The organism is Mesorhizobium sp. M0058 (assembly GCF_040323095.1).
Classification (GTDB): Bacteria; Pseudomonadota; Alphaproteobacteria; order Rhizobiales; family Rhizobiaceae; genus Mesorhizobium.
Genome location: NZ_JAMYUQ010000019.1, coordinates 1 through 54,561 on the forward strand (window position 1 = coordinate 1; position 54,561 = coordinate 54,561).

Here is a 54,561-nt window from a genome sequence, read left to right on the forward strand (position 1 = left end):
CTGCCATCTTCTGCTGGAACAGACGGTGCTGCCCGATGGTCCCGGCCAGTGGCTGGCGGTGCTTGGTTTGGGGTTGATGCCGGTGGGCGCGGCCTTCTACGCCTGGGATATCGGCGTAAAGCGCGGCAACATCCAGGTGCTCGGCGCGGCAAGCTATGCGGCGCCACTGCTGTCGACATTGGTGCTGATCGCGGCGGGCGTTGCCGAGCCGTCGCTGCGTATCCTGGCGGCCTGCGTGCTGATCACCGGCGGCGCGGCACTGGCCGCGAAATCGTTGTTCCTGCGCAAGGCGGCAACGGGTGGGGCAAGCGCATGACGATGCCGTTTGCCGGCGGCATCGACGCCAACGCCAATGCAACATTGATTTTTTCGCTGGTGGCGGCAGTGATCTACGCCTTCACCCTGGATATGCGGCCGACGCTGGCCCGCTCGGCGGCAAAGACGCTGGCCGTGGCCATGCTTGCGGCACTCGCCTTCATGCAAGGTGGGCCGCTGTTGCTCGTCGTCGCACTGCTGCTCAGCGGCGTCGGCGATGCCTTCCTGTCGCGTGACGGCGAAAAGGCCTTCCTCGGCGGGCTGGCCAGCTTCCTTGCGGCGCATGTCCTCTATGTGCCGCTCTTCCTGCGCGGCGGCGGCGGGCTGGATGTGCTCAGCACCGAGACATGGCGCGGCGCCATCGCGCTGGCCATGGCGGCCTTCGCAGTCGTCATGCTGGCAGCACTCTGGCGCCGTGTCAGTCCCGGCCTGCGGGTGCCGATCGCCGTCTATATCGCGGCCATTCTGGCGATGGGCATCTCGGCGTTGACGCTCGACAATCCGTGGGTCATCGGCGGCGCTGTTATGTTCATGGCATCGGACGGGCTGCTTGCCGCGGAGAAATTCCTGGTTCCGGCAATAGCACCCTATCGCGCCGGCATCCGTTATGCGGTCTGGGTGCTGTACTACGCCGCCCAGCTCTGCATAACTCTTGGTTTTCTTCTGGCCTAAGGCTGCCAGCCCGGCTCGGCCATTTCAAACGCGGCGAAGTCGAAGCCCGGCGCCACGGTGCAGCCGACCAACGTCCATTCGCCGAGGCTGCGCGCCGATTGCCACCAGCCGGCCGGCACGACGATCTGCGGCCGCTCGCCCGCCGCAAGTTCAATGCCGAGCACCTGCTCGATCACCTGGTTAACCTTTGGACTGCCTTCCTCCCAGATTGACAGCGCCAGCGGTGCTCCGGCATGGAAGTGCCAGACCTCGGCCGCGTCCTTGACCCGGTGCCATTCCGAAATCTGGTCCTGTTCGAGGAGGAAATAGATCGCCGTCGAATGGCCGCGCGCGCCACCCGCGTCGTCGCGAAAGGTCTCGGCATACCAGCCGCCTTCCGGATGCGGCTTTAGGCCGAGCATGGCGATGATTTCAGCGGCGCTGGTCATGGCTGATCCCGGAACGATGCTCAGAAATTGTCCTTGCGCTTGCGGATTTCCGCGAACACTTCGGCGTCGGAGGCCTCCTCCATACGGAGATGCTTGCGGATCGCCGGGTCGTGCCAGCGCAGGAACGGATTGGTCGACAATTCCTCGCCGATCGTGGTCGGCAGCGTCGCCTTGTTGTCGGCGCGCAGGGTCTCGATCTTGGCGGCGCGTTCTTTCAGCGCCGAATTGGTCGGGTCGACGGTCAACGCAAAGCGGGCGTTCGAAAGCGTATACTCATGGCCGCAATAGATGACCGTGTCCGCCGGGAGTGCGGCGAGCTTCTTCAGCGACTCATACATCACCGGCGGCTTGCATTCGAACAGCCGGCCGCAGCCGAGCGCGAACAAAGTGTCGGCGGTGAACGCCACTTTCGAGGCCGGAAAATGATAGGAGACATGGCCCGCAGTGTGGCCGGGCGTGGCGATGACATCGATCCGCTCGCCGCCGAGATGGACGACCGAGCCTTGCCCGACGGTCTCGTCGATGCCGGGGATCTTTTCCTTTTCAGCCTCCGGTCCGACGATGCGCAGCTTGAAGCGCTCCTTCAGCGCCAGATTGGCCTCGACATGGTCGACATGGTGGTGGGTGGTCAGGATCATCGTCGGCTTCCAGCCGGTACGCTCGATCGCGGCAATGATCGGCGCTTCTTCGGGCGCGTCGATAATGGCGGTCTCGCCGCTTTTCGGGTCATGCACCAGCACGCCGAAATTGTCGCTGCGGCACATGAACTGTTCGATTTCGACGGGCATTGGCATCTCTCCATCTGTTGGCGCAGACATAGGGCGCTTGGCCGCCGATGTCACTCTAGCTTTGCAGAACGTGCCGGCTTTGTTGAACTTGGGCGGCATCGCAGCTACCGTCCCGCGCATGCATTCCGATATCGTCGATCTCCGCTCCTTCTATTCGACCACGCTCGGCCGCCTGGCTGAACGCTCGATCACCATGGCGCTGTCCTCAATATGGGCAACAGTGCCCAATGAGCGGCTGGTCGGGCTCGGCTATACCTTGCCGTGGCTGGAGCGGTTCGGCACCGATGCCGAGCGGGTGTTTGCCTTCATGCCTGCTACGCAAGGCGCCGTCGTCTGGCCGGCGAACGGGCCGACGGCTACGGCGCTGGTCTTCGACGAGGAATTGCCGCTGGTCGATTCCTGCATCGACCGCATGCTGCTCGTGCATTCGCTCGAACATGTCGAAAACCCGCGCGAGACGCTGAACGAGATCTGGCGGGTGCTGTCGCCGGCAGGGCGCGTCGTCATCGTCGTGCCCAACCGGCGCGGTGTCTGGGCGCGGTTCGAGCACACGCCGTTCGGCAATGGCCGGCCGTTCTCGCGCGGCCAGCTGACAGAATTGCTGCGCGAGGCGAATTTCACACCGGCTTCCTGGTCCGACGCGCTGTTCTTCCCGCCATCGCCGCGGCGCTTCATGATGCGGTTCCACAATGTGCTGGAGCGCGCCGGCCGGCGGTTCTGGCCGATCTTTTCCGGCGTCATCGTGGTCGAGGCGCAGAAGCGGCTCTATCAGGGCGTGCCGGTCGCGCAGCGCGCCTCGCGCCGTGTCTTCGTGCCGGTACTGTCACCGCACGGTGCGACGCGGCTTGGCCGCCGGGCGGAAGGGGTGACATCGACGACGCGTCAGGTGACACCTTCGTGATCATCATGAAAACTGGTGTTGCGTGGGTTTTTCCCACCTATCTGTCGCAGATGCATTCGCGGTCCGTTTGAGCGGCGGATGCCTTCAAGTCTCTCCATCTGGTTTCAGCAACGCTTCTGAACGCAAGGACCTCGTGCATGGCTGATCAACCGGACAAGTCCGCCACCGCTCAGCCGGTAACCGTCGAAGCCAGCAGCCTGCGCGATCAGGTGGCGACGATAAAACGGGCGCTGATAGGCTCACCGGTGCGCAAGTGGCTGGTCTGGACGTCGGTCGGCATTATGGCGGTCATCGTCGCGACGTCGATCGGCCAGGTTCTGCTCAACCGCTGGAACCAGCCTTTCTACGATGCGCTGGCGCGTCGCGACATGGCGGCCTTCCTGCATCAGCTGATGATCTTTGCCGTGATTGCCGGCACGCTGCTGCTGCTCAACATCGCTCAGACCTGGCTCAACCAGATGATCCGGCTGAAGCTGCGCGAGGCGCTGACGCTCGACCTGATCGACCAATGGATGCGGCCGGCGCGGGCCTTCCGGCTCGCCAATGCCGGCGCCATCGGCGTCAATCCCGACCAGCGCATGCAGCAGGATGCTGCGCATCTGTCCGATCTGTCGACGGACCTCGGCGTCGGCCTGCTGCAATCCTTCATCCTGCTGGTGTCGTTCGTCGGCGTGCTTTGGCAACTCTCGTCGGGCTTCGTCTTCCACATCAACGGCTGGTCGCTGGCGATACCGGGCTACATGGTCTGGGCCGCGTTCCTCTATGCCGGCATCGCCTCCTGGCTGAGCTGGCTGGTCGGGCGGCCGCTGATCCGCCTCAACAGCGACCGCTACACCCGCGAGGCCGAGCTGCGTTCCGGGATGGTGCGCGTCAACGAGAATGTCGACGCCATCGCGCTCTATCGCGGCGAAGCCGATGCCAAGAGACGGCTCGAAATCGACCTTGGCACGGTGCTGGGCGCGATGCGAAACATCTACAAAGCGCAGATCAACCTGTCCTGGGTGACCGATACCTATGGCTGGATCACCGTGGTGGCGCCGATCCTTGTGGCATCGCCGGTCTATTTTTCAGGCGATATCAGCTTTGGCGGGTTGATGATGGCGGTCGGCGCCTTCAACCAGGTGCACTCGTCGCTGCGCTGGTTCATCAACAATATCGGCGGCATCGCCGACTGGCGCGCCACGCTGATGCGCGTTGCCGACTTCCGCATTGCGCTCGATGAAACCGATGTGTTGCACGACAAGGAAAAGCGCATCGAATTCGGCGATAACGCCAATGGCAGCCTGACCTTCGAGAAGCTCCAAGTGGCCTCGCCGGAGGGCTGCACCAAACTTTCAGACAGCCATGTCGAGATCCATCCCGGTGAGCGCGTCATGATCACCGGCGACCCAGGCGCCGGCAAGACATTGTTCTTCCGCGCCATTGCCGGCCTTTGGCCCTGGGGCAGCGGGCGGATCGGCTTGCCGGCCGGAGAAACGCCGATTTTCGTGCCGCGTGTTCCGTATTTTCCTGCCGGCACGTTACGCGAAGTGCTGCATCCGAATGGCTCGGCGCCGGCTGGCGATGCTGATTTTGGGGCGGTGCTGGCCGAGGTCGGCCTCGAGCGGCTGTCATCCTCGCTCGACCGTTCCGCACGCTGGGAGCGTGAACTCAACGATGACGAACAGCGCTCGCTGGCCTTCGCCAGGCTCGCCTTGCGGCAGCCGAAATGGGTGATCATCGACGAAGCGATGGACGCGTTCGATGGTCCTTCGCTGCGAAGGGTGCTGTCCATGCTGGAGAAACGCCTGCCGGAAACCGCGATCCTCAACATCGGGCGCGGACTGCACAATGATCATTTCTTTCCACGCGCATTGAACATCGTGAAGGATACGGGTGCTGCGCCACTGAAACCCGCCCGAGTCAGGACCGGCGCCATCGACCCGCCGCCGAAAGCGGCCGTGCGGCGAAAGAAGTAGAAGGGGCTTTATTTCGCCGCGATCGCGGCGAAGATCACGGATCGAAATATCGGTGGTGCGGCCATGCTCGACGCGTTCAGTCTGTTAGCTTGCCTTGCCTGCACCACGCCCGTGGCTGCCCCGGCCGTTGCCGTGGATGTCGAACTGGTGCTGGCCGTCGACATCTCACAGTCGATGGACGAGAGGGAGTTCGCGCTGCAGCGCGCTGGCTATGTCGAGGCGCTCAGGCATCCCGATTTCATCAAGGCCGTGCGCTCGGGAACCACCGGGCGCATCGCGCTTGCCTATTTCGAATGGGCGGGCGTCGTGCGCGAGGATGGCGTCATCGCCTGGCAGGTGATCGACAGCGCAGAGAGCGCCAACGCCTTCGCCGACAGAATAGAAGCGCGGCCGTTCCGCAGCTTTCGCGGCACCTCGATTTCCGGTGCGCTTGCCTTCGGCGCCGGGCTGTTCGAGGGCACGGGGTTCGATGCGCCACGCAGCGTCATCGACATTTCCGGCGACGGTCCCAACAACACCGGGCTGCCCGTCGCCACGACACGCGATGCGGCGGTGGCCAAGGGCATCGTCATCAACGGCCTGCCGATCCTGATCAGCCCGTCGCCGACCTTCAGCCATCTCGACCAGTATTATGACGACTGCGTCACCGGTGGGCCCGGCTCCTTCGTGTTGCCGATCTATGCGGCCTCGGAATTCGCCACCGCCATACGCCGCAAGTTGATCCTGGAGGTGAGCGGCATCGCCGATGCGACCGTGGTCCCGATCGATGCCGCCGCACCCATGGACTGCCTGCAGGGCGAACGCGACCGGCGGCTATATTCCGATCCATATCTGCCGGAACTCGACAAATGAGGTTTGAGGCAGTTCGGAGGGGAAAGCCGCTGCGCGGCTTGTCGGCAAACTTCAGGCCGGCCGTGCACCGTATTTGTCGCGAAATTCGGCATAGAGATCGCGGCGCCAGCGCCGGCCGCCGACATAGCCACGCAACAGCTGCGGCAGCGAATAGCCAAGCGCCTTCGACGACCGGTTGGCCATATAGCCGGAGAACGCCTGCGAAACCCTGCCCTTGAGTGCATCGGCGATGAGCTGCCGGGCGATCATGTAAGGCGGAATGTAGGGGTAGCGGTCGGCGATATAGGGGTGCTTGTCGATCAAGCTCGCATAGGCTTCGACATAGCCGTCCCGGCGACCGGAGATCGAATTCTCCGAGTTGTACTTTTTCCAGTCGATCACTTCGGACAGCTGCGCGCCGCTGCGACGGGCAAAGCGCAGCAACAATTCGCGATCCTGCATGCGCGTGACGTCACTGTCGTAGCCGCCGATGGCCAGCAGCGACTCGCGCCGGGCGGTGATTGCCGACCCGGCAATGAAGATGGTCTGCGCGACAAGGGCCCGCTCCAGCGAGTCGCGGCTCAGCAGCGCTTCGCGGTTGACGCAGTTGGTGCGGCGATTGCCCTTCAGCGACACGAAGGAACTGATCAGCACTTCGAGCGAGGGATTGTTGTCGAACTGCTCCAGCGTCCGCGCCAGGCGATCCGGCAAATAGACGTCGTCGGAATCGAGGAATGTCACCACCGGCGCCTGCGCCCGCTCGATGCCGGCATTGCGGGCGGCATTGGCGCCGCGCCATTTCGAGCCAACATAGATCAGCCGTGGATCGCGGATTTCGGCAAGTGCGGCTGCCGTACCGTCGGTCGAGCCGTCATCGACGACAATGTGTTCGAACCGGGGAAAATTCTGCGCCAGCACGCTCTCCACGGCGCGCACCACCTTGCTGCGGCGATTGTGCGTCGGTGTGATCACCGAGATCAGCGGAGCGAGGTCGGTTGCCTTGGACATGTTGCTTCGATTGTGCCCCGAAATGCCTGGAGGCCGGAGGTGTTGATGGTCGCCGTCCAAGCCTTACCCCGGGATGGAATTCGATTCGACGCTACAAAAAACCAGCGGCAATGTCATCACAAACTGTTGAGCCAGGACGCCGGTAAGCCGGCCGATTACTCCAGACGTAATCGACCGATGGCCATCATGTCTGCAGATTGCGCCAACGAAGCCGGTCGTCGGGCTTCGATCTCACAGGGAGTTCAGCCGTGGCCGCCTACGCCGTCGCCCATATGCGTCAAGTCACAATGGGCCCGCAGATTGTCGAGTGTCTGCAGAGGATCGATGCCACATTGGAGCCGTTCGGCGGCCGCTTCCTTGTCCACGGCGGCGACATGGACGTGGCCGAAAACGAATGGCCCGGGCATCTGATCGTCATCGAATTTCCGGACAGGGGGAATGCGTGGGGCTGGTACGATTCATCAGCCTATCGGGAGATTCTGGCCTTGCGAACCGACAACTCCCACGCCGATGTGATCATCGCCGATGGCGTTCAGCACCCGCACAAGGCGACGGACGTGCTGGAATAGGGGCAAACTACCGCTTCAGCAAGAACACCGCTTGCTGGCCGAAGAAATTCCAGAACCACCATGGCATCGACAGGCCGATCTTCTGGCCGTTGCCGTCGAGCGCGGTGGCTTTCTCGACCGAAGCGCCGAGTTCCTCGACCAGATTGACGAAGTCGCGGATGGTGCAGAAATGGATGTTGGGCGTGTCGTACCAGGAATAGGGCAGGTCCGCGGTCACCGGCATCCGGCCCTTGACGAACAGCGACAGCCGCACCCGCCAGTGGCCGAAATTGGGGAAGGAGACGATGGCGCGGTTGCCGATTCGCAGCAGCTCGTCGAGCACCAGCTTCGGGTTGCGGGTCGCCTGCAGCGTCTGTGACAGGACGACGAAGTCAAAACCCTTGTCCGGATAGAATTCGAGGTCGGTGTCGGCATCGCCCTGGATGACCGAGAGGCCGCGCGCCACGCATTCATTGACGCCTCGCTGTGACAGCTCCAGCCCGCGGCCGTCGACCTGCTTGGTCTCCTGCAGGAGTTCGAGCAGCAGGCCGTCGCCGGAGCCGACATCGAGCACCCGCGACTGCGGCGGTATCAGGTTGGCCACGACTTCGAGGTCGACGCGCTGGCTGCCATTGACGCTCATGAGGCGAGCCCCCTTGCGCGGGCCGCCGAGCCGATGAAGCCCTTGATGGCGGCAAACAGTTCGGGTTCATCGAGCAGGAAGGCATCATGGCCGCGGTCGGTGTCGATCTCGACAAAGGAGACGGAGGCGCCGGCGGCGTTGAGCGCATGCACGATCGAGCGGCTCTCCTCGGTCGGGAACAACCAGTCCGAGGTGAAGGACACCAGGCAGAAGCGGGTCTTGGTCCCGGCAAAGGCATCGGCCAACCGGCCGCCATGGTCGGCGGCGAGGTCGAAATAATCCATCGAACGGGTCATGTAGAGGTAGGAGTTGGCGTCGAAGCGGTCGACGAATGTCATGCCCTGGTGGCGCAGATAGCTTTCGATCTGGAAGTCGGCGTCGAAACCGAAGGTCAGCGCTTCGCGGTCCTGCAGATTGCGGCCGAATTTCCGATGCAGGGCGGCTTCCGACAGATAGGTGATGTGGGCGGCCATGCGCGCCACGGCGAGCCCCTTTTCCGGGCGCTTGCCGTGCTCGAAATATTTGCCGCCATGCCAGTCCGGATCGGCCATGACGGCCTGCCGGCCGACCTCGTGGAAGGCGATGTTCTGCGAGGAATGGCGTGCGCCTGTGGCGATCGGCAGGGCCGAGAAGACGCGCTCGGAATAGCACGATGCCCATTCCAGCACCTGCATGCCGCCCATCGAGCCGCCGAGCACGCAAAACAGCTTTTCGATGCCGAAATGGTCGACCAGCATCAATTGCGCCCGCACCATGTCGCGGATGGTGATGATTGGCAGGTCGAGGCCGTAGGGCTTGCCGGTGGCGGGATTGGTCGAGGCCGGACCGGTGGAGCCGAGGCACCCGCCGATGACGTTGGAGCAGATGACGAAGAAGCGGTTGGTGTCGATGATCTTGCCGGGACCGATCAGCACTTCCCACCAGCCGGGCTTGCCGGTCACCGGATTGGTGCTGGCGACATGCTGGTCGCCGGTCAGCGCGTGGCAGACCAGGATGGCGTTGGTGCGGGCATCGTTGAGGGCGCCATATGTCTGGTAGGCGATCTGGAACGGCGACAAAAGCGTGCCGGCGTCGAGCTTCAGCGGCTTGTCAGGGCCAAAACGCAACACAGGGCTCGACGGGTTGTCGGCCTCGTTGTTGGTTTTTGTAGCGCGGAGCGCGGCCATGTGACTCTCCTTGCACGCCGTCAGGCAATAAAAAACCGGCAATGCGATCGCAAAGCCGGTTACGTCACGCAAACGGCCCTTTAGCGAGTTGTTTAACGTGGCTGCAAGCCGACCGGCCAAATCACCACGGAACTGTTGCGTTCTTCTAGAACTCGTGCGGCCCGGCGTCAACGGCCAGCTATTGCCCGCCTCTCGACATTCGCGGCTACGGCTTGTATTTCCGCTGCGGCCTCCGGACGGAGGCGTTCTCAACGGGTTTGCGACATGGACAAGACAGCGGACAAGGCACGGCCGACGCCCCGCGCGGGCATTATGGACATCGACGCCTATGTGCCGGGCAAGAGCACGGCACCTGCCGGCGTCGCCAAGGTCCATAAATTGTCGTCGAACGAGAACCCGCTCGGCCCGTCGCCGAAGGCGATCGAGGCCGCGCGCGAAGTGGCCAGCAAGCTCGATGTCTATCCCGACGGCACCGCCCGCCGGCTGCGCGAGGCGATTGCCGAGGTGCATGGCCTCAACCCGGCAAACATCATCTGCTCCAACGGTTCCGACGAGATTTTGGGCCTGCTGGCGCAGACCTATCTGGCGGCCGGCGATGAGGCCATCATCACCGAACACGCCTTCATGATCTACAAGATCTACATCCAGTCGGCCGGCGGGACACCGGTGACGATCAAGGAAACCGAGGAACGCGCCGACGTCGACGCGATCCTGGCCGCGGTGACACCGCGGACCAAAATCATCTTCCTCGCCAATCCCAACAATCCGACCGGAACCTATCTGCCGTTCCAGGAGGTCCGCCGCCTGCATTCCGCTCTCCCGGGCAACGTGCTTCTGGTGCTCGACGCGGCCTATGCCGAATATGTCAGGCGCAATGACTATGAGGCCGGCATCGAGCTGGCGGGCAGCGCACAGAATGTGGTCATGACCCGCACCTTCTCCAAGCTTGGCCTTGGCGGCGCGCGCATCGGCTGGATGTATGGCCCACTGCACATCGTCGATGCCATCAACCGCATCCGCGGCCCTTTCAACGTTAACGCAACAGCGATCGAGGCCGGCATTGCCGCCATCCGCGACCGCGCCCATGTCGAGCGCAGTTCGTTGCACAACGAGACCTGGCTTACCTGGTTGAATGAAGAACTGACGAAGCTTGGGCTGCGCGTGACGCCCAGCGTCGGCAATTTCGTTCTCATCCACTTTCCCGACGACAAGAAGCATTCGGCTGAGGCGGCGGACGACTACCTCACCCAGCGCGGCTATATATTGCGGCGCGTTACCGGCTATGGCTTTCCCAATGCGCTGCGCATGAGCGTCGGCACCGAAGAAGCCAATCGCGGCGTCATCGATGCCCTCACGACATTCCTGAAAAGCTGAAACAATGACTTCACCGATGTTTGAAAAGATCGCGCTGGTCGGCATCGGCCTGATCGGCTCGTCGCTGGCCCGCATCATCCGCCGCGAGGGCCTGGCCCGCCATGTCGCCATCGCGACGCGCAGCCCGGCCACGCTGGCGCGGGCGAAGGAGCTCGGTCTTGGCGAGAGCTACACCACCGACGCCAGGGAAGCGGTCCTCGACGCCGACCTGATCATCGTCTCGGTGCCAGTGGGGTCGTCGGGCGAGGTGGCGCAAGAGATCGCAGCGGCGCTGAAAAAAGGCGCCATCCTCACCGATGTCGGTTCGACCAAGGCCTCCGTCATTGCGCAAATGCAGCCCTATGTGCCGGACGGCGTGCACTTCATTCCGGGACACCCGCTGGCGGGTACGGAGAAATCGGGCCCGGATGCGGGTTTCGCCGAGCTGTTCGAAAACCGCTGGTGCATCTTCACGCCGCTGCCGGGAACCGATCCGGCCGCGCTGGAAAAGCTGTCGGAATTCTGGCGGCGCTGCGGCTCCAACATCGACACGATGGACCCGCAGCATCATGACATGACGCTGGCCATCGTTTCGCATCTTCCGCACATCATTGCCTACAACATCGTCGGCACGGCCGACGATCTGGAATCGGTGACCAAGTCGGAAGTGATCAAATATTCGGCTTCCGGTTTCCGCGACTTCACCCGTCTGGCCGCCTCCGACCCGACCATGTGGCGCGACGTGTGCCTGCACAACAAGGATGCCATCCTGGAAATGCTGGCGCGCTTTTCGGAGGACCTCGCCTCGCTGCAGCGGGCGATCCGCTGGGGCGACGGCGACAAGCTGTTCGACCTGTTCACCCGCACCCGGGCCGTTCGCCGTTCGATCATCGAGGCCGGCCAGGATATCGACGTGCCGGATTTCGGCCGCCAGGCGGTCGAGCACCCGGTGAAAAGTTAAATCTGTTTCAGACGGGCCAGGTCGCCGCGACCATGGCCATTGTCTCGGCCCGGTCCGGCGCGCCCAGCCGGCCGCCGAAGCGCTGGCATTTGAGCGCGGCCGCCGCGCTGGCAAAGCGCAAGGCCTGCTCGATAGGCATGGCTTCGGCAAGCCCGACGGCAAAGGCACCGTGAAACACGTCGCCGGCGGCAAGCGTGTCGACCGCCTTGATCTTCGGCGCCGCGATGTGGCGCACGCATCCGGCGGACCGGTCATGCCACCAGCTTCCCACGGCGCCGCCGGTAACCGCGACAAAGGCGTCTGTGCGGCTGGCGAGGTCGGCGCAGGCGGTTTCGGGATCCAGCGCGTGGCCGCAGACAATGCGTGCAGCCGTCTCCGAAGCGACGATGTGCGACGCCAGCGGCAACAGATGCTCCAGCACCTCCAGCGGCGCCGTGTCGGCGTCGAGGATTGCCGGGCAACCGGCGTCGCGCGCGGCGGTCAAGGCAAGAGCGGCGGCGCCCGGCCAGCGCACATCGACCAGCACGGCATCGAAGCCGGAAAGATCGGCGACAGGCACCGCCTCGGGGTCGGCCTGCGCCTTTGGGTCGTAGAAGGGCACGATGATGCGCTCGCCATGAGCGTCGACCAGGATCGCGGCCAGCGCCGAGCGGGCGCCTTCGACGCGGCGGACAAAGCCGCAATCGACGCCCTCGGCCTCGATGCCGGCCAGCAATTGGTCGCCGACGGCATCGTCACCTGCACTTGCCCACAGGAACACCTCGGCGCCGAGACGGCGGGCGGCGCAGGCAGCACTTGTCGCCATGCCCGAGGCGATCTGGATGCCGTTCGAGGCGATGAACTTGCCCTGATGCGTGGGCAGGGTTTCGACGCGCAGGATGGTATCCAGCGTCAGCGCGCCAACGCTCAGCAGTTTCACCGGTCGGTTCATGCGTCGGCTTGCTCGAGCATGATCTCTCCCCAAAAGCCGTTGCCGCTCTTTGCGATCATGCTCTATCTCTTTGTTTTAACGGAATTCCGGACGGAAAACCGCTCACACTTTTCTTGGAATTGCTCTAATCGAGCGGCTTGATCTTGCCCAGCGGAATGAAGCCGAGCGAGACCTTGCCCTTCACCACCTTGAGCGGCATCGACGGTTCGTTGCCGAGCAGCGCCAGACCGGCAAAGCCTTGCTCGATCTGGCTCTTCTGCTCGGGGATTGCGGTGGCGAGGATTGCCGCCACGGCTTTGGGATCCTGCAGCTTGATCGTCAGGTCGGCATTGACCAGGCCGTTGGCGTCGACCGACACCGGGCCGGAGACGGTGATGCGCGCGGTTCCCGACGACAGATCGAGCTTGTGGATGTCGGCCGCCTGGCCGCGCAGGCTCCTGGCCTGCGTCTTCATCAGCGCGACGCCGTTCTTCAGCGTCGCGTCGCCGCTGCCGTCGAGCGGCGGCAGCACGCGCCCGCCGATCGCGTCGGCGTCGATCTCAAGATCGGTGAAGCTGCCGACGTAGCCGATGTCCTGGCCGTCGGGCCGCAACTCGCCCGCCGCGGTTCCGGCGCTGAACAGTGAAACCGGATCAGTGTCGTCGGCCGGATCCGTCTGGCCGGACAAGCTCTCCGCCTGCAGCGAAATGCTCCGGGGCAGGGGCCAGAAGAGCTTGGCATTGGCCTGCAGATTGTCCCAGTCGATCCATAGCGGCGCCATCCCCGGCACCGAGGTGCGCAGCGGCCCACGCAACTCGGCGGCAGGCGACAAAGGCCGGATGAGCTCTGCAACGAAGTTGAAGCTGCCTGCCGAGGCGGCAACGTTCCTGGCGTCGTCCTCGTAAGCCAGATTGTCACAGGAGATGGCAAAACGCAGGGGGTAGCCGCTGACGGTGAGGTTGGCGCAGCCGGCCTCGATGCCTTTGTCCTTGAGCGAGGCCACCGCCTTGTCGGCTTCGCTGCTGACGCGACCGGCGACATAGAACCAGACCGCGCTGTAGGCGCCGAACAGCATAACGACCAAGGCAGCGAGCCACATCAGCCGGTGGCGAAACTTCGACGGACGCTCGTCACTTGACGTCATGCTGCGGCTTTCATTAACGCGGGCGTGTTGCGGGTGGACTGTGGCTTACGCAACAAGCAAAAAGAACAGAAGAGCACCGATTCCGATGCGGCGGCGTCACTCTCGTGCAATCAGGCTTGGCGATATGGGCGATTTTTGGGTTTTTGGCTATGGCTCGCTGATCTGGCGACCGGGATTCGCCCATGTCGAGACACGGCGCGCGCGGCTTTACGGCTACCGCCGGTCGCTGTGCGTCTATTCCTTCGTGCATCGCGGCACGCGCCAGCGGCCGGGCCTGGTGCTAGGCCTCGACCGTGGCGGCTCCTGCATCGGGCTGGCCTTTCGCGTGCCCGGCGAGCTGCGCGATGAGGTGCTGACCTATCTGCGCGAGCGCGAATTGGTGACCAGCGTCTACCTCGAGCGTGTGCTCGATGTCAGCCTCGACGGGAATGGGGCGGCCGCGGGAGAGAGAGTGAAAGCGGTCGCCTATATCGTCGACCGCCAGCATGAGCAGTATGCCGGCGGGCTCGACCCCGCGCATGCGGCAGGTGTTATCCGTGGCGCCGTCGGCCAGTCCGGAAACAACGAGGACTATGTGCTCAACACGCTGCAGCATCTCGCGGCGCTGGGTATCAGCGACCACTGGCTGGAAGAGGTGGCGAAGCGGATCGCCTCGTGAGCCAGTAGACCACGGCGAGCCTGCAGGCGAAGCTCTCGCGCCTTTGTGAAGCGCTGGCCCGCTGGAAAAATTGGCTGAGGCCTTTGACCTCGGCGCGGCGAGACCTAGCTTAGCTGCGGCCCGAAGCATTCGGGTCGCCCGCCGCCAGCCCCACGGAGCCCCGTCTTGCAAAAACGCCGTCTCGGTCAAACCGACCTTTCCATCGCGCCGCTGGTCCTGGGCGGCAATGTCTTCGGCTGGACCGCGGACGAGAAGACCTCCTTCGACCTGCTCGACCGGTTCGGCGACGCCGGCCTCAACGCTATCGATACCGCCGATGCCTATTCGCGCTGGGTGCCCGGCCACGCGGGCGGCGAGTCCGAGACCATCATCGGCAAATGGATGAAAAGCCGCGGCAACCGTGACAAGATCATCGTCATCACCAAAGTCGGCTCGGATATGGGACAAGGCAAGAAGGATCTGTCCGCTGCCCATATCGAAAGGGCAGTCGAGGCGTCGCTCAAGCGACTGCAGACCGACGTGATCGACCTTTATCTCTCGCATTGGCCGGACCCGACAACCCCTTATGAGGAGACGCTCGGCGCCTACCAGAAGCTGCTCGCTGCCGGCAAGGTCCGCCATATCGGCGCCTCGAATCTTGACGCCGGCCAGCTGCGCGCCGCGCTCGATGTTGCCAGCCTGCGCGGGCTGCCGCGCTACAGCGTGCTGCAGCCGGAATACAATCTCTACGACCGCTCATCCTTCGACGGGCCGCTGCATGATCTGTGCGTGGCCGAGGATATCGGCGTCATCACCTATTTCAGCCTCGCCAAGGGGTTTTTGAGCGGCAAATACCGTAGCGAGGCCGATCTCGGCAAAAGTGAACGCGGCGGCGGCGTGAAGGCTTATCTCAATGCGCGCGGCATGCGTATTCTGGCAGCACTCGACACCGTGGCGGCGCGCCATTCGGCCAAGCAGGCGGAAGTAGCACTCGCCTGGGTGATGGCGCAGCCCGGCATCACCGCGCCGATCGCCAGCGCCACGACGCTGGACCAGGTCGACAGCCTGGTGCGCGCCGCATCGCTGAAGCTCAGCGCGGAGGATCTCGTGGCGCTGGACAAGGCCAGCGCCTAGCCGCGCAGGTTCGGCACGATCGTTCAAGACGACGGCTGTCCGCCTTGCCACACTGTTCTCCATTATTGTGGAGAAGAGGCAGCATGGCCGCAGACCTTCTTTCGCAGGCGCAGCCCTGGCAGCAATTGCTGGCGCTGGTGCTGGCGGCAACCGTCGTCATGGGCAGTCCTGGCCCGGCGACGATCAGCGTCACGGCGATAGGGGCCGCCTTCGGCCTGCGCAATTCGCTTCACTACACATCGGGGATCATTTTAGGCACGGTCGCGGTGCTGCTGGTCGTGGCCACCGGCATCAAGGCTATCCTCACCTCGATGCCGGGCGTAGCGCCAGTGCTGGCGGTCGCTTCCGCCGCCTATATTCTCTACCTCGCCTACAGAATAGCGACAGCGCCGCCGCTGGCCGCGCGTGACAGCAGCGCGGTTCTGCCGACCTTCCTCGGCGGCTTCCTGCTCGCCGTTGCCAACCCGAAAGCCTATGTGGCGATTGCTGCGGTCCTTGCTGGCTCCGCGACCGCAGCCGGCGCCGATGCTCTCGGCATCCCGGCCAGGCTGGCGGTTCTCACCCTGCTGATCGTAGCCATCCATATGCTATGGCTGCTGGCCGGCGCGGCCTTCGCCCGCACCCTGCGCCAGCCGCTGGCGTCGCGGATCATCAATCTGGCCTTCGCGGCGACGCTGGTGCTGACCACGGCGCTGGCGGCGTGGCCTTGAGCCGGCCCGCAGAAGAGATCAAGCTTTGGTCTTTTTTGTTTTGGCGCGATTCAGGACGGAAAAAACCGCTCACACTTTTCCTGGAATTGCTTTGGCGGCCGCGGCGAGTTCGGCCAGCCGCTTGACCGCCGTCGGCGGCATTTGCGGCGGGTTAGGAGCCTGCGATGCCTCGATTAGCAGCTGGTCGCAGGCGGCTTCCGTATCGCCGATCAGCCGGTCCATGAATTCGTCCTTGCCGAGCCCGGGCGGAATCGGCGGCAGGAAGCGGGCCTTGATGGTACCGGGAAAGCGCAGGAATTTGCGGCGCGGCCAGTAGAGGCCGGCGACATGGGCGACCGGCACCACCGGGACGCCAAGCTGCGTATAGAGCTCGACAATGCCGTATTTGTAAGCCGGCTCGTCGCCTGGCGCTCGGCGCGTGCCTTCGGGGTAGATAATCAGCTGGCGCGGATTGCGCCCCATCTCCTGCTTTGTCGATGCAACGACCTGCTTCAACGCCTTGGAGCGGCTGCCGCGGTGAACCGGGATCATCCGCATCTTCAGGATGTACCAGCCGAAGAAGGGGATCCAGGTCAGCTCGCGCTTCAGGATATAAAGCGGGTCGTGGAGGAACGGAAAGAAAGCGATCGCGTCCCAAAACGACTGGTGTTTCGGCGCCAGGATGAAAGAGCCCTCCGGCAGGTTCTCGACGCCGGTGATGTCGCTCCTGGTGCCGGCGATCTTGTCGTAGAGCCACAGGCTGGTGCGCGACCAGAATTTCGGCACGAACCAGGCGCGATGGCGTGGCGAGAGGAAGTAGTAAGGGGTCCAGAGGACCATCTGGACGATCAGATTGACATAGAAGACGAAGTTGAACGCCAGCGAGCGGATATAGAGCATGCGGGGAGGGGCCCGTTGAGGAGGTGTGCGTTGGTTACACCAAGCGCGGGCAAAAAGGAAACGCCGCAATGGCCTGACATAGGCCGGCTCGCCACTGACTCAAGCCAGTCTCAACTCACCACGTCGCCTGCAATAGCCGTCGCTTCAGTCGCGGAGCGGCGAAATCGAGGAATGCCCTTAGTTTTACCGCCAACAGGCCTTGGCCGGCATGGACGAGGCTCACCGGCCATGGCTGCGGCTCGAAGGGTCGCAAGACCGGGACGAGCACGCCGGAACGTACTGCGTCCGCGATCTGGTAGGAGAGCACCCGCGTCATCCCGGCGCCTGCAATCGCGGCATCGATTGCAGCTTCCGCCGTGTTGACGCGCAGCCGTGAGCGGATCGGCACGATCAGTTCGCCCTTGTCGCCGGCAAAGCTCCAGCTGGCGAGAGCGGAAGGCCCCTCGAAACTGATGCATTCATGCGCGGCCATATCGTCCGGCGTCCGCGGCATGCCATGCGCGGCGATATAGGCGGGGCTGGCGCACACGACGCGACGGATCGCGCCGACGCGGATGGCAATGAGGCTCGAAGGCGCAAGCTCGCCGATGCGGATGGCAAGGTCGAGATGTTCCTCCGCCAGTTGGGTTATCCGGTCAGCCAGCGTCAGGCGAATGTTGACTTGAGGATAAGCCGCCAGGAATTCGGTGACGACAGGCAGCACGTGCAGGCGACCAAAGACGACCGGCGCGGTGATAAACAGGTCGCCGGTCGGCGTGCTGTATTCGCCGGCAGCGGTGCGTTCGGCTTCGCCGACCTCGCCGAGGATGCGGCGGCAGGCGGCGAGATAGGCTTGGCCGGCATCGGTCAGCGTGAGCTGCCGGGTCGAACGGTTCAGCAGGCGCGCCTGAAGGTGCTTTTCGAGGTCGGAAACCTTGCGGCTGACCGTTGCCAGTGGAATGCCGAAATGGCGGCCGGCAGCGGAAAGGCTGCCCGCTTCCACTGCGGCGACGAACAGCGACATGGCTTCGAGACGATCCATAGTGTCTTCCGGAAATTGGAAGGATGGCTTGCAACTATGCCATCTACATCCAAAACATGGAAGGACCTACCTCTTCGCGTACAATGGCCGTGTTTCGACCTCGCGGAGGCTTCCATGAATGCTCATACTTTCACCAGCGATGTCGCCTTCACGCCGACGGTCAAGGCAATCCAGACCCGCAAAGGTTCGCGCAAGGGCTATGCCAGCGCCGAGGAGCGCGGCGGATGGCGCGCCCATATCACGCCCGACCTCGCCGACTTCATCGCGGCGCAGACCAGCGTCTTCCTGTCGACGGCAAATGGCGAGGGTCAGCCCTATATCCAGCATCGCGGCGGGCCAGCCGGCTTCCTCAAGGTGCTGGACGAAAAGACCATCGGCTTTGCCGATTTCTCCGGGAACAGGCAGTTCATCACGCAAGGGAATCTCGCCGACAACAACCAGGCATTCCTGTTCCTGATCGCCTATGCGCATCGCCAGCGCGTCAAGATCTGGGGCACGGCGCGGGTCGTCGAGGACGATGCCGAGCTTCTGGCAAGGCTGATGCCGCAGGACTACAAGGCGCGCCCCGAGCAGGTCATCCTGTTCACCGTCTCGGCCTGGGATGCCAATTGCCCGCAACACATTCCGCAGCGATTCGAGGCCGCCGATGTCGCGGCCGCACTCGCCGAACGCGACAAGCGGATTGAGAGCCTCGAACGGGAGATTGCGCGGCTGCATGGCGCAGCGGTCGGTACGGCCAAGGGGTAATCGACTCAGTCCTTGGCGGTCGAAACCTCGGCCAGTGCGACGCTGTCGGCGGTCTGGCGGACCGGGACGACGCCGCGCGCCAGCGCCAGCAGGTATTTGCTGTATTCGGTCAGAAGCACGCGTAGCGCTTCCGGCTTGGTCAGCCAGTCGCCATTGTCCAGATTGGTGTTGACCACCGGATAGGGTTCAAGCCTGGCGCCATGCAGCAGGCGGCCCATCTCGAGCAGGCTGCGCGGCATGTGGTAATTGTTGGTGACGAGGATGACGCTGCCATAGGCGTGGCTCTCCACCCATTTAGCGCTTTCCTCGGCATTGCCGATCGTGTCGAGCGCGGCGCGGTCGATGTCGACACAGCAGGAAAACAGCGCCTTGTCGCCGCCGGTAGCAGCCTGCAATTGGCGGCGGCTGGCAGAGGGATGCACGCCTGAGATCAGCAGCCGCTCGCCCTTGCCGGAGGCAAGCAGATCGAGTGCTGCGTCGAGGCGGGCCTGACCGCCGGTCAAGACGATGATCGCATCGGCCTTGGCCGGGTTGGTCGGGGTCGTCATGCGGCTGACCTTGCTGGCGAACCAGCCGAAGCCACCGGCAAACAGGGCCACCAGCAGCAGTAGACAGAGGGAGGCGAGACGCAGGGCGGTGCGCAAACGGCCCAGCCCGGTACGCACACGCAAACGCACCACTGGCATCTGTCCAGCCGTTCCGGTCGACTCCCGCGCGTTCATCATCCTATGGTTAATCCTGAAATGCCTTTTTGGTAAGGAAAAAAGCGCACATTGCGTTACGTCGGTTTTCGATCCGTGATCGTCCCTTCCATTCCTGTCCTTGCCCCCGAACTGTTTTCGCTTCTGCCCTCACGGGTCACCCCGCATCCGGCTGGCGGACATCGATGTCGCTGAGATAGGCGACGACGGTGGCGTGCGAGGTCGCCGCCGTCAGTCCGCCGATCACCAGCACCATCAGGCCGACGCCGAGATAGCCTGCCGATCCGATGGCGAAATTGCCGAACAAAGCGGTGGCCTGGTCGGCCTGCGGCGTTGCCATGTTGCGCGACGACCACCAGGAAAAGACGATGAAAACCAGGATCGCGGCTGCGCCGCCGGCGGCTGCGCCCTTCATCCCGGTGACCAGGAAATGCCAGCGGAATTCGCGCGCGATGAAGCGCGCCTCGGCGCCGACGAAATGCAGCACTTCGATGATATGGCCGTTACCCGCCATGGCGCCGCGCGTCGCAAACACTACGGTCAGCACCGTCGCCGACAGCATCAGGACCAGCACGGCGATGCCGATGGTGACCGTGGTGCGGGCCATGGCGACCAGCCGGTCGACCCATGTACGGTGATCGTCGAGCGAAGCACTCGGCAGCTTGGGCGTGAGCGCCGCACGGATGGCGCTGAAGTCGGGCGGGCTGGTCTCGTCGATGGTGACGATGATCAGGCGCGGCACCGGCAATTCGTCGATATTCAGGCCCGAGCCCAGCCATGGCTCCAAAAGGCGCGCGGTGGCGTCGCGATCGATGATCCGGGTTTCCTTTACGCCGGGGAATTCGCCGACGATCTGCGAGGCCTGGGCAAGGGCTGCCTCCATGTCGAGGCCGTCGACCGGCTTGATCTGAATCGTCGCCTCGCGCGAGATCTGGTTTTCCCAGACCGAGGCAGTGTCGCGCACCAGCGTGACGGCGCCGAAAGTCAGGCAGGACAGGAAGGTCATGATGGCGATGACCAGCACCAAGGCGCGGCCGGCAATATTCTGCGCCGGCACGATCGGCGCCATGCGGCGCTGGACGCGCTGCGTCGTCGTTGCGGGCTCGGCGGCGTCTTCATGCAGCTGTTCGGCCGATAGTTCAGTCATAAATATCCAGCCTTCCGCCGGCCAGGATCATGCGGCGCGCGTCGACCTGCTCCATCAGGCCGAGATCGTGAGTGGCGATCACCACCGCGGTGCCGAGCCGGTTGAGCTCAATGAACAGCCTGAGCAACCGGCGCGCCAGCGGCGGGTCGACATTGCCGGTCGGCTCGTCGGCAAGCAGGATTTCGGGCTGTTCGATCAAGGCCCGAGCGATTGCCGCGCGCTGCTTTTCGCCGCCCGAAAGGACCGGCGGCAGCACATGCATGCGCTCGCCCAGGCCGACCCATTTCAAAAGTTCGGTGACGTCGGTGCGGTAGCTCGCTTCCTCGCGGCCGCGCACGCGCAGCGGCAGAGCGACATTCTCATAGGTGGTCATGTGGTCGAGCAGGCGGAAATCCTGGAACACCACGCCGATGCGGCGCCTGAGATGCGGCAGTTCAGCGCGCGAGATGCGCGAGCGGTCCTTGCCGAAGATGGTGATCAGCCCGCGTGTCGGCTTCAGCGACATGAACAGAAGGCGCAGCAGCGTCGTCTTGCCGGCGCCCGAGGGCCCGCTCAGGAACTGGAAGGAGCTCTCCGGAATGTGCAGGGAGATGTCGCGGAGGATTTCCGGACCCATGCCATAGCGAAGGCCGACATTTTCGAAGCGGATCACGTGCGACGACCTGAGGTGTGTGGCGGCGGCGTGCCAACCCTTTCTGTCCAACGACCATCGGCCGCCATGGTTAACCGTCGGTTAATTTTCGCTGTTTTTGAATGCGTCACAAGGGTTCCGGTGGGGAAGCGTTAACCATTTCCATTTACGCAAAAGAAACGAAAAGGCAACAGCGGGGCCATGATGGCTGAGCAACGAACCGCGCGCCCGGTTTCCGGCGAAATCATGACCGGGACAAGTGTCGCACCGGAATCGCGTCCTGTGGCGACCGACATCGTCGATGCGGATTATGAGGTGCTGCCGCAGCTGATCCCACTGATAGAAGCCATGCCGACGCCGGCGCGCGACATCGCGACGCCGTCGATGGAAGGCATGGAGATGCTGCGCAAATCAGATGCGTCAGCCGGGCGGCCGGCATCGCGTGGCGGGCCGATCTTCTGGATTGCCGGCATCGGTGCGGCGCTTGCCGCCTTCTGGGTCTCGGGTGGCCACGCGCTGGTGCGCCAGACGCCGTTCTGGTCAGTCGAACAGCCGGAGGGCGCCGTACTCAGCATTGCCGGCGTCACGTCGCGTGTCGACGCCTCAGGACCCGCCCCGGTGCTGTTCGTGGATGGCGAGGCCGTCAATGACGGTTTGAAGGCGGGACAATTGCCGCCGCTGGAGATACGTGTCACCGGCAATGACAGCCGCATCACCCGTTATACTCTGGGGACATCCAACCGTTCTCTGGCGCCCGGCGAAAGATTCGGCTTTTCCAGCCGCCTCGATGTGCCTAGAAACGGCGTCAAGGCCGTGGCGGTCACCTTCGCCGGCTAGTCGGTTCTCTGGAAAGGTTGTTGATGCCAGTTGTGCGCGGCAAGGACATCGAGGTCCTGTTTTCGGCGTCCGCGATCGCGCGGCGCAATCTCGAACTCGCCAAGGAGATCGCCGAGCACGACTATCACGACCTGCTGGTGATTTCGGTGCTGAAGGGCTCGTTCATCTTCGCCGCCGATCTGATCCGCGCCATGCACGATGTCGGGCTGTCGCCGGAGGTCGAGTTCATCTTCATTTCCAGCTATGGCGCCGGCACCACCAGCGGCGAGGTGAGGGTGCTGCGCGACATCGACAATGAGGTCGCCGGCCGCGACGTGCTGCTGATCGACGATATCCTGGAGTCGGGCAAGACGCTCTCCTTCACCCGCAACCTGATGCTGTCGCGCGGCGCCAAAAGCTGCGCCATCGCGGTGCTGTTGGACAAGCGCATGCGCCGGCAGACGGAGCTGAACGCCGACTATGTCGGCTTCGACTGTCCCGATTACTTCGTCGTCGGCTACGGCATGGACGTCGCTCACGCTTTTCGCGAACTGCCGTTTGTCGGTGTGGTCAAAGGCGATGCCTGAGAAAAGGGCCCGACGCTTCAAATTTTCAGAAAAAGTCAACTTTTGCCCGCCAAATTCCGGCCCATGGCAAAGCTTCTGATCGTCGAGGACGATGAGTCCGTCCGCACCCTCGCCGCCCGCGCGCTCGAACGCGCCGGGCACTCGATCGATATCGCCGCCGACGGCGCGCAGGGGCTGGCGATGGTCAGTGCTGCAGGCGGCGGTTACGACCTCGTCGTCTCCGATATCCGCATGCCGGAAATGGATGGCATCGAGATGGCGATCGCCGCAGCCAGGCTTTTCCCTGACATGAAGATCCTGCTGATGACCGGCTATGCCGACCAGCGCGAGCGCGCCGAGGAATTGAACGGCATCATTATCGACGTCGTGCAAAAGCCTTTCACGCTGGCCGAAATCCGCTCGCGGGTCGACCAGGCGCTCGCCTGCTTCGCCTGACACGCTTCAGGCGGCATCCTGAGACGCGGCGAGGACAGGCGCAGCGCTCCGGCGCCGTTCGGTGTTGAGCGCCAGCAGACCGGCGCCGATGATCAGCGCCGCACCGATGGCGGTGGTCGAGCGCGGCACCTCGTCGAAGAACAGGAAGCCCCACAGCGGCGACCAGATAATCCCGGTGTATTCGAAGGTGGCGACGCGGTTGGCGGGCGCCAGCCTGTAGGCCTGCGACAGCAGAATCATGCCGGCCGAAGCGACGAAGCCGCAGGCCGCCATCTTGAGGAAATCCGGGGTCGTCGGCCAGACCCACGGCCGCACCAGGAATTCGAGGCTGGGGTGGACAGCATGGGTTATGCCGGCAAGCCAGAATGTGCCGGCAACCGCAGCGGCGCCGACCAGATAGGCGCCGTTCTGGTAGAAGGCCATGACGGTGGAGGATTCGGTGTCGCCGATCTTGCGCGCCATCAGCTGTGAAAAGCCGTAGAGCAAAGCCGAGCCCAACGAAAGCAGCGCCGCCCAGTCGAACAGGCCGGCGCCCGGGCGCAGCATCACGACCACGCCCAGCATGCCGATCAGCACGGTGGCGAGAGCCTGCCAGGATACCCGCTCGCCGAGATAGGGCCCGGCTATCGCCATGATGAACAGGGGCGCCATGAAATAGAGCGCCACCGCGTCGGCGAGCGGCAAGGCAGCGATCGCCAGATAGTAGACCGTATAGGAGGAGAACTGGATGAAGGCGCGTATCGTCAGCAGGCCGAACCGCTTCGAGGCGATGGCCCGCAGGCCGACATCGGCGCGAACGAGAACGACCAGGATCGGCAAAGCGACGATCGAGCGGATCCACATCACCTCGGTCACGGGATAGCCGGCTGACACCGCCTTGACCAGCGGGTCCTGGAGCGAGAACACCAGCACGCCAAGGCACAGGCTGATGATGCCGAGAACGATCCGGTTGCGCATATTGTTCTGCCGGCCCTTGCCTTAACTGCCCGCAGCCGCCCGGCCATGGGGTAAAAAGAACCCGCCACCGTTTTGGGCAGCGGGTATGAGTGAGGACTCTTTGATTGGTCCGCAGCCGGTTTCGCGGCGGCATATCCAATGGGTGAGCGGACTATGCTGCGGCGTTTGACATGTTGCAAACGAATTGGAATGATACCAGAGATCAAATTTGCTTATGACGGATTCGATGCGGCCGACTCTCGACAGCGATCTCCTGCGCACCTTCGTCGCCATTGCCGAAGCGGGCAATTTCACCCGGGCGGCGGAGCAGGCCGGGCGCACCCAGTCGGCGGTGTCGATGCAGATGAAGAAGCTCGAGGAGCTGGTCGGCGACAGCCTGTTCGAACGCGGCTCGCGCGGCGTGGCGCTGACGCGCCGTGGCGGCGAGCTGATCGTCAATGCCCGCCGCATCGTCTCGCTGCTCGACGAGACGGCGGCATCGATGGCGGCGGCACCGCTTGGCGGGCCGGTGCGCATCGGCATTCCCGAGGAATATGGTCACGCCATCCTGTCGCGCGCGCTCGGCGCCTTCTCGAAGCGTCACACCAAGGTCGAGGTCACCGTGCGCTATGCACATTCCGGCGCCCAGCTGGCGGCGCTAGCCGCCGGTGAACTCGACCTCGCCGTGGTGTTCGAATGGCAGGATCCTTCCGGCGGCGAGGTGCTGATGCACGATCCGACAGTGTGGGTGACATCGAGCCTGCATCACATGCATGAGGAGCGGCCGGTGCCGATCGCGCTCTACAACCGGGCCGGCTGGTGCAAGGACTTTGCCATCAAATCGCTTGAGCAGCGTGGGCTGGCCTACCGTGTCGCCTATACCAGCGACACCACCGGCGGCCTGAAGCTCGCCGTCACCTCTGGCCTGGCGATCGCGCCGATCTCGCACAGCAATATTCCGGATGGCTGCCGCGAGCTCACCGCCGCGGACGGGTTCGGCCACATCGATTCCTCGAATGTGGTGATGCATCGCAACCCCAATGCCTCAGGCGAGGCGATCGACGGCATGCAGGAAGCAATACGCGAGGCGTTCGTCAACCGGCCGGCTTAGTCTATTGCATCCTCGTAGAAATGCAGCCGATTGCCGAAGGGGTCGCCGACCGACACTTCACGGGTCTGCCACGACGTGGTTTCGAGGCCCGGCCGGGCGTAGCGGTATCTCTTGCCGATCAGTTCGCGGTGCAATGCCGCGATGTCCTCGACCTTGATGCGCATGGCTATACCCGGCGCGCCGTCGCCATGATGTTCGCTCAGATGCAGGACACAGCCGTCGCGGATTACACCCATGTAGAGCGGCGCATTGTCGTCGAAGCGGTGCTCGAACTCGACCTTGAAGCCGAGAAAGTCGACATAGAATTCGCGTGCCTTGGCGATGTCGAAGATGCGCAGGATGGGCGTGACGGCACCGAGTTTCGGCATGGCGCTGATACCATTCAGTTCGACGGATGTTGCCTTGGAGGCTACTTCAGCTCCAGCAGCCGCTCGAGGTAGCTGCGCTCGATGTCGGGGCTGAGCGCGTTGCCGAGCCGCTTGCGAATCGCCTCGAGAATCTGGCGGGCGCGCTGCACGTCGATCTCGTCGGGCACCTTCACCGAATCGCCGAAATCGGGTCCGCGGCTGGCGCGTGGTCGGCCCAGCGGATCGCGGCCGGCGTCCTGTTGGCGGCCGCCTTCCTGGCTGCCGCCCTGGTCGCCCTGCATCGCCTGCAGCTGCTTCATCATCTCCTTGGCGCCCTTGCGCAGCGCTTCCAGCGCGCGACCCTGGTGGCCGACTGCCTGGTCGCCTTCGCCTTCGCCAAGCGACTTTTCGGCATTGCCCATGGATTTGCCAGCGTCGCCAAACCCCTCATTGGGTTGCATGCCCATGCCTTCCAGGCCCTTCTTCAGCTTGTCGAGTTCGCTCTGCAACTGGCCCTGGCCTTCCTGCAGCTGCTTCATCGCATCGGCGAATTCCTGCGGTGTCATCGACTTCGGCCGGGCGAGAGGATCGCGATCCTTGCCGACGCCCGGCTGGTCCGGGTCGTCGCCATTGCCTTCGCCGGGCTGCTGATTATCTCCGCGCTGCATCTGGTCCATGCGGTAGGTGTCGTTCATCATCTCCTGCTGGCGGCGCATGATCTCGCCCAGCTTGTCCATCTGCTGGCGCATCTCGCTGTCCTGCTCGCCGCCCTGCTGCTGACGGCCGGCCTGCAGGTTGTTCATCATGTTTTCCAGCTGCGACAGCAGCTCCTGCGCCTTGTCGCGGTCGCCCGACTTCGCCAGGTTCTCGATCTGGTCCATCATGCGGTCGATATCACTCTGACGCAGCTCGCGACCATTCTGCTGCATCTGCGGCGCGTTCGGGTTCTGCTTGGCGCGCTCGGCGAATTCCTGCAGGAATTCGTTCATCGCCTCGCGCAGTTCCTTCATCGCCTTTTCGATCTCTTCGTCGCTGGCGCCGCGCTTGATGGCGTCCTGCAGCGCCTGCTGGGCCTGGCGGAGCCGCTTTTCGGCGGACGAGAGATTGCCTTCCTCGATGCCGAGCGCGATTTCCCAGAGATAGGCAACCTCGTTGCGCAACTGATCGTCGCTGTCCGACATCTTCAGCCGGCTGCGGGCGCTCATGATGGCGAGGTAATGCGACATGTTGTCGAACGTGTCCTCGGGCCGCAGCGTGATGGCGTCCATCAGGTCGAGCACGCGCGGCTTGGCATTGGCGTCGAGCGCCAGCAGGCGGCGCTGCTCGACCACCGCCCGCGCCAGCGGGTTGGCGAAGGGCCGCTCCGGCATCACAATAGTCTTGGTTTCGCTGGTCGCGGTGTGTCCGGCATCGTCGGTGGCCACAAGCGACAGCTTGATGCTGGCGCCGGCCCAGACATGCTCGGTGAGGTCCTTAGTGGTCTTGGCGGCGTTCGCCTTGCCGCCGCGGCGCGGCAGCGCCAGCGGCAGGTCAGGCGGACCGTAGAGCGGATGCGCATCGGGCGCCGCCGGATCGGCCAGCGCGAAAACCGCCTTGGCGGTGGCCGCGCCATAGTCGTCCTCGATCTGGTAGTTGAGCTCGAAGGCGCCGTTGACGGCGCGCTTGGGCTCGCCGACGAAGCGGATCGTCGGCGGCTTGTCGGGGATCACCGCGAAGGCCCAGCGACCGAGATCGGCTTCGCCCGACTTCAGCGTCAGCGTGCCGTCGGCGGTCAGCTTGCCGGTGAACTGGCGCAGCTTGGGGGTCGCGGGGTTGACCGCCGCTGCCTTGACGGCCGCCACCTGTGGTCCCGACGGGTCGATGGCGCGAGCATTGCCGCCCTTGTCGGCAAAGCTTAGCGTTTCCTCGCCGGAGCCGCCGGTCACGCGCAGCGAGACGTCGCTGCCTTGCGGCACGGTGAAGGTGGCAACCGCCTGCTTGGCGTTGCCATCGATGACTGGCGCGGTCAAGAAGATGGGCGGCTTGCCGGTATAGGCCGGCGGGGTCACCCAGGCATCGATGCGCGGCGGTACGATGTCGCGCGCCGCATGGGCACTGAAACCATCGGACAGCCTGCCGCCGGACGGTCCGAAGGAGAAGGCAAAAGCGGTGACCAACAGCAGCGCCGCCACGGCACGCAATGCCCACGGATCGCGCTCCGGCACGCGCGTACGCGGCAGGTCGGCGCCAAGGCTGCCGAGCTTGTCGGCCATGCGCTTTTGGTGTTCGCGCCACAACGCCTGGGAAAAGATGCTTTCCTTGCCGCTGGGACGGTCGGTCTGCACCAGCACCGGGCTGTGCTGCAGCTGGTTGGCGGCCTCGATACGGCGGTCGATTTCAGCGGCGGATGGAAGCTTGAAGAAACGCAGCGGATAGAGCGCCGCCAGCGTGGCAATACCGAACGCCGTGACCAGGATAACGCGCGCAATGTCAGGCAGCCGGGGGAAAAGGCCGAGCCAGGAGAGGCTGAGAAACAGGCTGGCGATGATGAGCAGCGGCAGAAGCAGCGGCCAGCCGCGCTCGACCGTCATCGAGACCCGTGTCGCCAGCCGGCTCAGGGCAAGCCGCCCGGCCAGGCTGCGATCGCCACTGGAAATGGGGCGTTCCGTCATCGGCCCTTCCTGCCCGGGCGGGATGGCCCGGACTCAACAAGCAGAAGTTTACCAGCAAACACGGCAAAGGCGAGGCGGTTCCGGAAAACTTGAAAAGCTTTGACGGGTTTGCGTCCCACTTCAGTCGAAGCAAGGTTTAGAATTTCGCCGGATCGGTATTCGAGCCGCAGACAAGGACGGCGATCCGCTCGCCCGGCGCCGGCGTGTAGCGGCCGGACAGCAGCGCTGCGAAGGCCGCTGCGCCGCCCGGCTCGGCGATGATCCGCACCCGCTCCCACAGCGCCTTCTGCGCGGCAATGATGGCGTCGTCGGTGACCAGAATGGAGCGCTCGACAAAAGCCTCGGCGATCGGGAACATCATCTCGCCGACGCGTTTGGGCGCCAGCGAATCGGCGGCAACGCCTTCGGCGGGCGCATCGACGGGGTGGCCGGCTTCGAAGGCGTGATGCAGCGTCGGCGCGCCTTCGGGCTCGATGGCGATGATCCTGATGCCGCCGGCAAACCAGGCGGCGATGCCGCCGATCAGGCCGCCGCCGCCGACAGCGACCAGCAGCGTGTCGATGTCGGGCAGATCGTTTTCGATTTCGAGGCCGAGCGTGCCTTGGCCGACCAATGTTTCCTCCTGGTTGAAGGCATGGATCTGCAGCGCGCCGGTCTTTTCAGCAAAAGCCTCGCTGGCGGCCAGCGCCTCGGCATAGCGGGCGCCGCCGACGATCAGTTCGGCGCCGTAGCCGCGGATGCGCTGCAGCTTGGCCGGTGGGCTGACTTCGGGAACGAAGATCGTCGCCTTGTGGCCAAGCCGCATGGCGGCATAGGCGACCGCGGCGCCATGATTGCCGCCCGATGCGGCGACGACGCCGGCCGCAGGCACCGGCCGTTCGAGCAGATTGGTGAAGGCGCCGCGCGCTTTGAACGAACCGGAATGCTGCAGGCATTCGAGCTTGAGGTCGACCGCCAGCGGCGGCCGGTCGAAATCGGCCATGTCGACGCGCAGCACCGGCGTGTGCCTGATATAGCGGCGGATGCGCGGTTCCATCGCGGCAATGCGTTCGCGCGTGACGGTGTTGCCGTTCGTCATGACCATCTCCTTGGGATTGACAGCAATTAGTAACTTGGCAAAATGGCTAAATGCAAGAGGTTGATGTCTTCAAGGCGATCGCCAACGAACGCAGGCTGCAGATCCTCGACTGGCTGAAGGATCCGCAGGCGCATTTCCCGGCCCAGGCAGACGGCGATCTGGTCGAGGACGGCGTTTGCGCGCTGCTGATCGCGGAGAAGCTCGGCATTACGCAGGCGACGCTCTCCGAACATATGCGCGTGCTTACCCAGGCCGGCCTGCTGCGCCCCAAGCGCATCAAGCAATGGACGTTCTACCGCCGCGACGAGGACAGGATCGCCGACACAAGGATGCTCATCCAGAACCGGCTGTAGCGCAGCCGGCGCTGCGGCTTCTATTTCAGCCAGTCGGGCACCGAATCCAGGCCGATCAGCTCGTCATAGGTCTGGCGCCGGCGCACGACGTGGAAACGGTCGCCGTCGACCAGAACCTCAGGCACAAGTAGGCGGGTGTTGTAGGTGCCGGATTGCACCGCGCCATAGGCGCCGGCGGAGGTGACGGCAATTAGGTCGCCAGACTTGAGCCGGGGCAGGTCACGGTCGAGGCCGAGATAGTCGCCTGTCTCGCAGACCGGGCCGACGACATCGACCGCCATGCGCGGCGTGTCGGCCGGCGGCTGCACCACCGGCTTGATGTCGTGGAAGGCATCGTAGAGCGTCGGCCGGATCAGATCGTTCATGGCGGCGTCGACGACGAGGAAGTTCTTGGCGTCGCCTTCCTTCACGAAGATCACTTCCGAGACCAGGATGCCGGCATTGCCGACGATCAGCCGGCCCGGCTCGAACATCACCTTCACTCCAAGCTTTGTCAGATGCTTCCTGACGATCTCGGCATAGGCATCGGGCAAAGGCGGCGGGCTGTTGTCGGTGCGGTAGGGGATGCCGAGGCCGCCGCCGAGATCGACATGCTCGACGGCATGGCCATCGGCGCGCAGCGCGCCGACCAGTTCCGCCAGAAGCGCGAAAGCATCGTCAAAGGGCTGCAACTCGGTGATCTGGCTGCCGATATGGGTATCGATGCCGATGGGCTTGGTGCCCGGCAGCCCGGCCGCGCGGGCATAGACCTGGCGCGCCCGTTGCCAGGGAATGCCGAACTTGTTCTCGGCCTTGCCGGTGGAGATCTTCCTGTGCGTCCTGGCGTCGACATCCGGGTTGATGCGCAGCGAGACCGGCGCCACCTTGCCGAGCGCGGTGGCGCGGGCCGACAGCAATTCAAGCTCCGGCTCGGATTCGACATTGAAGCAGAGAATGCCGGCCTCGAGCGCAAAATCCATCTCGCGCGCGGTCTTGCCGACGCCCGAGAATACGATCTTGCTGGCCGGGATGCCGGCGGCGAGCGCGCGGCGCATTTCGCCTTCCGAGACGGTGTCGGCGCCGGCGCCGAGCTTTGCCAGCGTTCGCAGCACCGCCTGGTTGGAATTCGCCTTCAAGGCGTAACAGACCAGCGTGTCGAGCCCGGCAAAGGCCCCGGCGAACACCCGGTAGTGCCTGGTCAAGGTTGCCGTCGAATAACAATAGAACGGCGTGCCGACGCTTGCGGCGATGTCTGGTATCGCCACGTCCTCGGCATGGAGCACGCCGTCGCGGTAATCGAAATGGTTCACGAGAGTGTTTCCGGAAGTTGAAGCACGAGACCTGGTTAGCACGAGACCTGGTCAGAAAGACCAAGCCGGTCTCATCGGCTCTAGATCAGCGGGTCGAGGATGAACTTCTTGTCCACGACCGGTTTTTCCGGCTCCGGCGGTACCGGCTGTTTGGCGCGCTCGGCGTCCTTGCGGGCCTGGACGGCCGCTTCATAGGGCGTGTCGAGACCGGCCTTACGGCCGCAAGCGGTCACGGCAGCCATCGCCGTCAGCAGCGTCAGCGTCACCAAAATCCTGCTTGCGGTCATCGATCCATCCGTCCGAAACTTTATGTGCTGCGCTTTTAACCGAGTTTTAGGCGCATTGCACCCCGGCATCATGCCTTGGCGATGCGCTTTTTCCAGCTGCGGATCTGCTTCCTGACTTCCGACGGCGCGGTGCCGCCGAAGCTGGTGCGGCTCTTGACCGAATTCTGCACGGCCAGAACCGAGAAGATGTCCTGGGTGATGCCGGGATTGATCGACTGCAGATCCTCCAGCGCCAGCTTTTCAAGGCTCACCTTCTTCTCTTCGGCCAACGCCACCGCGCGGCCTGTGACATGGTGTGCCTCACGGAAGGGCAGGCCCAGCGTGCGCACCAGCCAGTCGGCGAGGTCGGTCGCGGTCGCGTGGCCCGAGCCGGCGGCTTTTTTCATGGCGGCGGCATTGACCGTCATGTCGCGCACCATGCCGGTCATCGCCGCCAGCATCAGATCGAGCGTCTCGGCGGCGTCGAAGACCGATTCCTTGTCTTCCTGCATGTCCTTGCCGTAGGTCAGCGGCATGCCCTTCATCACCGTCAAAAGGCCGACCAGATGGCCGGTGACGCGGCCGGTCTTGCCGCGCACCAGTTCGGCGGCGTCCGGGTTCTTCTTCTGCGGCATGATCGAGGAGCCGGTGGAGAAGGAATCCGACAGCCTGACAAAGCCGAATTGCGGCGTCGACCAGATGATGATTTCTTCGGCGAGCCGTGACAGATGCGTGGCGCAGATCGCGGCCAGGCTCAAGAACTCCAGCGCGAAATCGCGGTCGGAGACGCTGTCGAGCGAATTGCGCATCGGCTCGCGAAAGCCGAGCGCCTTCGCGGTCTTGTGGCGGTCGATCGGAAAACTGGTGCCGGCAAGCGCTGCCGCGCCGAGCGGGCTTTCATCCATCCGCTCGATGGCATCGTGGGTCCGCGACAGGTCGCGCGAAAACATCTCGACATAGGCCATGCAATGATGGCCGAAGGTCACCGGCTGCGCCGCCTGCATGTGGGTGAAGCCGGGCATCACGGTCGCCGCATGCTCCTCGGCGCGGTCGAGCAAGGCTGAGATCAGCCCCTTCAGCGCCTCGGCGACGCGAAAGCACTCGTCCTTGACCCAGAGCCGGAGATCCACCGCCACCTGGTCGTTGCGTGACCGCGCCGTGTGCAGGCGGCCGGCGGCCGGGCCGATCAGATCGGCGAGGCGGGCCTCGATGTTCATGTGAATGTCTTCCAGCCGGGTCGAGAACTCGAACGTGCCGGCCTCGATCTCTTTCAGGATCGTGTTCAGCCCGTGAGCGATTTTTTCTTGATCGGCCGCCGAAATAATGCCCGTTTCAGCCAACATCTCGCTGTGGGCGACCGAACCTCTTATGTCTTGGGCATAGAGTTTGCGGTCGAACGAAATCGACGCGTTGATCGCTTCCATGATCGCGGCCGGACCCGAGGCAAAACGTCCGCCCCACATCTGGTTGCTGGCCTTCTTGTCGCTCATCGCTATAACCCGTGCTCCGGAGCAGTCTTAGAAAAATGGCAGACGGTAACAGATACTTCCCGGCCCCGCGCCTGATCCTCGCCGCTTTGCTGGCGGGCGTGCTGGCCGGCGCGGTCGCGGTATATGTCAGCGAGAGCGGGTCTGGCAACAACGCAGCCACCGGCAGCGCACCTGCGGCCGGCGCGGGCAACAGCAAGGACGACGTCGCCTGCGCCGCCAAGAGCGACCGCGCCAAAAAAGTTGCCGCCGCGGCCACCGGCCAGGTTGCGGCATTGCTGCCCGCCGATCCGCCGCAATCGCTGGAAAGTCTCGCCTTCAACGGTCCCGACGGCAAGCCGATGACGCTCGCCGATCATGCCGGCAAGACCGTGCTGCTCAATCTGTGGGCAACGTGGTGCGCGCCCTGCCGCGCCGAAATGCCGGCGCTCGACGCCTTGCAGAAGGAAAAGGGCAGCGATGCCTTCGAAGTGGTCGCGGTCAATGTCGATGCCGGCGACGATGTGAAGCCCAAGAAGTTCCTCGCCGATATCGGCATCGGGTCGCTCGGCTACTACCGCGATTCGACGCTGGCGCTGTTCAACGACGTCAAGACGCGTGGCTTGGCGCTAGGCCTCCCCGTCACCATGCTGATCGATGGCGAAGGCTGCCTGATCGCGCATATGAACGGACCGGCCGAATGGTCAGGACCGGATGCCAAGCGCCTGGTCGAGGCCGCACTCGCCCCTTAGAGCGGTTCACCGTTTCGTCGAAACGGCTACCCGCGCTAACTTTTTTGTTTCGACGCAATTTCGGACGGAAAACCGTTTCACACTAATTGCTCTAGGCTGAGCGCAGGGCCGCCGCCGGCGGCAGCATCAAGATGCTGCCGCCGCGTTGTTTGACGCCGGCGTCGTCTTGTGCCGCCGGTGCCGCTACGCCGGTCAGTTCGCTGAACGCCTCGATCGGGCTGGGCCGGCCTAGATAGTAGCCCTGGCCGATCTCGCAGGCCTCGGCGTCGAGGAATTTCAGCTCGCCCAGCGTCTCGACGCCCTCGGCCAGAACCGGCAGGCCGAGACCGCGGCCAAGCCCCAGAACGGCGCGCACGATGGCTGCCACCTGGCCGTTGCTGTCGACTGATTTGATGAATGAGCCGTCGATCTTGATCTTGTCGAAGGGGAAGGCGCGGAGATTGGACAGCGAGGAGTAGCCGGTGCCGAAATCGTCCATCGCCACACGCACGCCAAGCGCCTTCACCTGGCGCAAGGTCGCCAGCGCGCGCGGCATGTCCTTGACCAGCGCCGTTTCGGTGATCTCGAGTTCGAGCCTGCCGGGCGTCAGGCCGGAGCCGAGCAGGACTTCATGCACCTTGCGGCTGAAAGTCGGATTGTGGAGCTGCACCGCCGAGACATTGACCGCGACGGTGAGAGGGTTCTTCCAGCGCGCTGCCTCGGCGCAGGCCGTCGCCAGCACCCATTCGCCGATCTGGATGATGACGCCGCTGTCTTCGGCCACCGGGATGAAGGTCGCCGGCGACACGTCGCCGCGCTGTGGATGGCGCCAGCGGATCAGCGCTTCGAACCCGACCATCCGACCGCTGCTGATCTCCTTTTGTGGCTGGTAGACGAGGCGAAACTCATCGCGCGCCATGGCCTGGCGCAGTTCGTGCTCCATCACGCGCCGGTCTCGCGCCTCGGCGCCCATCGAGGCCTCGAAGTAACGGTAGGTGTCCTTGCCCTCGGCCTTGGCGCGGTAGAGCGCGGTGTCGGCGTGGCTGACCAGGATTGTCGGCTCATCGGCGTCGAGCGGATAAAGTGCAATGCCGATGCTGGCCGACACCAGCCCGCCACCGACCGACAGCCGGTTTTCCTCGCGCATGGCCGCCAGCACCGCCTCGGCGATGCGGCCGGCCGCCTGCGGGTCGGGAAGGTTCGGGGCGATGATGGCGAACTCGTCGCCGCCGAGACGCGCCAGCATCTGTTCATGGCGGAGCACGGCGGAGGCGCATAGCGCCACCTTCTGCAGCATGGCATCGCCGGCGCCGTGCCCGAACAGGTCGTTCACTTCCTTGAAGCGGTCGAGGTCGAGCAGCAGCAGCGCAAGATGCCCACCCTTGCCGCCGCGGTCCATTACGGCAATTTCGGCCTCAAGCCGGCCGGAGAAACTGCGGCGGTTGGGGAGCCCGGTCAGCGGGTCGAAATGGGCGAGGCGCAGGATCTCCTGCTCGGCCTTCCTGCGTTCGCGGATGTCGCGCACGGCGACAACGCTGTGCCGCTTGCCGCAATAGTCGATGCTCCTGGCGATAAGTTCGACGGGGATGGTGGCGCCGTCATGGGCTCTGAGTTCGGCTTCCTGTGCCTGTCCGCTGCAGTCGGACATGCCGGCCGCGGTGCGTTCGCCGAAGAGGTCGCCAAGCAGCATCGCGTTCAGCACTTCCGGCGCAATGCCGGTTAGCGCGGCGATGCTGTCATTGGCGCTGACGATGCGGGCGCCGTCGCATACGATCAGGCCCTCGACGGCGGCGTTGGCGAGGCCGTGCATGCGCTCGGCCTCGATCTTGTGACGACGGAAGCGCAGGTCGATCCACAATGCTGCGGCTGAAAGCACCAGGATAGCCAGGCTGACAGCAGCGGCGGCGAAGGCCTGCGACATCGGTTCGACCGTGAACTGCGATATCTCGATGGAGGAGTCCGGGAAGATCGACACCGCGCCCATCGCGATGAAGTGCAGGCTGCAGATCGCCAGCGTCAACAGGATGGCGGCGGCGATTGTGGCCTGCATGGACGGCCGTCGCAACACGACCAGCAGCGCCAGCGCGGCGAGGGTGACGCCTGTCAGCACCGAGACGCCTACCAGCAGCGGGTTCCAGACGATGCGCCCTTCGACCTCGAAGGCGGCCATGCCGATATAGTGCATGGCGGCGATACCGGCGCCGAGGACCGCGCCCCCGACCAGAGGGTAGTCGATGCCCCGGCGCAAGGTGGCGATCCACATGCCCGCGGCGGTCAGGGCGACGGAACCGGCGAGCGAAAGCGCCGACATTTCCGTATTGTAGGCGTTGGGGATTCCGGGAGAAAAGGCAAGCATTGCGATGAAATGCGTCGCCCAGATACCGAAGCCGGTGGAAGTGGCTGCTATCATCAGCCAGGTATAGCGGTTGCGCTCGCTCGAGCGGTCGACATGGCGAAGCAGGTTGACCGCCGAGAAGGAAGAAATACCGCAAATGAGCGCTGCCAGTGCGACCAGTCTCAGATCGTGCTCATGCACGATACAATTATAGACCGTCAGCATCTCGCCCCACCTGCTCTCCCACAGCAATCAAGCCGTCCACTTGATTAGTATGCCACGCTTGACGAAGAATCGGTTATGCGAACTACAACTACAGCGGGTTTTTCGGGTTGTACGTTGCGGCGATCCTGTTCTCATTCCAGACGCACGGTTACAGCAGCGCCTGGCGCGATGCCGCTCGGCCGATCTCGATCTGGCCGAGCGCCGGTTTGGCGGCCGCACGGTGCAGGTGCGTGGCGCTGTCACGCGGGCCCTTCACGCATCGCTGGGCGGTCGGCGATCCTTGCAGGCCCACCATGCCCCATTCTATCGCTGAGCCGGCTTGGCATTTCTCTCTGTCCTCGTTGCAAGGCGAGGGGGCGCGAAGTTAGCCGGGTATGAAATTCACGAAACAGCAACAAATCCGTTGTCCGATTGTCATCAGCGACACATATTGCGTTCGCGGGAGCGCCCCTTTCGCCAATGACAAACGGGAGATGAAACATGAAGTTGTTCGGCTTTGCGGCCGGTGTTGCCGCCACCTTGACCCTGCTTTCCACCACCTCCGCCTTCACCGCCACCCAGATCAGTTGGTGGCATGCAATGACCGGCGCCAATGCCGAGGTGGTCGACAAGATCGCCAAGGATTTCAATGCCAGCCAGAGCGACTATGAAATTCTCCCTGTTTTCAAGGGCACCTATCCCGAAACGCTGAATGCCGGCATCGCTGCCTTTCGTGCGGGGCAAGCGCCCGACATCATCCAGGTGTTCGACGTGGGTACCGGCGTCATGATGGCCGCCGAAGGTGCGATCAAGCCGGTGGCCGATGTGCTGACCAGCGCCGGCGTGACCTTCGACAAGAGCCAGTATTTGCCCGGCATCGTCGGCTACTATTCGAAGCCGGACGGGACCATGCTGTCCTTCCCCTATAATTCCTCGTCGCCCATCCTCTACTACAACAAGGATATCTTCCAGAAGGCCGGGCTTGATGTGAACAATCCGCCAAAGACCTGGAACGAGGTGTGGGAAGCCGCCAAGAAGATCAAGGCGAGCGGCGCCGCTTCCTGCGGCTATACCTCGACCTGGTTGACCTGGATCCACCTTGAGGCCTTCGCTGCCTGGAATGACGTTTCCTATGGCACCAACCAGAACGGACTTGCCGGAACCGACGTCGAGCTCAAGATCAATGCGCCGATCTTCGTCAATCATTTCCAGGCGCTCGCCGACCTGGCCAAGGACGGCACCTTCAAATATGGCGGCCGTACATCCGAAGCCAAGCAGATCTTTCTTGCCGGAGAATGCGGCATCTTCACCGAATCGTCGGGGGGTCTCGGTGACATCGTCAAGTCGGGCATGAACTACGGCATCGGCCAGCTTCCCTATGATAGTGACGCCAAGGGCGCGCCCCAGAACACCACGCCGGGCGGCGCCAGCCTGTGGGTGTTCGGCAACAAATCGGACGAGGAATACAAGGGCGTCGCGGCGTTCTTCTCCCACCTGTCCAAGACCGAAGTGCAGGAGTATCTGCATCAGAAGTCGGGTTATCTGCCGGTGACGCTCGCTGCCTATGAGGCGACCAAGAAGTCCGGCTTCTATGACAAGAACCCGGGCCGTGAGACGCCGATCCTGCAGATGCTGGGCAAGGCGCCGACCGAGAACTCGAAGGGCGTGCGCCTCGTCAACCTGCCGCAGGTGCGCGACATCGAGAATGAGGAGTTCGAGAAGATGCTGGCCGGCCAGCAGACTGCGCAGCAGGCGCTCGACAACGCGGTCGCACGCGGCAACAAGGCGATTCAGGAAGCGATCGGAAACTGAAGCGATTTGTCAGTTGAACCTCGTCCACGCGGACCCGCGTGGACGATTTCCCGAACAGCGAGGGAATCACCCTGTCTCCACGCGTCGTCTTCCCCAACAAGACCCTGCCTTACCTGCTGGTGGCGCCGCAACTCGCCATTACGCTGATCTTTTTCTACTGGCCGACCGGGCAGGCGCTCTACCAGTCGATGCTTAGGGAAGACCCGTTCGGGCTGAAGAGCAAGTTCGTCGGGCTCGCCAACTTTCGCAAGGTGCTGGCCGACCCGGCCTACCTCAACTCGATCAAAGTCACGCTGGTGTTCTCTCTGGCGACCGCGATCGTCGCCATGGGTGTGGCCCTGTTGCTTGCCGTCATGGCCGAGAAGGTGGTGCGCGGCAGAGGCCTTTATCGCACGCTGCTGATCTGGCCGTATGCGGTGGCGCCGGCGATTGCCGGCATGTTGTGGCTGTTTCTGTTCAACCCCTCGATCGGTTCGCTGGCCTACGCCTTGAGAGGTCTCGGCATCGCCTGGGATCCCTTGCTTAACGGAAACCAAGCCATGATCCTGCTGGTATCTGCGGCTGCCTGGAAGCAGATCAGCTACAATTTCCTGTTCTTCGTCGCCGGGCTGCAGGCGGTGCCGAAGACGTTGATAGAGGCGGCGGCCATGGACGGCGCCGGGGAGACGAAGCGCTTCTGGACCATCGTCTTCCCGCTGCTCGCACCGACGACCTTCTTCCTGCTGGTCGTCAACACTGTCTATGCGCTGTTCGACACTTTCGGTATCGTTCATGCCGTCACCGGCGGCGGGCCAGGCAAGGCCACCGAGACGCTGGTCTACAAGGTCTACAATGACGGTTTCGTCAATTTGATCCTCGGCGATTCGGCCGCGCAGTCGGTCATCCTGATGGTCATCGTCATCTCACTCACGGCCATCCAGTTCCGCTATGTGGAACGCAAAGTCCACTACGGTTGAGCGCGAGCGATGATTGGTCAGTCCCCGCTTCGCGCCCCCATCGCCCACGCCGTGCTCATCCTGGGCATCCTGATCGTCGCTTTCCCGATCTACTACACCTTCGTTGCCTCCACGCAGACGCTGCAGACCATCCTCAAGCCGCCATTGCCTCTTTTGCCCGGCGACCAGGTCTGGAACAATTACAGCGAGGCGCTGTTCGGCGGTGTCGGCCGCATCGGCGGCGTCAGTGTCGGCCGATTGCTGCTCAACACCACGATCATGGCGCTCGGCATCGCGGTGGGGAAGATTTTCATCTCGATCCTTTCGGCCTATGCGATCGTGTTCTTCCGTTTTCCGCTTCGGATGGTCTTCTTCTGGCTGATCTTCATCACACTGATGCTTCCCGTCGAGGTGCGCATCCTGCCGACCTACAAGGTGATGGTCGATCTCGGCATGATCGACACCTATGCCGGCCTGATCATTCCGCTGATCGCCTCGGCCACCGCCACGCTTCTGTTTCGCCAGTTCTTTATGACCATCCCAGGTGAGTTGGTGGAAGCGGCGCGTGTCGACGGCGCCGGACCATGGCGCTTCTTTTTCGACATCCTGCTGCCGCTGTCGCGCACCAACATCGCAGCACTGTTCGTCATCCTCTTCATCTATGGCTGGACGCAGTACCTGTGGCCGCTGCTCGTCACCAACAGCAACGACATGAACACCATCGTCATCGCACTTAGAAAGATGGTTTCCTTCGCCGATGCCGATACCCAATGGCATCTGGTCATGGTCACCGCGATGCTGGCCATACTGCCGCCGATCCTGATCGTGGTGCTGATGCAACGCTGGTTCGTGCGCGGACTTGTCGATTCCGAAAAGTGAGAAGCCGATGGCGACCGTCGATCTGAAGGATGTGAAGAAGGTCTATCCCAGCGGCGTCGAGGCGGTGAGGGGTGTCTCCATCGCCATTCCCGACAAGGAGCTTTGCGTGCTGGTTGGGCCGTCCGGCTGCGGCAAGTCCACGCTGCTGCGGATGATCGCCGGGCTTGAGACCATTTCTTCCGGCACCGTCGCCATCGACGGCAAGATCGTCAACACGATCGGTCCGACCGAGCGCGACATCGCCATGGTGTTCCAGAACTATGCGCTCTATCCACATATGAAGGTCTACGACAACATGGCCTACGGGTTGCGCAACCGGGGTACTCCCAAGGACGAGATCGACAGCAGGGTTCGCTCGACCGCCAAGGTGCTGGAGCTCACGGCGCTGCTCGACCGGCGCCCGCGCGAGCTTTCCGGCGGCCAGCGCCAGCGCGTGGCCATGGGTCGCGCAATCGTGCGCAATCCAAAAGTCTTCCTGTTCGACGAACCGCTTTCCAACCTCGACGCCAAACTGCGCGGCCAGATGCGGGTTGAAATCAAGAATTTGCAGCGCTCGCTCGGTGTCACCTCGGTCTACGTCACCCACGATCAGCTTGAGGCGATGACGCTGGCCGATATTCTCGTCGTCATGAATGGCGGATTGGTCGAGCAGACGGGCGCGCCGCTTGACATTTACGAGAAGCCGGCCTCGACCTTCGTCGCCTCCTTCATCGGCGCGCCGCCGATGAACCTTTTGCCTCTTTTGCAAGCATCGGCTGGTCCAGCGCTGATTGATGGCAAGACGATTGACTTTGCGCCCACGAACGCCGCCACGCTTGGCTTCCGCCCTGAGGATGCCGACGTCACCTTCAGTGCCGAGGCATCATCCGGCGCGCTTATTCTGCCTGCGGCGGTCGAGGCGGTCGAACCTGTGGGAGCCGAAAGCTTTCTTCACTGTGCCGCCGGCGGCAACCGCATCGTCGTGCGTGTGGCCGGCCGCGCCACGGCCAAACCCGGCGATCAACTGCGCGTCGTGGCCAGGGCCGAGAAGCTGCATTGGTTCGACAATGCTGGGAAACGAGTCGATTGACGCAGCCGCTCGCGCCAATCCGACGCATCGGCAGTTCAGGCGAAGACATGCGCCTTGCCGGAGACGGTCAGGCGCACGATCTCGCCGACGGAAGGCGCGTCGATACCCGGTTTGCGCAGGATCAGCGGCGTGCTGCCTATTGCCGCGGCGTCCGGCGGATCGGGGTTGTTCAACAGCCGCACGGCAATGGTGCACATCGAGCCTGCGAATTCCGAGTCCGTCACCTCGGCGAATATCGTGCCCGCAGGACCCGACATGCCTTCGCGCGACGTGCGCTTTACCTGCACCTGCTCCGGTCGCAGCATGATGCGGGCGATGTCGCGCCGCTCCTTCGAGTCGACGGCTATGCGACCAAGCGAGGAGGTGGCGAAGCCGCCTGAAATCTTTGCCGGCAAGATGATGGCGTCGCCAAGAAACTCGGCAACCATGCGGTCTTTCGGCTGCAGATAGAGTTCTCGCGGTGTGCCGATCTGAGAGAACTTTCCGTCGCGCATGACCGCCACCTGGCTGGCGAAGGACAGCGCCTCGGCCTGGTCGTGGGTGACCAGGATGGTGGTGATGCCGGCGGCTTCGAGTAGTTCGGCCACCGCCTTGCGCATCGAGGCGCGCAGACCGGTGTCGAGCGCCGAGAACGGTTCGTCGAGAAGCATCAGCCTGGGCTTCATCGCCATGGCGCGGGCCAGCGCCACGCGCTGCTGCTGGCCGCCGGAGAGCTGGTGCGGGCGGCGCTTGAGGATCGCCTTGTCCAGCCCGACGGTATAGGCGAGCTCGGCGATGCGCTCGGCGCGCTGGTCCTCGCCGCGGGCCATGCCAAAGCCGATATTGTCGCCGATGCTGAGATGCGGGAACAGGGCGCCATCCTGCGCCACCAGGCCGATGCCGCGGCGGTGCGCCGGCACCGCATGGCCGCCATTGGCCAGCACTTCGCCGTCGAGCACGACGCGGCCCTGGTCGGGCGCCTCGAAGCCGGCGATCAGCCGCAGCAAGGTGGTCTTGCCGCAGCCGGACGGGCCGACGATGGCGGTGCGACTGCCGCTGGCGGCGCTGAGGTCGACCCCGGCAAGGGCTGCGACCGGGCCGTAGTGCTTGGTGAGGCCACTGATTTCGAGAAAGCTCATCGCCCGGCCATCCGTTTCGACTGGACATAGAGCAGCCAGGTCAGCGGCAGCGACATCGCCACCATGATGAAGGCGTAAGGGGCGGCGGAGGCATAGTCGATCTCGCCGCTATAGGACCAGAACGCCATGGCCAGCGTGCGCGTGCCGTTGGGCGCCAGCATCTGGGTGGCGGTCAGCTCGTTCATGATGCCGAGCGCGACCAGCGCCATGCCGGCCGCAGCCCCCGGCGCCGACAGGCGAATCGTTGTCGACCAAAGCGCCTTCAGCGGCGGCCGGCCAAGGCTGGCGGCGGCGCGTTCGAGCTCGACCGGCGCCTGTGCGATCGAGGCTCTGAGGCTGATCAAGGCGCGCGGCAGGAACATCAGGGCATAGGCGACCAGGATTGTGAACAGCGTCTGGTAGAGCGGCATGGCGATGCGCACGGTAATGGTGACCAAGGCCAGCGCGATGACCACGCCGGGCAGCGAACCGACAATGTAGTTGCAGCCTTCGAGCAGCCGCTGCAGCGGTCCCGGCGCGCGGATCGAGATCCAGGCCATCGGCATGGCGGCGATGGTCGCAAGCAAGGCGCCGGCCAGCGCCAGGAACAGCGTCTGGCCAAGCGCCAGGCCGATCTCGTCCAAACGCCAGACGTCGGCGCCGCCGGCGACCAGCCAGCGGCCGATGGTGACGAAGGGCACGCCGATGGCGAGAAGCGTGGCGATGGCAGGCAGAGCCAGGCAGGGCAGGGTGGCGCGACCGAGCCTGGTGCGCTGCTGGCGGCGCGCGGCACCCGAGCCTACGCGGGCATAGCGTTCCTCGCCGCGCACCAGCACCTCCAGCGCGAGCAGCACGAAGCAGCAAGTCACCAGGACGCCGGCCAGCATGTTGGCGGCGGGACCGTTGAAGGTCGACTGGAACTGGTCGACGATCGCCGTGGTGAAAGTGTCGAAGCGGATGAAGACGTAGAGGCCGTATTCGGCCAGCAGATGCAGGCCGACCAGCAGCGCGCCGCCGCAAATGGCCAGTCTCAGCTGCGGCAGCACGACACGCCAAAACACCCGCCATGGTCCAAGGCCGAGTGCTGCGGCTGCGTCCTCCAAAGCAGGATCGAGCCGGCGCAGAGCCGCCGCCAGCGGCAGATAGAGGAACGGGAAATAGGCGAGAACCGAGACCAGCACGCCGGCCCACAGGCCGTGCAAGGTCGGCACCATGGTGATCCAGGCGTAGGAATGCACGAAGGCGGGGATGGCGAGCGGCGCCACCGACAGCCAAGCCCACAGGCGGGCGCCGGGCAGGTCGCTGCGCTCGGTCAGCCATGCCAGCGTCACCGACAGCACGGTGGCGATCGGCACGGTGAGCGCCACCAGAAGCACGGTGTTGACCAGAAGTTCGCCGACGCGCGGCCGGAAGACCAGGGCCGAAGCAGTGTCCCAGCCGATCTGCACACCGATCCAGATGATGAACGCCAGCGGCAGCAGCGACAGCAGCGAGACAATTATGGCGGCAAGCGCGATCCAGGACATGGGCTTCCGGCGGGACCGCTTGGCTGCCTGGCCTGAACGTGCGAGATCGACGACAGACTGCATCACCTCACCCGCGCCACTGCCGCCGGGGCGGGGGCGCCGCAGGCGCGGCCGGAAACGCAATGTGTCGTCATGGACAATGCCATCTCGAAAACAGAGCGCTCCTGCGGAAAGTCCGGCAGGAGCGCAATCGTTGCCCTTTTAGGACGAACCCAGCCTAAAGCAAGCCGGCTGCCGTCATCAGTTCCGTCACCTTTTTGGAGTTCAGTGTCGCCGGATCGACCTTCGGCGCCTGCAGGTCGGCCAGCGGCACCAGCCTGGGATTGGACTGCGCGTCCTTGCCGATAGCGTATTCGAAGGACGTGCCGGTCTTCAGCACGTCCTGGCCGCCTTTCCCGGTCACCCATTTGAGGAACGCCTGGGCTTCCTTCGGGTGTTTGCTCGAGGCGAGCACGCCGCCGCCGGAGATCGAGACGAAAGCGCCGGGATCCTGGTTCTTGAAATAATGCAGTTCGACGTTCTTGCTGTTTTCGCCGGTCTTTGCCTGATCGCCGAAATAGTAATAGTGGTAGATGATTCCGCCTTCGATCTCGCCGGCATTGACCGCCTTCATCACCGTGCCGTTGCCCTTGTAGGCGGTGAAATTCTCCTTCATGGCCTTCAGCCAGTCGGCGGTTGCGGCTTCGCCCTTGAGCTCGAGCAACGCGCTGACGATGGCCTGAAAATCGGCGCCGGAAGGCGAGGCTGCCCAGCGGCCTTTCCAGGCGGGATCGGCGAGATCGAGCATCGATTTGGGCAGCTTTTCGGCCGTGAGCTTGGTCTTGTTGTAGGCAAAGACGGTGCTGCGCGCCGCGACACCCACCCATTTGCCGCTGCTCGGCTGGAATTCGGCCGGGACTTGCGCCAGCGTGTCGGCGTCGACCGGCGCGAAAAGGCCCGCCGCTTCGACCAGGGTCATCGCCGGCGAGTTTTCGGTCAGGAACACGTCGGCCGGCGAAGAAGCGCCCTCGGCGACGATCTGGTTGGAGAAATCGCTGTCGCCGCCATTGCGCAGCGTGACCTTGATGCCGGTTTCCTTGGTGAAACCTTCGACCCATTCCTTGGCCAGGCTCTCATGCTGGGCGTTGTAGACGATGATGCCGGCATCCGCGGCCATTGCCGGCCCGGCGATCATGCTCACGGCCAGCGCTGTGGCCCCCGCTAGGGTGGAGAGCGTGTATCTCATGGCGTCATCCTTAATCTCGGTGGTTCTGGTTTCGCAGGCTGCACCTATCGATACCTGACAGCAGTAGTCAACATTGCTCGGCTGCTTCAATCGGTCGCCGCTCCCGCAAACTTTCGTGATTTTGCGGCACTTTGGCTTGGACATCATTTCGCCGGACACGTAACAAATCGGTGCCGAGGCGCGAAGATCGGGGAGTGAACTCTTGTGAGCGGCAAGGATGAGGCCGAGCTTTCCCGGCTGATGCGGGCCGCGATCGCGGGAGATGAAAGGGCCTACGCCGACTTTTTGCACCGGATCGCCGCGCTGGTTCGCGGCTTTGCGAGGCGCAAGATCGTACAGGGCGGGGTCGATCCCGAGGATGTCGTGCAGGAAACCTTGCTGGCCATTCATGTGAAACGGCATACCTGGCGCCAGGACGCGCCGGTGTTGCCATGGATCTATGCGATAGCCCGCTTCAAGCTGATCGATGCTTTCCGGCGGCGCGGACGGCGCATCGAAATCGAGATCGACGAGATCGCCGAGACCTTTGCCGAGCCGGAAACCGAGACCGTCAGCGAACGCGACATCAACCGGGCGCTGGACGGACTGCCGGCTGCGCAGCGTTCCGTCGTTTCTTCGATCTCGGTCGACGGCCGCTCCATCGGCGAGACGGCGGCCAGGCTCGGCGTCAGCGAGACGGCGGTGCGGGTGTCGCTGCATCGCGGGCTTGCCGCGATCGCCAAGCGATTTGGGCAGGGGCGCTTCGGGCGGCAGTGACATGAGGACGGAGGATCTCATCAAGGCACTCGACGCCGACACAAGCAGCAAGGCGATGCCGCTGCGCTCGGCCTGGTTGATGGCGGCGGCAGCCGCGGCGGTGATCGCGGCTCTGGTCTTCTTTCTCACCATCGGCCCGCGTCCCGACATCATGACCGCCATGCACACGATGCGGTTCCTGGCGAAGTTCGTGTTCACCATCGTGCTCGCCGTCACCGCCTTTGGCCTGGTCCGGGCGTTGTCGACGCCGGGAGCTTCGACGGCAAGAGCCGCGGCCTGGATGCTGGCGGCGCCGCTGCTGGTGGCCGTGGCGGTGGCTCTCGAACTGTTCATGGTGCCGGAGCCGATGTGGAGCACGCGCATGGTCGGCTCCAACATGATGATCTGCATGGGCTTCATCCCGCTGATCGGAATCGGCCCGCTTGCCGTCTTCCTGTGGATGCTGCGCTATGGAGCGCCGACGCGGCCGGTGTTGGCCGGGGCGGTCGCGGGACTGCTCGCCGGCGGCCTGGCGGCGACCTTCTACGCCGCGCACTGCTTCGACGATTCTCCGCTTTTCGTCGCCACCTGGTACACGCTCGCCATCGCCGTCCTCGCCGGTCTGGGCGCGCTCGGGGGACGGTTCTTCGTGCGCTGGTGACCGGGCCGTCCAAGATCGCCCAATAATCACCGATCCTTAATCATGCCGGGAATTGTTTGCGGGTTCACCGTGTTGCCGGTGGCTCCGGCGCAACCTTTCCTTAAAATCGATCATCCAGTGTTTTTTGCAGAAATGTGTTGCGCATGGGGTGGCATGCACAGTGATGCGACGAGAGCGAAAAAGCCTGCGGGCTGACAGTCACGTGGCTTTGGTGCTTGCGGCCGGAGGGCTTTGCGCTGCCGTGGTCGCGCTCCTGCTGTCGCGGCTCGATGTCAGCGCCGAAGTGCTGAAACTCTGCCTGCAGATATCGGTGCCGGTCGCCGCCGTTGCGCTGATTCTCGCCGCCCTGTTCATTTACCGGATACTGGACGACCGCCGGCAGATCGCCGAAAGCGAGCAGCGTTTCCGCCGCGCCATGGAGGATTCGGCGATCGGCATCGCCATTGTCGGCCTCGACGGCCGCATCCATGAAACCAACCCGGCCTTCGCCGCCATGCTCGGCTATAGCAAGCAGGAGATCGAGGCGCTGACCTTCTTCCAGATCACCCATCCCGACGATGTGCAGATCGGCCGTGAGACGATGGAAGGCATGCGGGCGGGCACCGTCAACGCCTTCCACTTCGAAAAGCGCTACCTCAGGAAGGACGGCACGCCGGTATGGGCCCATCTTGCCGGTTCCGTCATTCGCGACGAGAAGAGCGGGAGCCCGCTCTACCTGGTCTCCCAGATCGAGGATATCGATGCGCGCAAGCAATCCGAGGCGCGCATAGCCGAAGCCGAAACGCGCTGGAATTTTGCCTTGGCCAGCGCCGGACAAGGCGTCTGGGATCTTGATATGCGGAAGGGCGGCACCACCTACTCCGCCACCTGGGTGAAGATGCTGGGCTATGCCGATGGCGAACTGGACGGCGACCCCGACCGCTGGCTGGCGATGATCCACCCCGACGATCGCGAAAACGTCGCCGAAGCCGATCGTGCCCATCTGGAGGGCAGGACACCGTTCTTCGAAGCCGAGTTCCGGATGCGCCACAAGGATGGCCACTGGGTCTGGATCCTCGACCGCGGCAAGACGCTCGAACGCGACAAGGACGGACGGCTGGTCAGGGCCATCGGCAGCCTGACCGACATCACCCAGCGCAAGCAAACCGAGGAAAGCCTCATCGTATCGGCGGCAATGCTGGCCGACGAGAAGGAGCGGCTGAGGGTGACGCTGCAGTCGATCGGCGACGCCGTCATCTGCACCGATGCCGCCAACCGCATCACCTTCATGAACCCGGTCGCCGAAAAGCTCACCGGCGTTGTTGGCGCGGAGGCGCTCGGCAAGACGCTTGGCCATGTCTACTGGGCGGTGGACGAAGAAACCGGGCAAAGGATCGGCATGACGCGGCCGGCGCTCGGCAGCGCCAGCCCTGCCGACCAAAACAGTCGCGCCGTCCTCATCCGTCGCGACGACACGCGCTGCAGCATCCGCCAGGTGGTGTCGCCGATCATGAACGACCGCCAGGAGTTCTGCGGCCTGGTCATCGTCTTCCAGGACTTCACAGATGCGCGCGCCTTGCAGCGCCAACTCGCCTATGCCGCCGCGCATGATGCGCTGACCGGCCTTGCCAACCGTTCGAGCTTTATCCGCACCATGGAGGAACTGGTCGACCGGAGCCGCAAGGCCGGCACGGCCAGGCCGGCGGGCGAGCATCATTTCATGTTCATCGATCTAGACCATTTCAAGCTGGTCAACGACACTGGCGGGCACGCCGCCGGCGACGCCTTGCTGAAGCGGGTTGCCGAGGCCATTCGCGGTGCGCTTGGGCCGGAGGATATCGTGGCCCGCCTCGGCGGTGACGAATTCGCGGTCATCCTGAAAGCCGGGTCGAGCGCCGGCGCCAGGATTGCCGCACGCTCGGTCATCGACGCCATCCGCGGCCTGCAGTTCAGCTGGGACGGCCGGCCGCATGCGATCGATGCCAGCATCGGGCTGGCGCCGATCCACAGCAACAGCGGTGAAGTCGACGAGATCATCGCCCGGGCCGATGCTGCCTGCTATGCGGCCAAGGCCGCCGGCCGCGGCTGTGTTTCCGTGGCGCCTGACGATACCGGGTCAAGAGGCCAAGCAGAGCCGCCGCTTGCAGCGGCGTCCTGAGGTAGCACGGAACTTTCGGTCTGGTGGTTAGCGCGTCGGAACCGGATGCTCGCCGCGATAATCGTAGAAGCCGCGCCCGGTCTTGCGGCCGAGCCAGCCGGCCTCGACATATTTCACCAGCAGCGGGCAGGGGCGATATTTCGAATCCGACAGGCCGTCATGCAGCACCTGCATGATCGACAGGCAGGTGTCGAGGCCGATGAAATCGGCGAGCTGCAGCGGTCCCATCGGATGGTTGGCGCCGAGCCGCATGGCGGTGTCGATGGCATCGACCGAGCCGACCCCCTCATAGAGCGTGTAGATCGCCTCGTTGATCATCGGCAATAGAATGCGGTTGACGATGAAGGCCGGAAAATCTTCAGAGACGGTGATCGTCTTGTCGAGCTGTTTCACATAGGCCTTGGCCGCCTCGAAGGTCTGATCCTCGGTAGCGATGCCGCGCACCAGTTCGACCAGCTTCATCAGCGGCACGGGGTTCATGAAATGTATGCCGATGAAACGCTCGGGACGGTCGGTCTGCGCCGCAAGCCGGGTGATCGAAATCGACGAGGTGTTGGTCGCCAGAATGGCTTCCGGGTTGAGCTGGGGACAGAGCTGCGCGTAAATCTTGCGCTTGACCGTCTCGTCCTCGGTCGCCGCCTCGATAACCAGATCGGCACCGGCGAGATCAGCCATGGTGGGGGCTGCGGAAATGCGCGCCATCGCTTCGTTACGCAGCTTTTCCTCAAGCTTGCCGGAGCCGACCTGACGGGCCATGTTGCCGCTGACCGTGGCAATGCCCTTCTCGATACGGTCGGGCGAGACGTCGTAGATCAGCACCTTGAAACCCGAAAGTGCTGATACATGCGCGATGCCGCCGCCCATCTGGCCGGCGCCGATGATGCCGATCGTCTCGATCTTGGCCATTTGCAGCGATCCCGTCGAAAAGGCCTTTGCGGCCTGCTTTTTGTGCAGTGCAAACTAAAAGGGTGGGGTAGCTTCGTCTACCCCACCCTTTCACAATTTAATACGCTTTGGCAGAGAGCGTCAAAGCGCCTTTTGCAGTTCCGGCAGGATGACGAACAGGTCGCCGACGAGGCCATAATCGGCAACCTGGAAGATCGGCGCCTCCTCGTCCTTGTTGATGGCGACGATGACCTTCGAATCCTTCATGCCGGCAAGGTGCTGGATGGCGCCGGAAATGCCGACGGCAATATAGAGGTCCGGCGCCACGACCTTGCCGGTTTGGCCGACCTGCCAGTCATTCGGGGCGTAGCCGGCGTCGACGGCAGCGCGCGAGGCGCCGACGGCTGCACCGAGCTTGTCGGCGACCGGCAGAATGACTTCCTGGAACTTTTCCGAGGAGCCGAGCGCGCGGCCGCCCGAAATGATGATCTTGGCCGAGGTCAGTTCCGGACGGTCGGTTTCCGACAGCCTGTTCTCGACGAAGGTGGACAGGCCCGGATTGGACGCGGCCTTGACCGTCTCGACAGCTGCCGAGCCGCCCTCGGGGGCAGCCTGGAAGGAGGCGGTGCGCACGGTGATGACCTTCTTGGCGTCGCTCGACTGCACCGTCTGGATGGCGTTGCCGGCATAGATCGGCCGTTTGAACGTGTCTGGTGAAACCACTTCGATGATCTCGGAGACTTGCGCGACATCGAGCAGGGCCGCCACGCGCGGCGCGACATTCTTGCCCGACGAGGTCGCCGGCGCGATTATGGTGTCGTAGGCGCCGGCCAGCGAGACAACGAGTGCGGCGAGCGGTTCGGCGAGGCGCTCGGCCAGTTCGTCGGCCTCGGCCAGCAGCACCTTGCTCACGCCCTCGAGCTTGGCGGCGGCGTCGGCCGCGCCCTTGGCGCCTTTGCCGGCGACCAGCACATGCACGTCCGAACCGATCTGCAGCGCCGCCGAGAGCGCCTTGGCGGTCTGGTCGGAAAGAGTTGCGTTGTCGTGTTCTGCGATGAGGAGAATGGTCATTTTATCTGTTCCTTCCAGTCTCAGAGCACGCCGGCTTCGTTCTTCAGCTTGTCGACCAGTTCGGCGACGCTCTTGACCTTCACGCCCGCCTTGCGGCCGCTGGGCTCCTCGGTCTTGAGCACCTTCAGGCGCGGCTTGACGTCGGCGCCGTAATCGGCCGGGCTCTTTTCGTCGAGCGGCTTCTTCTTGGCCTTCATGATGTTGGGCAGCGAGGCATAGCGCGGCTGGTTGAGACGAAGGTCGGCGGTGATGATCGCCGGCATTTTCAGCTCTACCGTCTGCAGGCCGCCGTCGACTTCGCGCGTCACCTTGGCCTTGTCGCCGTCGATCACGACCTTGGAGGCGAAAGTGCCCTGTGCCCAGCCGAGCAGGGCGGCCAGCATCTGGCCGGTCTGGTTCGAGTCATCATCGATCGCCTGCTTGCCCAGGATCACGAGACCGGGCTGCTCGGCGTCGACGACGCCCTTCAGCACCTTGGCGACGCCGAGCGGCTCGGTCTGTTCGTCTGTCTTGACCAGGATGGCGCGGTCGGCGCCCATGGCGAGCGCGGTGCGGAGCGTTTCCTGCGCCTGCTGCGGGCCGATCGACACGACGATGATCTCTTCGGCCTTGCCGGCTTCCTTCAGCCGGAGCGCCTCTTCCACCGCGATCTCGTCGAACGGGTTCATCGCCATCTTGACGTTGGCGAGTTCAACCGCCGAACCATCAGCCTTGACGCGAACCTTGACGTTCGCATCCACAACCCGCTTCACGGGCACAAGGATCTTCATTTGCCTGTCACCTCTCCTGAGATATCCGGGCGCGCTATAGCAGCGTGCGCCTCCGCAGAGTTGTCGAAAGCCGACATTCCTGACTGAATTGCGGCCAAACGGAATTCTGGCCGGACGGAATTCTTGTCTTCTGCCGCCTAGCGGTGGCGCTCTCCGTAGTTGTGGAGACGCAACACGTCAATATGCCACGGCAGCGGCCAAACCGCTCAAATCGGTTCAGTTGTGACCGGAAGCGCCACCTCGGCCCCAACGCGTCTCAGGTTGCACGGGAGCGGGACCGGCTGGCGCCGGCCCAGTAGAAGCGGCTGGCTGATCGGCGGGTTCCGGCTCGCCGTCGTCACCGGCGAGCAGCGGCACGCCGCGGCTGCGCATGATGAGCACCAGCACGCCACCGGCAATGATGCCGCCAATATGGCAGGCCCAGGATATCTGGTTTTCGCCGCCGGCGGCAAACATCACCACTTGGAAGCCGATCCACAGGATCAGCGGGATGAAGGCCGGGATACGCAGCGGAATGCGGGCAAAGACCAGCACCCACACTTTCACCCGGGGGTAGAGGACCAGATAGGCGGCGACGACGCCGGCAATGGCGCCGGAGGCGCCGATCAGCGGCACCTCCGAACTCCAGGCGACGAGCCCTTGGAAGAAGGCGCCGGCGATGGCGCAAAGCAGGTAGAAGATAAGGTAGCGGATGTGGCCGAGTGCGTCCTCGACATTATCGCCGAACACCCACAGGAACAGCATGTTGCCGCCGAGATGAAAGATATCGGCATGCAGGAAGGCATAGGTGAGGTAACTCAGGCTCTCCGGAATGACGACGAATTGGGGCGAGAGTTCTGCCGTGTCGTGGACAACCGAAGGGATGAAGCCGAGGCCGAGCACGGCGGCGTTGTTGAAATTTTCGCCGCCGATCGTGGTGATGAGAAAGACCAACACGTTGGCCGCGATCAGGCCGATCGTCACATATTGCAGCCGGATGTGGCGCAACCTGTTGGAGTCGTAAAGCGGGATGAACATGCCCCAAGCCCTTTCCCGCCTTCGAAAATTCAGCGGTTCTTGCCGGGCACCCATAACACGTCGGCATTTCCGTTGTCATTGACCGCACGAGCGGCGACGAACAGAAAGTCCGAGACGCGGTTTATGTATTTCAGCCCCTCGCGATTGACATGTTCGGCCGGGTCCTGCGCCAGTGCCACCATGATCCGCTCGGCCCGTCGCGCCACGGTGCGGGCAAGATGAAGTGCTGCCGCCGCCGGCGTGCCGCCATTGAGCACGAAGGATTTGAGCGGCTGCAGATCCTTGTTGAGAAGGTCGATATCCTTTTCGACGCGGTCGGTCTGCGAGGCGATGATGCGCAGCGGTTCGTAGCCAAGCGGCTTGCCGTCGTCGGGCACGGCGAGATCGGCGCCGAGGTCGAACAAATCGTTCTGGATGCGGGACAGCATGGCGTCGATGGCGGGATAACTTGCCGCTGTGTGCAGGCGGGCGATGCCGATGCAGGCATTGGCTTCATCGACGGTGCCGTAGGCATCGACGCGCAGGTCGGATTTCAGCCTGCGTTCACCGGTGCCGAGGCCAGTGGTGCCGTCATCGCCGGTGCGGGTGTAGATCTTGTTGAGCTTGACCACGTCGCCTCCCGAACGGCCGTCACTTGCGGGTGAAGTACACCACCAGCAGGATCAGTGCCAACGCCAGCGCCTGCAACAGCACGCGCGCCTGCATCAGCTTGTTCGAGCTCACACCGGAGCCGCCGCGCATCATGTTGATGAGGCCGCGGACAAGCACGATCACCACGGCGACCATGACGAGGACGAGGAGGACTTTGATGACGGTTGCCATGATCTGTTCCCAGTTCTGTTGCGGTCAGGCGCGTCTGGCCAGAACGCGGTAGAGCATCGATGCCGGCAGGATGCGCTTGAGCATCACGCCGATCCTGGCCGGCACTGTTACCACATAGTGCGGGCGCGGGCGCCGCGACAGAAGTGCATGGCGCAAGGCCGCATAGACCACCTCCGGCCCCTTTTTCAGCCGTGATGAGCTGCCGCCGGCCCGAAGCCGCGCCAGCTGCGTGGCATAGGCGAGGTGGTGGACGGAATTCTCGTGGTCGATGTTTTTCAGGAACCAGAACAGCCCGTTGCTGGCGATTTTCGAGGTCACCGGCCCCGGTTCGATCAGCGAGACATGGATGCCGCTGCCCCTGAGTTCCTGCTGCATGCACAGCATCAGGCCTTCGAGCGCGTGCTTGGAGGCTGAGTAGGCGCCGCGAAAAGGCACCGGCGCTAGCCCAAGGATCGAGGAACAATGAACGAGGCGGCCATGTCCCTGGCGACGCATTACCGGTACGATGCGTCGGGTGAGGTCGTGCCAGCCGAAGAAATTGGCCTCGAACTGCTCGCGCAATGCCGCAACCGGCAGGTCTTCCACGGCGCCGGGCTGTGCATGGGCGCCGTTGTTGAACAGGGCGTCGAGGCGTCCGCCTGTCCGCTCCAGCACCGAGCCCACAAGGGCTTCGATAGAGTCCGGCTCACGGTAATCGAGGTAAAACGCCTCGATGCCGTCTGCTTCGAGTGAGGCTATGTCTTCAGGCTTGCGCGCCGTTGCAAGCACCCGCCAGCCATCCGCCTTCAGCGCACGGGCGCAGTGGGCGCCTATCCCGGACGAGGCGCCGGTGACGATGATGGTGCGCAACTCTTTGGCAGGCGGCGTCGTGGTTTGAGCAAGGGTTGCCATTTGCCACAATCCCTTCCCATATTCGCGGCGTCGAGACAATCGAAGGGAACGCGGCTCTTGATGCGGAATATCGTCGTGCTGCGCCGCGTGCTCTATGACGCGCTTGGCCATTTCAACACCGATGACGGCTGGGCCATGGCCAGCCATCTGGCGATCACTTCGCTGATGGCGCTGTTCCCGTTCCTGATCTTCGCCACCACGCTGGCGAGCTTCCTCGGCGCGCAGGCGTTCGCCGATACTGCCGTGCACCTGGTCTTCGACACCTGGCCCGAACAGATCGCGAAGCCTATCGCGCGCGAAGTGCTCAACGTGCTGACCGTGCGGCGCACCGATCTTTTGACCTACGGCGTGCTGCTGGCGGCCTATTTCGCCTCCAACGGCATCGAGGCGCTGCGCACCTCGCTCAACCGCGCCTACCGCGTCGCCGAAACGCGCGGCATCATCTACCGCCGGGTGCAGAGCATTTTCTTCGTGCTGATCGCGACGGCCGGTTTCCTGGCGATCAGCGTGCTCCTGGTCTTTGCGCCCTTGCTGGCGCGGCTGGCGGAAGCTCATTTCGAGTGGATCAAACCCTATACGGGCACGATCACGCTGTGGCGTTACGTCATCGCCTCAACCGTCATCATTGGTGGCTTGTTTGCCGTCCACTATTGGCTGCCGGCGGGCAAGCGCCGCTTTGTCTCGCTGGTGCCTGGCATCATTTTCACTCTGGCTGCGTGGCTTGTCGGCTCGACGATGTTCGCGACCTACCTCGACCATTTCTCGTCCTATGTGACGACCTATGCCGGCCTCGCCTCGATCATGATCGCCGTGGTTTTCCTCTATATGCTGTCGGCGATCTTCATCCTCGGCGGCGAACTCAATGCAGCGATCAGCCGCTTTCTCGAAGCGCGCGCGCGTGTCGGCAGCTAGGTTTTGGCTGGCCGAGCCGTGGCCAGCCCGACGCCGAGCGTCGCGATTGCCATGCCGACGATCTGCACGAGGCTGAGCCGTTCGCCGAACAGCGCCCAGGCGATGACAGCGGTGACGGCCGGCACCAGGTAGAACAGCGACGCGACCTTCGACATCTCGCCGTCGCGGATCATCACCATCAGCAAGAAGATGGCGCCGATCGACAGCACCAGGACCAGCCAGGCCATGGCGAAGATCAGTTCGCCGTTGATGATCACCGTGTGGGTCTCAAGGGCCAGC

At 63.9% G+C, this 54,561-nt stretch carries 58 protein-coding genes and 1 riboswitch (1 of these 59 only partly in view); of the genes, 26 read left to right on the forward strand and 32 right to left on the reverse strand.

What is annotated here, in order from left to right; translation table 11 throughout:
- Together NKJ75_RS27230 and NKJ75_RS27235 are read left to right on the forward strand one after the other, a co-directional pair.
- The coding region (locus NKJ75_RS27230) for an EamA family transporter (protein ID WP_502903932.1) at positions 1–316 on the forward strand (316 nt) is incomplete at its 5' end.
- The gene (locus NKJ75_RS27235; protein ID WP_352500403.1) at positions 313–987 is read left to right on the forward strand and encodes a lysoplasmalogenase family protein; all 675 of its coding nucleotides are present in this window, start codon (positions 313–315) and stop codon (positions 985–987) included. The genes NKJ75_RS27230 and NKJ75_RS27235, both read left to right, overlap by 4 nt.
- Here NKJ75_RS27235 and NKJ75_RS27240 read toward each other — a convergent pair.
- Positions 984–1,415, reverse strand: a complete 432-nt coding sequence (locus NKJ75_RS27240; protein ID WP_352500404.1) for a cupin domain-containing protein — start codon at positions 1,413–1,415, stop codon at positions 984–986. The genes NKJ75_RS27235 and NKJ75_RS27240 overlap by 4 nt on opposite strands.
- 20 nt (positions 1,416–1,435) lie before the next feature.
- A complete protein-coding gene (gene gloB / locus NKJ75_RS27245) occupies positions 1,436–2,203 on the reverse strand; it encodes a hydroxyacylglutathione hydrolase (RefSeq protein WP_023745809.1) in 768 nt (255 codons plus the stop codon).
- Positions 2,204–2,321: 118 nt separating this feature from the next.
- Here gloB and NKJ75_RS27250 point away from each other — a divergent pair, with 118 nt between their 5' ends.
- The 3 genes from NKJ75_RS27250 to NKJ75_RS27260 all read left to right on the forward strand — a co-directional run bounded on the left by NKJ75_RS27250 (position 2,322) and on the right by NKJ75_RS27260 (position 5,914).
- Positions 2,322–3,104: a class I SAM-dependent methyltransferase gene (locus NKJ75_RS27250; RefSeq protein WP_023670688.1), complete on the forward strand. Its 783-nt coding sequence runs from the start codon at positions 2,322–2,324 to the stop codon at positions 3,102–3,104.
- 137 nt (positions 3,105–3,241) lie between these two features.
- Positions 3,242–5,062, forward strand: coding sequence for an ABC transporter ATP-binding protein/permease (locus NKJ75_RS27255; protein ID WP_023833386.1), 1,821 nt, complete (start codon positions 3,242–3,244; stop codon positions 5,060–5,062).
- Between the two features lie 63 nt (positions 5,063–5,125).
- Positions 5,126–5,914 (forward strand): DUF1194 domain-containing protein, encoded by a 789-nt coding sequence (locus NKJ75_RS27260; RefSeq protein WP_023832500.1) that lies wholly within the window; start codon positions 5,126–5,128, stop codon positions 5,912–5,914.
- A 51-nt stretch (positions 5,915–5,965) separates the two neighbouring features.
- Here the strand turns inward: NKJ75_RS27260 and NKJ75_RS27265 are convergent, their stop codons facing one another.
- Positions 5,966–6,901 carry a glycosyltransferase family 2 protein gene (locus NKJ75_RS27265; protein WP_023673297.1) on the reverse strand — a complete coding sequence of 312 codons (936 nt, stop codon included), beginning with the start codon at positions 6,899–6,901 and terminating at the stop codon, positions 5,966–5,968.
- Between the two features lie 248 nt (positions 6,902–7,149).
- Between NKJ75_RS27265 and NKJ75_RS27270 the strand changes: the two genes are divergently transcribed.
- Positions 7,150–7,470, forward strand: coding sequence for a DUF1330 domain-containing protein (locus NKJ75_RS27270; RefSeq protein WP_352500405.1), 321 nt, complete (start codon positions 7,150–7,152; stop codon positions 7,468–7,470).
- Between the two features lie 7 nt (positions 7,471–7,477).
- Here NKJ75_RS27270 and metW read toward each other — a convergent pair whose 3' ends face one another.
- Complete coding sequence (gene metW, locus NKJ75_RS27275) at positions 7,478–8,092, reverse strand: methionine biosynthesis protein MetW (protein WP_023685353.1); 615 nt, start codon at positions 8,090–8,092, stop codon at positions 7,478–7,480.
- Positions 8,089–9,258 (reverse strand): homoserine O-acetyltransferase MetX, encoded by a 1,170-nt coding sequence (gene metX / locus NKJ75_RS27280; RefSeq protein ID WP_023685352.1) that lies wholly within the window; start codon positions 9,256–9,258, stop codon positions 8,089–8,091. The genes metW and metX overlap by 4 nt, the downstream gene beginning before the upstream one ends.
- Positions 9,259–9,318: 60 nt before the next feature.
- A riboswitch (SAM riboswitch) is annotated at positions 9,319–9,396 on the reverse strand.
- 126 nt (positions 9,397–9,522) lie between these two features.
- Between metX and hisC the strand changes: the two genes are divergently transcribed.
- Both hisC and NKJ75_RS27290 read left to right on the forward strand, forming a co-directional pair.
- Positions 9,523–10,632, forward strand: coding sequence for a histidinol-phosphate transaminase (gene hisC, locus NKJ75_RS27285; protein WP_023685351.1), 1,110 nt, complete (start codon positions 9,523–9,525; stop codon positions 10,630–10,632).
- 4 nt (positions 10,633–10,636) lie between these two features.
- Positions 10,637–11,572 carry a prephenate/arogenate dehydrogenase family protein gene (locus tag NKJ75_RS27290; protein WP_352500406.1) on the forward strand — a complete coding sequence of 312 codons (936 nt, stop codon included), beginning with the start codon at positions 10,637–10,639 and terminating at the stop codon, positions 11,570–11,572.
- Between the two features lie 7 nt (positions 11,573–11,579).
- Here NKJ75_RS27290 and NKJ75_RS27295 read toward each other — a convergent pair whose 3' ends face one another.
- Together NKJ75_RS27295 and NKJ75_RS27300 are read right to left on the reverse strand one after the other, a co-directional pair.
- The gene (locus tag NKJ75_RS27295) at positions 11,580–12,503 is read right to left on the reverse strand and encodes a sugar kinase (RefSeq protein ID WP_352500407.1); all 924 of its coding nucleotides are present in this window, start codon (positions 12,501–12,503) and stop codon (positions 11,580–11,582) included.
- Positions 12,504–12,627: 124 nt separating this feature from the next.
- Entirely contained in the window at positions 12,628–13,626 is a 999-nt protein-coding gene (locus NKJ75_RS27300; RefSeq protein ID WP_352500408.1) for a DUF2125 domain-containing protein, read from the reverse strand.
- A gap of 124 nt (positions 13,627–13,750) precedes the next feature.
- Here NKJ75_RS27300 and NKJ75_RS27305 point away from each other — a divergent pair, with 124 nt between their 5' ends.
- The 3 genes from NKJ75_RS27305 (at position 13,751) to NKJ75_RS27315 (ending at position 16,107) form a co-directional block, all read left to right on the forward strand.
- On the forward strand, positions 13,751–14,284 hold the full coding sequence (locus NKJ75_RS27305; RefSeq protein ID WP_023698719.1) for a gamma-glutamylcyclotransferase: 534 nt from the start codon (positions 13,751–13,753) through the stop codon (positions 14,282–14,284).
- A gap of 165 nt (positions 14,285–14,449) precedes the next feature.
- The gene (locus NKJ75_RS27310) at positions 14,450–15,397 is read left to right on the forward strand and encodes an aldo/keto reductase (protein WP_023673306.1); all 948 of its coding nucleotides are present in this window, start codon (positions 14,450–14,452) and stop codon (positions 15,395–15,397) included.
- An 83-nt stretch (positions 15,398–15,480) separates the two neighbouring features.
- Positions 15,481–16,107: a LysE family translocator gene (locus NKJ75_RS27315; protein WP_352500409.1), complete on the forward strand. Its 627-nt coding sequence runs from the start codon at positions 15,481–15,483 to the stop codon at positions 16,105–16,107.
- 69 nt (positions 16,108–16,176) lie between these two features.
- Here the strand turns inward: NKJ75_RS27315 and NKJ75_RS27320 are convergent, their stop codons facing one another.
- Both NKJ75_RS27320 and NKJ75_RS27325 read right to left on the reverse strand, forming a co-directional pair.
- Positions 16,177–16,986, reverse strand: a complete 810-nt coding sequence (locus NKJ75_RS27320; protein ID WP_023673308.1) for a lysophospholipid acyltransferase family protein — start codon at positions 16,984–16,986, stop codon at positions 16,177–16,179.
- A 115-nt stretch (positions 16,987–17,101) separates the two neighbouring features.
- Positions 17,102–18,007, reverse strand: a complete 906-nt coding sequence (locus tag NKJ75_RS27325) for a LysR family transcriptional regulator (protein ID WP_352500410.1) — start codon at positions 18,005–18,007, stop codon at positions 17,102–17,104.
- Between the two features lie 114 nt (positions 18,008–18,121).
- Between NKJ75_RS27325 and NKJ75_RS27330 the strand changes: the two genes are divergently transcribed.
- A complete protein-coding gene (locus NKJ75_RS27330; RefSeq protein ID WP_352500411.1) occupies positions 18,122–18,754 on the forward strand; it encodes a pyridoxamine 5'-phosphate oxidase family protein in 633 nt (210 codons plus the stop codon).
- A gap of 5 nt (positions 18,755–18,759) precedes the next feature.
- Here the strand turns inward: NKJ75_RS27330 and NKJ75_RS27335 are convergent, their stop codons facing one another.
- The 3 genes from NKJ75_RS27335 to ftsE all read right to left on the reverse strand — a co-directional run bounded on the left by NKJ75_RS27335 (position 18,760) and on the right by ftsE (position 21,254).
- Complete coding sequence (locus NKJ75_RS27335) at positions 18,760–19,440, reverse strand: YdcF family protein (RefSeq protein WP_502902413.1); 681 nt, start codon at positions 19,438–19,440, stop codon at positions 18,760–18,762.
- Positions 19,441–19,612: 172 nt separating this feature from the next.
- Positions 19,613–20,602 carry a cell division protein FtsX gene (locus NKJ75_RS27340; RefSeq protein ID WP_023673312.1) on the reverse strand — a complete coding sequence of 330 codons (990 nt, stop codon included), beginning with the start codon at positions 20,600–20,602 and terminating at the stop codon, positions 19,613–19,615.
- Positions 20,595–21,254: a cell division ATP-binding protein FtsE gene (gene ftsE / locus NKJ75_RS27345; protein ID WP_023685344.1), complete on the reverse strand. Its 660-nt coding sequence runs from the start codon at positions 21,252–21,254 to the stop codon at positions 20,595–20,597. The genes NKJ75_RS27340 and ftsE overlap by 8 nt, the downstream gene beginning before the upstream one ends.
- Positions 21,255–21,434: 180 nt before the next feature.
- Here ftsE and NKJ75_RS27350 point away from each other — a divergent pair, with 180 nt between their 5' ends.
- From NKJ75_RS27350 to NKJ75_RS27360, 3 genes are all read left to right on the forward strand, one after another.
- Positions 21,435–22,070, forward strand: coding sequence for a hypothetical protein (locus NKJ75_RS27350; protein ID WP_023685343.1), 636 nt, complete (start codon positions 21,435–21,437; stop codon positions 22,068–22,070).
- Between the two features lie 23 nt (positions 22,071–22,093).
- Positions 22,094–22,636: a hypoxanthine phosphoribosyltransferase gene (gene hpt / locus NKJ75_RS27355; RefSeq protein ID WP_023673315.1), complete on the forward strand. Its 543-nt coding sequence runs from the start codon at positions 22,094–22,096 to the stop codon at positions 22,634–22,636.
- 63 nt (positions 22,637–22,699) lie between these two features.
- On the forward strand, positions 22,700–23,071 hold the full coding sequence (locus tag NKJ75_RS27360) for a response regulator (protein ID WP_023673316.1): 372 nt from the start codon (positions 22,700–22,702) through the stop codon (positions 23,069–23,071).
- Between the two features lie 6 nt (positions 23,072–23,077).
- Here NKJ75_RS27360 and NKJ75_RS27365 read toward each other — a convergent pair whose 3' ends face one another.
- Positions 23,078–24,028, reverse strand: a complete 951-nt coding sequence (locus NKJ75_RS27365; protein WP_023686707.1) for a DMT family transporter — start codon at positions 24,026–24,028, stop codon at positions 23,078–23,080.
- A 226-nt stretch (positions 24,029–24,254) separates the two neighbouring features.
- Here NKJ75_RS27365 and NKJ75_RS27370 point away from each other — a divergent pair, with 226 nt between their 5' ends.
- Entirely contained in the window at positions 24,255–25,118 is an 864-nt protein-coding gene (locus NKJ75_RS27370; protein ID WP_023704318.1) for a LysR family transcriptional regulator, read from the forward strand.
- Here NKJ75_RS27370 and NKJ75_RS27375 read toward each other — a convergent pair.
- The 3 genes from NKJ75_RS27375 to NKJ75_RS27385 form a co-directional block, all read right to left on the reverse strand.
- On the reverse strand, positions 25,115–25,486 hold the full coding sequence (locus NKJ75_RS27375) for a glyoxalase superfamily protein (RefSeq protein ID WP_352500413.1): 372 nt from the start codon (positions 25,484–25,486) through the stop codon (positions 25,115–25,117). The genes NKJ75_RS27370 and NKJ75_RS27375 overlap by 4 nt on opposite strands.
- A gap of 41 nt (positions 25,487–25,527) precedes the next feature.
- Positions 25,528–28,116: a TIGR02302 family protein gene (locus tag NKJ75_RS27380; protein ID WP_352500414.1), complete on the reverse strand. Its 2,589-nt coding sequence runs from the start codon at positions 28,114–28,116 to the stop codon at positions 25,528–25,530.
- A gap of 136 nt (positions 28,117–28,252) precedes the next feature.
- On the reverse strand, positions 28,253–29,194 hold the full coding sequence (locus NKJ75_RS27385) for a threonine/serine dehydratase (RefSeq protein WP_352500415.1): 942 nt from the start codon (positions 29,192–29,194) through the stop codon (positions 28,253–28,255).
- Between the two features lie 50 nt (positions 29,195–29,244).
- Between NKJ75_RS27385 and NKJ75_RS27390 the strand changes: the two genes are divergently transcribed.
- Entirely contained in the window at positions 29,245–29,547 is a 303-nt protein-coding gene (locus tag NKJ75_RS27390; RefSeq protein WP_023694025.1) for an ArsR/SmtB family transcription factor, read from the forward strand.
- Positions 29,548–29,567: 20 nt separating this feature from the next.
- Here NKJ75_RS27390 and lysA read toward each other — a convergent pair whose 3' ends face one another.
- The 3 genes from lysA to argH all read right to left on the reverse strand — a co-directional run bounded on the left by lysA (position 29,568) and on the right by argH (position 32,592).
- Positions 29,568–30,836 carry a diaminopimelate decarboxylase gene (gene lysA / locus NKJ75_RS27395; protein WP_352500416.1) on the reverse strand — a complete coding sequence of 423 codons (1,269 nt, stop codon included), beginning with the start codon at positions 30,834–30,836 and terminating at the stop codon, positions 29,568–29,570.
- An 80-nt stretch (positions 30,837–30,916) separates the two neighbouring features.
- Entirely contained in the window at positions 30,917–31,123 is a 207-nt protein-coding gene (locus NKJ75_RS27400; protein WP_023673325.1) for a hypothetical protein, read from the reverse strand.
- 68 nt (positions 31,124–31,191) lie between these two features.
- Entirely contained in the window at positions 31,192–32,592 is a 1,401-nt protein-coding gene (gene argH / locus NKJ75_RS27405) for an argininosuccinate lyase (RefSeq protein ID WP_352498149.1), read from the reverse strand.
- A gap of 35 nt (positions 32,593–32,627) precedes the next feature.
- Here argH and tlpA point away from each other — a divergent pair, with 35 nt between their 5' ends.
- The gene (gene tlpA / locus NKJ75_RS27410) at positions 32,628–33,320 is read left to right on the forward strand and encodes a thiol:disulfide interchange protein TlpA (protein ID WP_023734604.1); all 693 of its coding nucleotides are present in this window, start codon (positions 32,628–32,630) and stop codon (positions 33,318–33,320) included.
- 91 nt (positions 33,321–33,411) lie between these two features.
- On the opposite strand, the gene NKJ75_RS27415 is transcribed toward tlpA, so the two are convergent.
- Together NKJ75_RS27415 and NKJ75_RS27420 are read right to left on the reverse strand one after the other, a co-directional pair.
- Positions 33,412–35,859: a bifunctional diguanylate cyclase/phosphodiesterase gene (locus NKJ75_RS27415; protein WP_352500417.1), complete on the reverse strand. Its 2,448-nt coding sequence runs from the start codon at positions 35,857–35,859 to the stop codon at positions 33,412–33,414.
- A gap of 148 nt (positions 35,860–36,007) precedes the next feature.
- On the reverse strand, positions 36,008–36,154 hold the full coding sequence (locus tag NKJ75_RS27420) for a hypothetical protein (RefSeq protein ID WP_023685332.1): 147 nt from the start codon (positions 36,152–36,154) through the stop codon (positions 36,008–36,010).
- A gap of 185 nt (positions 36,155–36,339) precedes the next feature.
- Here NKJ75_RS27420 and ugpB point away from each other — a divergent pair, with 185 nt between their 5' ends.
- The 4 genes from ugpB (at position 36,340) to NKJ75_RS27440 (ending at position 40,533) form a co-directional block, all read left to right on the forward strand.
- A complete protein-coding gene (gene ugpB, locus NKJ75_RS27425; RefSeq protein WP_023698705.1) occupies positions 36,340–37,650 on the forward strand; it encodes a sn-glycerol-3-phosphate ABC transporter substrate-binding protein UgpB in 1,311 nt (436 codons plus the stop codon).
- 71 nt (positions 37,651–37,721) lie between these two features.
- Complete coding sequence (gene ugpA / locus NKJ75_RS27430) at positions 37,722–38,606, forward strand: sn-glycerol-3-phosphate ABC transporter permease UgpA (protein WP_023686696.1); 885 nt, start codon at positions 37,722–37,724, stop codon at positions 38,604–38,606.
- Positions 38,607–38,615: 9 nt separating this feature from the next.
- Positions 38,616–39,464, forward strand: coding sequence for a sn-glycerol-3-phosphate ABC transporter permease UgpE (gene ugpE / locus NKJ75_RS27435; protein WP_352500418.1), 849 nt, complete (start codon positions 38,616–38,618; stop codon positions 39,462–39,464).
- 7 nt (positions 39,465–39,471) lie between these two features.
- Positions 39,472–40,533, forward strand: coding sequence for a sn-glycerol-3-phosphate import ATP-binding protein UgpC (locus tag NKJ75_RS27440; RefSeq protein WP_023726979.1), 1,062 nt, complete (start codon positions 39,472–39,474; stop codon positions 40,531–40,533).
- Positions 40,534–40,568: 35 nt separating this feature from the next.
- Here NKJ75_RS27440 and NKJ75_RS27445 read toward each other — a convergent pair whose 3' ends face one another.
- From NKJ75_RS27445 to NKJ75_RS27455, 3 genes are all read right to left on the reverse strand, one after another.
- The gene (locus NKJ75_RS27445) at positions 40,569–41,651 is read right to left on the reverse strand and encodes an ABC transporter ATP-binding protein (protein ID WP_352500419.1); all 1,083 of its coding nucleotides are present in this window, start codon (positions 41,649–41,651) and stop codon (positions 40,569–40,571) included.
- Positions 41,648–43,219: an ABC transporter permease gene (locus NKJ75_RS27450; protein ID WP_023833376.1), complete on the reverse strand. Its 1,572-nt coding sequence runs from the start codon at positions 43,217–43,219 to the stop codon at positions 41,648–41,650. The genes NKJ75_RS27445 and NKJ75_RS27450 overlap by 4 nt, the downstream gene beginning before the upstream one ends.
- A 154-nt stretch (positions 43,220–43,373) precedes the next feature.
- Positions 43,374–44,381, reverse strand: a complete 1,008-nt coding sequence (locus NKJ75_RS27455; RefSeq protein ID WP_023833375.1) for an iron ABC transporter substrate-binding protein — start codon at positions 44,379–44,381, stop codon at positions 43,374–43,376.
- Positions 44,382–44,585: 204 nt separating this feature from the next.
- Here NKJ75_RS27455 and NKJ75_RS27460 point away from each other — a divergent pair, with 204 nt between their 5' ends.
- The 3 genes from NKJ75_RS27460 to NKJ75_RS27470 all read left to right on the forward strand — a co-directional run bounded on the left by NKJ75_RS27460 (position 44,586) and on the right by NKJ75_RS27470 (position 47,914).
- Positions 44,586–45,137 (forward strand): sigma-70 family RNA polymerase sigma factor, encoded by a 552-nt coding sequence (locus NKJ75_RS27460; RefSeq protein ID WP_023671665.1) that lies wholly within the window; start codon positions 44,586–44,588, stop codon positions 45,135–45,137.
- A gap of 1 nt (position 45,138) precedes the next feature.
- Positions 45,139–45,777, forward strand: coding sequence for an NrsF family protein (locus tag NKJ75_RS27465; RefSeq protein ID WP_023671666.1), 639 nt, complete (start codon positions 45,139–45,141; stop codon positions 45,775–45,777).
- A 202-nt stretch (positions 45,778–45,979) separates the two neighbouring features.
- Entirely contained in the window at positions 45,980–47,914 is a 1,935-nt protein-coding gene (locus tag NKJ75_RS27470; protein WP_050588105.1) for a PAS domain S-box protein, read from the forward strand.
- Positions 47,915–47,941: 27 nt separating this feature from the next.
- Here NKJ75_RS27470 and NKJ75_RS27475 read toward each other — a convergent pair whose 3' ends face one another.
- The 7 genes from NKJ75_RS27475 to NKJ75_RS27505 form a co-directional block, all read right to left on the reverse strand.
- The gene (locus NKJ75_RS27475; protein WP_023671668.1) at positions 47,942–48,820 is read right to left on the reverse strand and encodes a 3-hydroxybutyryl-CoA dehydrogenase; all 879 of its coding nucleotides are present in this window, start codon (positions 48,818–48,820) and stop codon (positions 47,942–47,944) included.
- 120 nt (positions 48,821–48,940) lie between these two features.
- A complete protein-coding gene (locus NKJ75_RS27480) occupies positions 48,941–49,870 on the reverse strand; it encodes an electron transfer flavoprotein subunit alpha/FixB family protein (protein ID WP_023737457.1) in 930 nt (309 codons plus the stop codon).
- A 20-nt stretch (positions 49,871–49,890) separates the two neighbouring features.
- Positions 49,891–50,640, reverse strand: a complete 750-nt coding sequence (locus NKJ75_RS27485; RefSeq protein ID WP_023737458.1) for an electron transfer flavoprotein subunit beta/FixA family protein — start codon at positions 50,638–50,640, stop codon at positions 49,891–49,893.
- 216 nt (positions 50,641–50,856) lie between these two features.
- A complete protein-coding gene (locus NKJ75_RS27490) occupies positions 50,857–51,657 on the reverse strand; it encodes a rhomboid family intramembrane serine protease (protein ID WP_023737459.1) in 801 nt (266 codons plus the stop codon).
- Positions 51,658–51,686: 29 nt separating this feature from the next.
- Entirely contained in the window at positions 51,687–52,268 is a 582-nt protein-coding gene (locus tag NKJ75_RS27495) for a cob(I)yrinic acid a,c-diamide adenosyltransferase (protein ID WP_023671672.1), read from the reverse strand.
- A gap of 19 nt (positions 52,269–52,287) precedes the next feature.
- Positions 52,288–52,479: a twin transmembrane helix small protein gene (locus NKJ75_RS27500; RefSeq protein WP_023671673.1), complete on the reverse strand. Its 192-nt coding sequence runs from the start codon at positions 52,477–52,479 to the stop codon at positions 52,288–52,290.
- 24 nt (positions 52,480–52,503) lie between these two features.
- Positions 52,504–53,370 carry an SDR family oxidoreductase gene (locus NKJ75_RS27505; RefSeq protein ID WP_023671674.1) on the reverse strand — a complete coding sequence of 289 codons (867 nt, stop codon included), beginning with the start codon at positions 53,368–53,370 and terminating at the stop codon, positions 52,504–52,506.
- 60 nt (positions 53,371–53,430) lie between these two features.
- Between NKJ75_RS27505 and NKJ75_RS27510 the strand changes: the two genes are divergently transcribed.
- A complete protein-coding gene (locus tag NKJ75_RS27510; protein ID WP_023671675.1) occupies positions 53,431–54,282 on the forward strand; it encodes a YihY/virulence factor BrkB family protein in 852 nt (283 codons plus the stop codon).
- Here NKJ75_RS27510 and NKJ75_RS27515 read toward each other — a convergent pair.
- Positions 54,279–54,561 carry the end of a DMT family transporter gene (locus tag NKJ75_RS27515; RefSeq protein WP_023671676.1) on the reverse strand. Its footprint extends 593 nt past the window's final position, so 283 of the gene's 876 nt are visible here — the last part of the coding sequence; its start codon lies off the right edge, out of view; it ends in the stop codon at positions 54,279–54,281. The genes NKJ75_RS27510 and NKJ75_RS27515 overlap by 4 nt on opposite strands.

Bases quoted from the DNA above. Each gene is read 5' to 3' on its own strand.
- NKJ75_RS27235 (WP_352500403.1), top strand. From the start codon at position 313: ATGACGATGCCGTTTGCCGGCGGCATCGACGCCAACGCCAATGCAACA.
- NKJ75_RS27240 (WP_352500404.1), bottom strand. From the start codon at position 1,415: ATGACCAGCGCCGCTGAAATCATCGCCATGCTCGGCCTAAAGCCGCAT.
- gloB (WP_023745809.1), bottom strand. From the start codon at position 2,203: ATGCCCGTCGAAATCGAACAGTTCATGTGCCGCAGCGACAATTTCGGC.
- NKJ75_RS27250 (WP_023670688.1), top strand. From the start codon at position 2,322: ATGCATTCCGATATCGTCGATCTCCGCTCCTTCTATTCGACCACGCTC.
- NKJ75_RS27255 (WP_023833386.1), top strand. From the start codon at position 3,242: ATGGCTGATCAACCGGACAAGTCCGCCACCGCTCAGCCGGTAACCGTC.
- NKJ75_RS27260 (WP_023832500.1), top strand. From the start codon at position 5,126: ATGCTCGACGCGTTCAGTCTGTTAGCTTGCCTTGCCTGCACCACGCCC.
- NKJ75_RS27265 (WP_023673297.1), bottom strand. From the start codon at position 6,901: ATGTCCAAGGCAACCGACCTCGCTCCGCTGATCTCGGTGATCACACCG.
- metW (WP_023685353.1), bottom strand. From the start codon at position 8,092: ATGAGCGTCAATGGCAGCCAGCGCGTCGACCTCGAAGTCGTGGCCAAC.
- metX (WP_023685352.1), bottom strand. From the start codon at position 9,258: ATGGCCGCGCTCCGCGCTACAAAAACCAACAACGAGGCCGACAACCCG.
- hisC (WP_023685351.1), top strand. From the start codon at position 9,523: ATGGACAAGACAGCGGACAAGGCACGGCCGACGCCCCGCGCGGGCATT.
- NKJ75_RS27290 (WP_352500406.1), top strand. From the start codon at position 10,637: ATGACTTCACCGATGTTTGAAAAGATCGCGCTGGTCGGCATCGGCCTG.
- NKJ75_RS27295 (WP_352500407.1), bottom strand. From the start codon at position 12,503: ATGAACCGACCGGTGAAACTGCTGAGCGTTGGCGCGCTGACGCTGGAT.
- NKJ75_RS27300 (WP_352500408.1), bottom strand. From the start codon at position 13,626: ATGACGTCAAGTGACGAGCGTCCGTCGAAGTTTCGCCACCGGCTGATG.
- NKJ75_RS27305 (WP_023698719.1), top strand. From the start codon at position 13,751: ATGGGCGATTTTTGGGTTTTTGGCTATGGCTCGCTGATCTGGCGACCG.
- NKJ75_RS27315 (WP_352500409.1), top strand. From the start codon at position 15,481: ATGGCCGCAGACCTTCTTTCGCAGGCGCAGCCCTGGCAGCAATTGCTG.
- NKJ75_RS27320 (WP_023673308.1), bottom strand. From the start codon at position 16,986: ATGCTCTATATCCGCTCGCTGGCGTTCAACTTCGTCTTCTATGTCAAT.
- NKJ75_RS27325 (WP_352500410.1), bottom strand. From the start codon at position 18,007: ATGGATCGTCTCGAAGCCATGTCGCTGTTCGTCGCCGCAGTGGAAGCG.
- NKJ75_RS27330 (WP_352500411.1), top strand. From the start codon at position 18,122: ATGAATGCTCATACTTTCACCAGCGATGTCGCCTTCACGCCGACGGTC.
- NKJ75_RS27335 (WP_502902413.1), bottom strand. From the start codon at position 19,440: ATGCCAGTGGTGCGTTTGCGTGTGCGTACCGGGCTGGGCCGTTTGCGC.
- NKJ75_RS27340 (WP_023673312.1), bottom strand. From the start codon at position 20,602: ATGACTGAACTATCGGCCGAACAGCTGCATGAAGACGCCGCCGAGCCC.
- NKJ75_RS27350 (WP_023685343.1), top strand. From the start codon at position 21,435: ATGATGGCTGAGCAACGAACCGCGCGCCCGGTTTCCGGCGAAATCATG.
- hpt (WP_023673315.1), top strand. From the start codon at position 22,094: ATGCCAGTTGTGCGCGGCAAGGACATCGAGGTCCTGTTTTCGGCGTCC.
- NKJ75_RS27360 (WP_023673316.1), top strand. From the start codon at position 22,700: ATGGCAAAGCTTCTGATCGTCGAGGACGATGAGTCCGTCCGCACCCTC.
- NKJ75_RS27365 (WP_023686707.1), bottom strand. From the start codon at position 24,028: ATGCGCAACCGGATCGTTCTCGGCATCATCAGCCTGTGCCTTGGCGTG.
- NKJ75_RS27370 (WP_023704318.1), top strand. From the start codon at position 24,255: ATGCGGCCGACTCTCGACAGCGATCTCCTGCGCACCTTCGTCGCCATT.
- NKJ75_RS27375 (WP_352500413.1), bottom strand. From the start codon at position 25,486: ATGCCGAAACTCGGTGCCGTCACGCCCATCCTGCGCATCTTCGACATC.
- NKJ75_RS27380 (WP_352500414.1), bottom strand. From the start codon at position 28,116: ATGACGGAACGCCCCATTTCCAGTGGCGATCGCAGCCTGGCCGGGCGG.
- NKJ75_RS27385 (WP_352500415.1), bottom strand. From the start codon at position 29,194: ATGACGAACGGCAACACCGTCACGCGCGAACGCATTGCCGCGATGGAA.
- NKJ75_RS27390 (WP_023694025.1), top strand. From the start codon at position 29,245: ATGCAAGAGGTTGATGTCTTCAAGGCGATCGCCAACGAACGCAGGCTG.
- NKJ75_RS27400 (WP_023673325.1), bottom strand. From the start codon at position 31,123: ATGACCGCAAGCAGGATTTTGGTGACGCTGACGCTGCTGACGGCGATG.
- argH (WP_352498149.1), bottom strand. From the start codon at position 32,592: ATGAGCGACAAGAAGGCCAGCAACCAGATGTGGGGCGGACGTTTTGCC.
- tlpA (WP_023734604.1), top strand. From the start codon at position 32,628: ATGGCAGACGGTAACAGATACTTCCCGGCCCCGCGCCTGATCCTCGCC.
- NKJ75_RS27415 (WP_352500417.1), bottom strand. From the start codon at position 35,859: ATGCTGACGGTCTATAATTGTATCGTGCATGAGCACGATCTGAGACTG.
- NKJ75_RS27420 (WP_023685332.1), bottom strand. From the start codon at position 36,154: ATGGTGGGCCTGCAAGGATCGCCGACCGCCCAGCGATGCGTGAAGGGC.
- ugpB (WP_023698705.1), top strand. From the start codon at position 36,340: ATGAAGTTGTTCGGCTTTGCGGCCGGTGTTGCCGCCACCTTGACCCTG.
- ugpE (WP_352500418.1), top strand. From the start codon at position 38,616: ATGATTGGTCAGTCCCCGCTTCGCGCCCCCATCGCCCACGCCGTGCTC.
- NKJ75_RS27440 (WP_023726979.1), top strand. From the start codon at position 39,472: ATGGCGACCGTCGATCTGAAGGATGTGAAGAAGGTCTATCCCAGCGGC.
- NKJ75_RS27445 (WP_352500419.1), bottom strand. From the start codon at position 41,651: ATGAGCTTTCTCGAAATCAGTGGCCTCACCAAGCACTACGGCCCGGTC.
- NKJ75_RS27450 (WP_023833376.1), bottom strand. From the start codon at position 43,219: ATGCAGTCTGTCGTCGATCTCGCACGTTCAGGCCAGGCAGCCAAGCGG.
- NKJ75_RS27455 (WP_023833375.1), bottom strand. From the start codon at position 44,381: ATGAGATACACGCTCTCCACCCTAGCGGGGGCCACAGCGCTGGCCGTG.
- NKJ75_RS27465 (WP_023671666.1), top strand. From the start codon at position 45,139: ATGAGGACGGAGGATCTCATCAAGGCACTCGACGCCGACACAAGCAGC.
- NKJ75_RS27475 (WP_023671668.1), bottom strand. From the start codon at position 48,820: ATGGCCAAGATCGAGACGATCGGCATCATCGGCGCCGGCCAGATGGGC.
- NKJ75_RS27480 (WP_023737457.1), bottom strand. From the start codon at position 49,870: ATGACCATTCTCCTCATCGCAGAACACGACAACGCAACTCTTTCCGAC.
- NKJ75_RS27485 (WP_023737458.1), bottom strand. From the start codon at position 50,640: ATGAAGATCCTTGTGCCCGTGAAGCGGGTTGTGGATGCGAACGTCAAG.
- NKJ75_RS27490 (WP_023737459.1), bottom strand. From the start codon at position 51,657: ATGTTCATCCCGCTTTACGACTCCAACAGGTTGCGCCACATCCGGCTG.
- NKJ75_RS27500 (WP_023671673.1), bottom strand. From the start codon at position 52,479: ATGGCAACCGTCATCAAAGTCCTCCTCGTCCTCGTCATGGTCGCCGTG.
- NKJ75_RS27505 (WP_023671674.1), bottom strand. From the start codon at position 53,370: ATGGCAACCCTTGCTCAAACCACGACGCCGCCTGCCAAAGAGTTGCGC.
- NKJ75_RS27510 (WP_023671675.1), top strand. From the start codon at position 53,431: ATGCGGAATATCGTCGTGCTGCGCCGCGTGCTCTATGACGCGCTTGGC.